Source organism: Corynebacterium parakroppenstedtii (genome assembly GCF_019754935.1).
GTDB classification, from domain to species: domain Bacteria; phylum Actinomycetota; class Actinomycetes; order Mycobacteriales; family Mycobacteriaceae; genus Corynebacterium; species Corynebacterium parakroppenstedtii.
On record NZ_JAGSOA010000001.1, the window covers coordinates 115,343 to 173,013 of the forward strand.

At 56.6% G+C, this 57,671-nt stretch carries 49 protein-coding genes and 1 pseudogene (2 of these 50 running past the window's edge); 13 read left to right on the forward strand and 37 right to left on the reverse strand.

Translation table 11 applies throughout. The features are described from left to right. On the forward strand, positions 1-351 hold the end of the coding sequence (locus KCQ76_RS00480) for a PFL family protein (protein ID WP_046202310.1). It extends 1,008 nt beyond the left edge of the window; 351 of the gene's 1,359 nt are visible here — the last part of the coding sequence; the start codon falls outside the window, past its left edge; it ends in the stop codon at positions 349-351. 68 nt (positions 352-419) lie between these two features. Then, entirely contained in the window at positions 420-1,160 is a 741-nt protein-coding gene (locus KCQ76_RS00485; RefSeq protein ID WP_046202309.1) for a glutamine amidotransferase, read from the forward strand. On the opposite strand, the gene KCQ76_RS00490 is transcribed toward KCQ76_RS00485, so the two are convergent. Beyond that, complete coding sequence (locus KCQ76_RS00490) at positions 1,140-1,811, reverse strand: NAD(P)H-binding protein (RefSeq protein ID WP_046205190.1); 672 nt, start codon at positions 1,809-1,811, stop codon at positions 1,140-1,142. The two genes, KCQ76_RS00485 and KCQ76_RS00490, sit on opposite strands and share 21 nt — an antisense overlap. A gap of 79 nt (positions 1,812-1,890) precedes the next feature. Continuing rightward, on the reverse strand, positions 1,891-3,519 hold the full coding sequence (locus KCQ76_RS00495) for an ABC-F family ATP-binding cassette domain-containing protein (protein WP_046202307.1): 1,629 nt from the start codon (positions 3,517-3,519) through the stop codon (positions 1,891-1,893). A 151-nt stretch (positions 3,520-3,670) separates the two neighbouring features. On the opposite strand from KCQ76_RS00495, the gene KCQ76_RS00500 reads away from it, so the two are divergent. Continuing rightward, the gene (locus KCQ76_RS00500; protein ID WP_046202306.1) at positions 3,671-4,981 is read left to right on the forward strand and encodes a lycopene cyclase family protein; all 1,311 of its coding nucleotides are present in this window, start codon (positions 3,671-3,673) and stop codon (positions 4,979-4,981) included. 49 nt (positions 4,982-5,030) lie between these two features. On the opposite strand, the gene KCQ76_RS00505 is transcribed toward KCQ76_RS00500, so the two are convergent. The 7 genes from KCQ76_RS00505 to KCQ76_RS00535 form a co-directional block, all read right to left on the reverse strand. Next, positions 5,031-5,492, reverse strand: a complete 462-nt coding sequence (locus KCQ76_RS00505; RefSeq protein ID WP_046202305.1) for a metal-sulfur cluster assembly factor — start codon at positions 5,490-5,492, stop codon at positions 5,031-5,033. A gap of 138 nt (positions 5,493-5,630) precedes the next feature. Further along, a complete protein-coding gene (sufU, locus tag KCQ76_RS00510) occupies positions 5,631-6,131 on the reverse strand; it encodes a Fe-S cluster assembly sulfur transfer protein SufU (RefSeq protein WP_046202304.1) in 501 nt (166 codons plus the stop codon). Beyond that, on the reverse strand, positions 6,128-7,399 hold the full coding sequence (locus tag KCQ76_RS00515) for a cysteine desulfurase (protein ID WP_102215111.1): 1,272 nt from the start codon (positions 7,397-7,399) through the stop codon (positions 6,128-6,130). The genes sufU and KCQ76_RS00515 overlap by 4 nt, the downstream gene beginning before the upstream one ends. Positions 7,400-7,504: 105 nt before the next feature. Then, positions 7,505-8,263, reverse strand: a complete 759-nt coding sequence (gene sufC / locus KCQ76_RS00520) for a Fe-S cluster assembly ATPase SufC (protein ID WP_012731590.1) — start codon at positions 8,261-8,263, stop codon at positions 7,505-7,507. A gap of 57 nt (positions 8,264-8,320) precedes the next feature. Then, positions 8,321-9,583 carry a Fe-S cluster assembly protein SufD gene (gene sufD, locus KCQ76_RS00525; protein WP_046202303.1) on the reverse strand — a complete coding sequence of 421 codons (1,263 nt, stop codon included), beginning with the start codon at positions 9,581-9,583 and terminating at the stop codon, positions 8,321-8,323. Beyond that, positions 9,584-11,038 carry a Fe-S cluster assembly protein SufB gene (gene sufB / locus KCQ76_RS00530; RefSeq protein WP_046202302.1) on the reverse strand — a complete coding sequence of 485 codons (1,455 nt, stop codon included), beginning with the start codon at positions 11,036-11,038 and terminating at the stop codon, positions 9,584-9,586. 75 nt (positions 11,039-11,113) lie between these two features. Beyond that, a complete protein-coding gene (locus KCQ76_RS00535) occupies positions 11,114-11,848 on the reverse strand; it encodes a helix-turn-helix transcriptional regulator (RefSeq protein WP_046202301.1) in 735 nt (244 codons plus the stop codon). A 447-nt stretch (positions 11,849-12,295) separates the two neighbouring features. On the opposite strand from KCQ76_RS00535, the gene mptB reads away from it, so the two are divergent. From mptB to KCQ76_RS00555, 4 genes are all read left to right on the forward strand, one after another. Next, complete coding sequence (mptB, locus tag KCQ76_RS00540) at positions 12,296-14,143, forward strand: polyprenol phosphomannose-dependent alpha 1,6 mannosyltransferase MptB (RefSeq protein WP_052722265.1); 1,848 nt, start codon at positions 12,296-12,298, stop codon at positions 14,141-14,143. Positions 14,144-14,196: 53 nt separating this feature from the next. Then, positions 14,197-15,195: an ABC transporter ATP-binding protein gene (locus KCQ76_RS00545; protein WP_046202300.1), complete on the forward strand. Its 999-nt coding sequence runs from the start codon at positions 14,197-14,199 to the stop codon at positions 15,193-15,195. Next, on the forward strand, positions 15,196-16,053 hold the full coding sequence (locus KCQ76_RS00550; protein WP_046205189.1) for an ABC transporter permease: 858 nt from the start codon (positions 15,196-15,198) through the stop codon (positions 16,051-16,053). Positions 16,054-16,178: 125 nt separating this feature from the next. After that, a complete protein-coding gene (locus tag KCQ76_RS00555; protein WP_046202298.1) occupies positions 16,179-17,222 on the forward strand; it encodes a COX15/CtaA family protein in 1,044 nt (347 codons plus the stop codon). A 202-nt stretch (positions 17,223-17,424) separates the two neighbouring features. Here the strand turns inward: KCQ76_RS00555 and KCQ76_RS00560 are convergent. Further along, positions 17,425-18,363, reverse strand: a pseudogene (locus tag KCQ76_RS00560) (heme o synthase); the annotation flags it as partial. Between the two features lie 446 nt (positions 18,364-18,809). Between KCQ76_RS00560 and tkt the strand changes: the two are divergent. The 5 genes from tkt to pgl all read left to right on the forward strand — a co-directional run bounded on the left by tkt (position 18,810) and on the right by pgl (position 26,214). Beyond that, positions 18,810-20,951, forward strand: coding sequence for a transketolase (gene tkt / locus KCQ76_RS00565; protein WP_236882263.1), 2,142 nt, complete (start codon positions 18,810-18,812; stop codon positions 20,949-20,951). A 74-nt stretch (positions 20,952-21,025) separates the two neighbouring features. Further along, positions 21,026-22,234 (forward strand): transaldolase, encoded by a 1,209-nt coding sequence (gene tal / locus KCQ76_RS00570; RefSeq protein WP_046202418.1) that lies wholly within the window; start codon positions 21,026-21,028, stop codon positions 22,232-22,234. Between the two features lie 330 nt (positions 22,235-22,564). Continuing rightward, entirely contained in the window at positions 22,565-24,046 is a 1,482-nt protein-coding gene (gene zwf / locus KCQ76_RS00575) for a glucose-6-phosphate dehydrogenase (protein WP_231725309.1), read from the forward strand. Positions 24,047-24,106: 60 nt separating this feature from the next. After that, entirely contained in the window at positions 24,107-25,303 is a 1,197-nt protein-coding gene (locus tag KCQ76_RS00580; RefSeq protein ID WP_046202297.1) for a glucose-6-phosphate dehydrogenase assembly protein OpcA, read from the forward strand. A 62-nt stretch (positions 25,304-25,365) separates the two neighbouring features. Beyond that, a complete protein-coding gene (gene pgl / locus KCQ76_RS00585) occupies positions 25,366-26,214 on the forward strand; it encodes a 6-phosphogluconolactonase (protein ID WP_046202296.1) in 849 nt (282 codons plus the stop codon). A gap of 216 nt (positions 26,215-26,430) precedes the next feature. On the opposite strand, the gene secG is transcribed toward pgl, so the two are convergent. Then, positions 26,431-26,664, reverse strand: coding sequence for a preprotein translocase subunit SecG (gene secG, locus KCQ76_RS00590; protein ID WP_012731604.1), 234 nt, complete (start codon positions 26,662-26,664; stop codon positions 26,431-26,433). Between the two features lie 205 nt (positions 26,665-26,869). On the opposite strand from secG, the gene KCQ76_RS00595 reads away from it, so the two are divergent. After that, positions 26,870-27,850 carry a PI-PLC domain-containing protein gene (locus KCQ76_RS00595; protein ID WP_152646993.1) on the forward strand — a complete coding sequence of 327 codons (981 nt, stop codon included), beginning with the start codon at positions 26,870-26,872 and terminating at the stop codon, positions 27,848-27,850. Positions 27,851-27,944: 94 nt separating this feature from the next. Here the strand turns inward: KCQ76_RS00595 and tpiA are convergent, their stop codons facing one another. The 26 genes from tpiA to KCQ76_RS00725 form a co-directional block, all read right to left on the reverse strand. Then, on the reverse strand, positions 27,945-28,727 hold the full coding sequence (gene tpiA / locus KCQ76_RS00600) for a triose-phosphate isomerase (RefSeq protein WP_046202293.1): 783 nt from the start codon (positions 28,725-28,727) through the stop codon (positions 27,945-27,947). 83 nt (positions 28,728-28,810) lie between these two features. Continuing rightward, the gene (locus KCQ76_RS00605) at positions 28,811-30,022 is read right to left on the reverse strand and encodes a phosphoglycerate kinase (protein ID WP_046202292.1); all 1,212 of its coding nucleotides are present in this window, start codon (positions 30,020-30,022) and stop codon (positions 28,811-28,813) included. Between the two features lie 99 nt (positions 30,023-30,121). Further along, complete coding sequence (gap, locus tag KCQ76_RS00610) at positions 30,122-31,126, reverse strand: type I glyceraldehyde-3-phosphate dehydrogenase (RefSeq protein WP_046202291.1); 1,005 nt, start codon at positions 31,124-31,126, stop codon at positions 30,122-30,124. Positions 31,127-31,368: 242 nt separating this feature from the next. Beyond that, positions 31,369-32,373: a DNA-binding protein WhiA gene (gene whiA, locus KCQ76_RS00615; RefSeq protein ID WP_046202290.1), complete on the reverse strand. Its 1,005-nt coding sequence runs from the start codon at positions 32,371-32,373 to the stop codon at positions 31,369-31,371. A gap of 1 nt (position 32,374) precedes the next feature. Next, positions 32,375-33,478, reverse strand: coding sequence for a gluconeogenesis factor YvcK family protein (locus tag KCQ76_RS00620; RefSeq protein WP_180962456.1), 1,104 nt, complete (start codon positions 33,476-33,478; stop codon positions 32,375-32,377). Positions 33,479-33,541: 63 nt separating this feature from the next. Then, complete coding sequence (gene rapZ / locus KCQ76_RS00625; RefSeq protein WP_257994316.1) at positions 33,542-34,495, reverse strand: RNase adapter RapZ; 954 nt, start codon at positions 34,493-34,495, stop codon at positions 33,542-33,544. Between the two features lie 10 nt (positions 34,496-34,505). Continuing rightward, positions 34,506-36,623, reverse strand: a complete 2,118-nt coding sequence (uvrC, locus tag KCQ76_RS00630; RefSeq protein ID WP_046202289.1) for an excinuclease ABC subunit UvrC — start codon at positions 36,621-36,623, stop codon at positions 34,506-34,508. Between the two features lie 3 nt (positions 36,624-36,626). Then, positions 36,627-37,112 (reverse strand): PH domain-containing protein, encoded by a 486-nt coding sequence (locus KCQ76_RS00635; protein WP_241864710.1) that lies wholly within the window; start codon positions 37,110-37,112, stop codon positions 36,627-36,629. Positions 37,113-37,255: 143 nt separating this feature from the next. Beyond that, positions 37,256-37,735, reverse strand: coding sequence for a 6,7-dimethyl-8-ribityllumazine synthase (gene ribH / locus KCQ76_RS00640; protein WP_046202287.1), 480 nt, complete (start codon positions 37,733-37,735; stop codon positions 37,256-37,258). A 115-nt stretch (positions 37,736-37,850) separates the two neighbouring features. Beyond that, on the reverse strand, positions 37,851-39,113 hold the full coding sequence (locus tag KCQ76_RS00645; protein ID WP_046202414.1) for a bifunctional 3,4-dihydroxy-2-butanone-4-phosphate synthase/GTP cyclohydrolase II: 1,263 nt from the start codon (positions 39,111-39,113) through the stop codon (positions 37,851-37,853). 133 nt (positions 39,114-39,246) lie between these two features. Further along, positions 39,247-39,963, reverse strand: coding sequence for a riboflavin synthase (locus tag KCQ76_RS00650; protein WP_197416773.1), 717 nt, complete (start codon positions 39,961-39,963; stop codon positions 39,247-39,249). 74 nt (positions 39,964-40,037) lie between these two features. Further along, positions 40,038-41,081 (reverse strand): bifunctional diaminohydroxyphosphoribosylaminopyrimidine deaminase/5-amino-6-(5-phosphoribosylamino)uracil reductase RibD, encoded by a 1,044-nt coding sequence (gene ribD, locus KCQ76_RS00655; RefSeq protein WP_046202412.1) that lies wholly within the window; start codon positions 41,079-41,081, stop codon positions 40,038-40,040. Between the two features lie 29 nt (positions 41,082-41,110). Beyond that, positions 41,111-41,890, reverse strand: a complete 780-nt coding sequence (gene rpe / locus KCQ76_RS00660; RefSeq protein ID WP_046202286.1) for a ribulose-phosphate 3-epimerase — start codon at positions 41,888-41,890, stop codon at positions 41,111-41,113. Between the two features lie 9 nt (positions 41,891-41,899). Continuing rightward, positions 41,900-43,474: an RsmB/NOP family class I SAM-dependent RNA methyltransferase gene (locus tag KCQ76_RS00665; RefSeq protein ID WP_046202285.1), complete on the reverse strand. Its 1,575-nt coding sequence runs from the start codon at positions 43,472-43,474 to the stop codon at positions 41,900-41,902. After that, on the reverse strand, positions 43,471-44,508 hold the full coding sequence (fmt, locus tag KCQ76_RS00670) for a methionyl-tRNA formyltransferase (RefSeq protein WP_046202284.1): 1,038 nt from the start codon (positions 44,506-44,508) through the stop codon (positions 43,471-43,473). Before fmt ends, KCQ76_RS00665 begins: the two co-directional genes overlap by 4 nt. Then, the gene (gene def / locus KCQ76_RS00675) at positions 44,508-45,044 is read right to left on the reverse strand and encodes a peptide deformylase (protein ID WP_046202283.1); all 537 of its coding nucleotides are present in this window, start codon (positions 45,042-45,044) and stop codon (positions 44,508-44,510) included. The genes fmt and def overlap by 1 nt, the downstream gene beginning before the upstream one ends. 135 nt (positions 45,045-45,179) lie before the next feature. Next, positions 45,180-47,291 carry a primosomal protein N' gene (locus KCQ76_RS00680; protein WP_082089841.1) on the reverse strand — a complete coding sequence of 704 codons (2,112 nt, stop codon included), beginning with the start codon at positions 47,289-47,291 and terminating at the stop codon, positions 45,180-45,182. Between the two features lie 80 nt (positions 47,292-47,371). After that, a complete protein-coding gene (gene metK, locus KCQ76_RS00685) occupies positions 47,372-48,574 on the reverse strand; it encodes a methionine adenosyltransferase (RefSeq protein WP_046202282.1) in 1,203 nt (400 codons plus the stop codon). A gap of 112 nt (positions 48,575-48,686) precedes the next feature. Next, positions 48,687-49,973 carry a bifunctional phosphopantothenoylcysteine decarboxylase/phosphopantothenate--cysteine ligase CoaBC gene (gene coaBC / locus KCQ76_RS00690; RefSeq protein ID WP_082089840.1) on the reverse strand — a complete coding sequence of 429 codons (1,287 nt, stop codon included), beginning with the start codon at positions 49,971-49,973 and terminating at the stop codon, positions 48,687-48,689. A 163-nt stretch (positions 49,974-50,136) separates the two neighbouring features. Continuing rightward, entirely contained in the window at positions 50,137-50,424 is a 288-nt protein-coding gene (gene rpoZ, locus KCQ76_RS00695) for a DNA-directed RNA polymerase subunit omega (protein WP_012731626.1), read from the reverse strand. After that, the gene (gmk, locus tag KCQ76_RS00700; protein ID WP_046202280.1) at positions 50,421-50,996 is read right to left on the reverse strand and encodes a guanylate kinase; all 576 of its coding nucleotides are present in this window, start codon (positions 50,994-50,996) and stop codon (positions 50,421-50,423) included. Before gmk ends, rpoZ begins: the two co-directional genes overlap by 4 nt. Positions 50,997-50,999: 3 nt before the next feature. Next, entirely contained in the window at positions 51,000-51,326 is a 327-nt protein-coding gene (mihF, locus tag KCQ76_RS00705) for an integration host factor, actinobacterial type (protein ID WP_012731628.1), read from the reverse strand. Between the two features lie 205 nt (positions 51,327-51,531). Then, positions 51,532-52,545, reverse strand: coding sequence for an orotidine-5'-phosphate decarboxylase (gene pyrF / locus KCQ76_RS00710; RefSeq protein WP_082089839.1), 1,014 nt, complete (start codon positions 52,543-52,545; stop codon positions 51,532-51,534). 54 nt (positions 52,546-52,599) lie between these two features. Further along, the gene (carB, locus tag KCQ76_RS00715) at positions 52,600-56,073 is read right to left on the reverse strand and encodes a carbamoyl-phosphate synthase large subunit (RefSeq protein ID WP_046202279.1); all 3,474 of its coding nucleotides are present in this window, start codon (positions 56,071-56,073) and stop codon (positions 52,600-52,602) included. Beyond that, positions 56,074-57,234, reverse strand: coding sequence for a glutamine-hydrolyzing carbamoyl-phosphate synthase small subunit (gene carA / locus KCQ76_RS00720; RefSeq protein ID WP_102215118.1), 1,161 nt, complete (start codon positions 57,232-57,234; stop codon positions 56,074-56,076). A gap of 86 nt (positions 57,235-57,320) precedes the next feature. Further along, positions 57,321-57,671: the 3' portion of a dihydroorotase gene (locus tag KCQ76_RS00725; protein ID WP_221914772.1), read on the reverse strand. Its footprint extends 1,014 nt past the window's final position; the window shows 351 of its 1,365 coding nt (coding positions 1,015-1,365); its start codon lies off the right edge, out of view — the gene reads right to left on this strand; the stop codon is at positions 57,321-57,323.

Consider the following 57,671-nt stretch of genomic DNA (forward strand, 5'->3'; position numbering starts at 1 on the left):
GAAGATGCTGGCATGATTGATGCGGCTCGCGAAGGGTCAATCACCTTGGATAAATTAGAGGCAATGACCTCGATTTGTTCAGTGGGGTTGGACATGGTTGCAGTTCCGGGCGATACTCCCCCCGAGACGATTTCTGGGATGATTGCCGACGAAGCAGCGATCGGTATGATGAACCATAAAACAACTGCTGTACGAGTTATTCCGGTTCCCGGGAAGACCGTGGGAGACGACGTTGACTTCGGTGGTCTTCTGGGACGAGCCCCGATCATGCCAGTTCATGGAGCATCGTCAGCAACGTTTATTCGTCGCAGCGGTCAGCTCCCTGCGCCTGTTCATGGTTTTAGGAATTAATCTCTGGCATTGTTTGGCCTTGAAAAGCGAATTTACAAGATCGACGGATATAGACTAAGCTGTCTGCTATGAATTTTGTGCTGTTCTCGCCTCGTCACGGAGCTGATGTTGCCGCAAGCGAACTTTATGACTTCATGAGCGCTAGCGGCCTTCAACCTCACGAGCTTGAACAGCGAATGCTTGATAGCGAATCCGCTGAACTGGGAGATCTTCACGGTATCGACGGCATCTTCGTCGGTGGCTCGCCCCATACAGTGACTAATCCTCACAAAGATGAGGAGCAGGAACACGTCGAGCGCCTTCTGAGAGCACTTACGGGGACCAGGATTCCTGTCATAAATATCTGCTTCGGCGCCCATGTCTTAGCAGATACTCATGGCGGAACCATCGCCCGCCTTCATCCCGAAGACTCCGGACCGACGCAGGTTTGCTTGACCGACGCTGCCGCGTCGGACCCGCTGTGCCGGTCGCTTCCCTTAACGTTCCAAGCATTTACCGGCCACACGGAAAATATCGAGATCCTCCCCCAGGACGCCACCCTGTTGGCATATGGTGATGCCTGCCCGATCCAGATTTTCCGGATTGGTGAGACACAGTGGGCCACACAATTCCACGCCGAAATGGATGCGTCGGGGCTGCGTCAGCGGATGGAGTTCTACCGCAACTACGGTTACTTCGGCGTCGATGAGTTCACGTCCATCGTCAACGCTACCGCGAAAGTCGACGTATCCCCCGCGCGGCAGATTCTCGCAAACTTCGTCGATTTCTGCCGCTCATACTCTCGGGAGCTATCCCAGAGCGTCGCCTAGCTGCGAGTCACCGTCGGCGAACGGAATGATCTTATTCGGCGCGGTCGGTGCTTCAACCTCATACGCTGCTACGTGAGCGACGAGCTCTCGGGACGTATCTGCGGGGCGCTCCTGGTTTGCGGTGTCCTCTACGGTGTGGACGTCGATTCCTTTGGCCCGCTCCATGGTGAGCGCCGTCGGTGCCAGGATGGCGAAATCTAATGAGGAATCCAACAGATGTTGGTCCGCAGCACGCTTGGCTAGTGAATAGTGATAGAGCGAGTTGTCCTCGGGTAGGTCGACGGTTGTTGAGCCCCAGAAGCTGACCATGATGTAGCGCGGGGAGCTCTCTGACCGTTGAGCAGCATCGATCGATGCTATCGCTGCGTCGCGGTCGACGGCATAGGTCGCTTCGGTACCACCCTTGCCACCAGCTCCGGCGCTCCACACGATCGCGTCGACGCCAATGAGAAGCTCATCCCACTCTTCAGCGGTCAAGGAGGCGACGTCTTTAACAACCGGGTTTGCGCCGGTTTTGGTGATGTCCTCACTCTGATCTGGATTCCGAATGAGTGAATGAACGCTGAAACCATCTCTCACCAGCAGGGGTGCGAGCTTCAGCGCAACTTTACCGTGTCCACCAATGATTAGTACATTCTTCTTATCAGACATACATCCACTCTAAGGACTTTCTTCTGATTCTGCCAGGGTGGTGCGCCCGACTCGAGGGGCGCATTACATAGTCGCCCGTCTACGTGAGCTCCACGATCTCCATATATTCGTCATTCCACATGTCCTCGTCGCCATCGGGAAGGACAATGACACGCTCCGGATTAAGGGCCTTGACTGCTCCAGGATCGTGCGTGACAAGGACAACCGCACCCGTGTACGTCCGTAAAGCCGCAAGGACTTGCTCACGCGAGACAGGATCAAGATTGTTTGTCGGCTCATCTAAGAGCAAGACGTTCGCGCGAGACGCAACAAGAGCCGCCAACGCAAGACGGGTCTGCTCACCACCAGACAAGGTGCCAGCCGGTTGCTGAAGCTGATCGCCCGAGAACATAAAAGCACCGAGGAGACCGCGGAGGTCTTGTTCACCGGAATCGGGACATGCCTGAACAGTGTTTTCCCACACGGAAGCGTCGGGGTCGATCGTGTCATGCTCCTGCGCGAAATAGCCAACTTTGAGCCCGTGGCCAGTAACAATTCCCCCTTCCCCATCGCTCCGTTCGACGCCGGCGAGGAGCTTAAGGAGGGTCGTCTTTCCAGCACCGTTATAACCCAAAATGACGACGCGGGAACCCTTGTCGATGGCTAAGTCCACCCCAGCGAAAACTTCGAGAGACCCATACATCTTCGTTAAACCGTGGGCGTTGAGCGGAGTTTTACCACAATGAGCAGGTTCAGGAAATGAAATATGCGCAACCCTATCCGATACATGGACCTCATCGAGTTCGCTGACGATGCGGTCTGCGCGCGCTAGCATCTGCTTGGCAGCAGCTGCTTTTGTTGCCTTCGCCCCGAACCGTGCAGCCTGAGCCCGTAGTGCTGCGGCTTTCTTTTCCGCATTTGCCTTTTCACGTCGACGACGAGTCTCGTCGGTGGCGCGTGCCTGTTGGTATTTTTTCCACCCCATGTTGTACACATCGGCTTCGGCCCGCGTGGCATCCAGGAACCACACCTTGTTACACACGGCCTCGAGCAATTCAACGTCGTGAGAGATAACCACTAAACCGCCGTCGTGCTTGCACAAGAAATCGCGCAACCATGTGATGGAGTCTGAATCCAAGTGGTTCGTTGGCTCGTCGAGGAGCAGCGTGGTGTCGGATTTTCCACCTCCGGTGGATGCTGCGAAGAGAATCTGAGCTAATTCGACGCGACGCCGTTGACCACCTGAAAGAGTCTTGAGCGGCTGATCCAACACGCGCGCGGGAAGGCCAAGCGCATCGCAAATCCGCGCGGCTTCAGCATCAGCCTCATACCCGCCCAACGAGTGATAACGCTCTTCAAGGCGCGAAAACTTGCGGATCGCCGCATCGCGACGAGCGTCGGTACCGGTCTCCATGATTTCCTGCTGCCGATCCATGGAAGAACGAAGCCGATCGAGCCCACGGGCGGATAGCACACGATCCCGTGCCGACTGTTCGATATCGCCTTCTTTTGAATCTTGGGGAAGGTACCCAATATCGCCGGACCGAATAACAGTTCCACCGTAAGCCTGTGTTTCTCCCGCCAAAATACGCATGGTCGTCGTTTTGCCTGCACCGTTGCGGCCCACAAGACCGATGCGATCCCCGGGTTGGACGCGCAGATGGTGTCCAGGTGCTGTCAGAAGTGTTCGCGCGCCAACGCGAACGTCAAGATCCTCGGTGGTAATCACAAGCCGGCAGTATATCGCGTGGACGCGGCTTTGTTCACACCATCGACTATGGCCTTACCGTTGGGCGAACTACTCAGTGTTTTACGGGCGGTGCTGCCCCTCGCTAATCCTCGTTCCAGTTCCGATGCTGCTCTGACGATACAGTGAGGTTATGCGTTTTTCGGTGGTCGGGCTAGGTCCTGCAGGAACAGCAGCGTCTGTTGCTGCGCTCCGTTCCGGTTATTCCGTGGAATGCTGGGACCCACATGGTTCGCATTACCCGCCGACGATGGGTGCGTGGGCACACCAAATACCGCAGTGGCTACGTCAGCATCCGCATCCATATTTCTCCCAGTCTCGGCCACGTGTGTGCGGCGACGGTTGGGAAGTTGCCCTTCCGGAGACCTATGTCATTCTCAATCCGGATGCGTTACGTGACCAGTTGCGTGACGCGGGCGGCACGCAATCTCTATCTATTCACGACCAGTGGTATGACTCCACGCGTGACGACGGGCACGTGGTCATTGATACACGCGCGTCGAGCGGTGGTTTCCTCCCAGTTCGGCAACTCGCGGTAGGGCTAGTCCTCCCCGAGCATCTTCTACCGCGCGACCACCGTCGGTCAGTGCTGATGGACATGCGAACTTTACCTGACGGTGCTTCTTGTTCCCGCCCGACATCCGACGACGGTGCATCGACGACGGCCCATCCAGGCGTTGATGCATTTTCTCGTATGACGTTCAACTATCGGATGCCTCTGGGACACGGCCGATGGCTGATCGAGGAAACAATTGTCGCAACATCATGCCGCGGACCTGAGCACTCGCCACATTCCGAAACAGCGCAAGTGGAACATTTGCGATGGGCGCTCGACCGGCGACTCGAACAGCTCGGTATTGGTCCAGAAACCGCGCGTCGGCACGCTGTTCGCGAGGAAGTCGTGAGTTTTCCCGTCGCACCCCTACGACGACGAATCCCGCACGTAACACGTCGAAACAACGGTGTGACAAGCATTTTTCCATGGGGTGCAGCTGCGGGATTGATGCACGCTGCCACTGGTTACAGCATCGGAACTGCGGTAGATCGCGCTGATAAAGAAATCGGCTGGGCTGCCCATTGGACCCGATACCCGAGTCTTCTTCGACGTACCGTCGGAGCAGTACACGGGCCTCCTGGAGGATGGGTGGCAGGATGGCTTCAACGGCGTGGCTTGGGCGCAACGCTCCAACTGAAACCAGAGGAGATGCGCCTGTTTTATCGCGAATTCTTCGCCATGTCCCCGCCACGGATTCGCGACTACCTGACGTCCTCTCACGGGTTGGATATCGCCCGATCCATGGTGTCCGTCGTCGCTCGCCTCGTGAGGGTGATGATTAAACCGGACGGACATTCACGAGAGGAACGTAAAGCCAAACGTTCACTGGCCCGACGCACGTTTATGTCTCTGTTGCGTGGGAGTGCCACCCCGCTCCCACGTCGGTAAGTCGGGTCGGTGGTTCACGTCGGCACGAAATGCCCGAACTCAAGCCGAGCTAGACAGCGAACCCGAGGGCACGGAGTTGCTCTCTGCCCTCTTCAGTAATCATGTGCGGTCCCCACGGCGGAGTCCACACCCACTCAATACGCATATTGTCAGCAATACCGCGGCCAACCACAGCATCTGTTGACTGGTCTTCCAGCATGTCTGTGAGCGGGCAGGCAGGAGAGGTCAATGTCATGTAGACCACAACATTGCCATCCTCGTCGACCCAAATGTCGTAAACCAACCCAAGATCAACAACGTTGATGCCCAGCTCAGGGTCGACGACATCGTACAGGCTGTCCTGGACCGCATTAGCGATTTTCTGCTGGTCATCGTTCATCGGCGGTAGGTCTGGAACACTGGGGATAGACCCGTCCATTCCCGTACCCGGTCCGGTTACCGAACCTGCGTCGTCATAGGATTCATACGAACTGGCAGCTTGATCTTGTGTGGTCGTGTCGTCTTGTGCCATTGGAACTCCTCGTTCTTCCTGAGTGCGCACTATCTACGGGGATCACCCGGCTGTCATTGTTTCCACTTACTGCTTGCTGTCCATGATGCATCGATGATGCGTGGTCTGGCATAACCACTAGCCGCTATTCACCGAAAACTACGAACTTGTCGTTGACGACGATGAGTTCAGCTGTGCTGCAGCTTTGTCGTGGCCCGCATCAGCCATCGCCTCAGTGGCAGCAGCTTGAAGAGCTTTCCACGCTAACAGCGCGCACTTCACGCGAGCGGGGTATTGAGCAACACCGGCAAATGCGATCCCATCTCCAATGAGATCTTCATCGCCCTCAACCTGCCCACGGGACGTCACCATCCGTTCAAACTCAGCCAGTTTCTTCGACGCGTCGTCAACACTTTGGCCGATTAATTCTTCGGCCATCACCGACGTCGACGCTTGGCTGATAGAGCACCCCGACGCCTCGTAAGAGATGTCTTGGATCGTTGACCCATCGTCGGAGAGCTGAACACGCAGAGTTATTTCATCACCACAGGACGTGTTGACGTGGTGTACCTCCGCATCAAAAGGTTCCCTCAAGCCTGCATGTTGCGGATTTTTATAGTGGTCCAGGATCACTTCCTGGTACATGGATTCGAGTCTCATCGCGTCACCCCAAAAAAGTCTCGTGCACGACAAATAGATTCTGCCAGCTTATCCACTTCGTCGAGAGTGTTGTAAATATAGAACGACGCGCGCGCCGAAGCCTGGATCCCCATCCGACGGTGGATAGGCCACGCACAATGGTGGCCAGAGCGGACAGCGATGCCGTCGTCGTCAAGAACCTGGCTGAGGTCATGTGGGTGGACCCCGTCGAGAGAGAAGCTCACCGAACTGCCCCGGTGTTCGGGCGTTGTTGGGCCAATGATGCGCAGCCCGTCAATATCGTTGAGTTTCTCCAAAGCATATTTAGTGAGCATGTGCTCGTGCTTTTCGACAGCGTCCATCCCAACGGCCTGGAGGAATTGTACGGCAGCCCCGAGACCGACAACCTGGCTGGTCATCTGCGTTCCAGCCTCAAACCGCTGTGGTGGTTCTGTGTATCCAGAATGGTCCATCTGGACTGTCGTAATCATGGAACCACCAGTGAGGAAGGGTGGCATCTGGGCAAGGATGTCCGCCTTACCGTACATGACCCCTACCCCATTCGGGCCCAGCATTTTATGTCCCGAAAACGCCGAAAAATCGACGTCAAGTGCGTGGAAGTCCACTGCTTTGTGTGGCACGGACTGGCATGCATCGAGCACCGCCACGGCCCCAACACTATGCGCACGCGACACAAGCTCTTCCACGTCGGGCTGGGCACCAGTCACATTCGATTGATGCGTAAACGCGACAACCTTCGTGCGGTCGCTCAACGTCAGGGAATCGAGGTCAACCCGTCCATCGTCGGTCGCCGAATACCACTTCAGGTGGGCACCCGTACGGCGGCACAATTCCTGCCACGGAATCAAGTTAGCGTGATGCTCGATTTCCGTGACGACGACTTCATCGCCCTCTTTAACCTGGAATTCCCCGGCGCGATCATCGCCCAAGAGGTAAGCGACTTCGTTGAGTGCCTCCGTGGCGTTTTTTGTGAACGCAATTTCTGGCTCATCGGCCCCGACGAAGTGAGCGATGCGTTCGCGCGCGTCCTCGTAGGCTTCCGTCGCTTCTTCTGCGAGTTGATAGGAGCCGCGGTGAACGGGCGCATTGGTGTGGGTGAGGAAGTGAAATTCTTCGCGAAGCACACGTTCCGGTCGTTGTGATGTGGCACCGGAGTCTAGAAAGATGAGGGGTTTATCGTCGCGAACAGTACGGTGCAGGATGGGGAATTCCGCGCGCACTGCGTCGACATCCAACACCCCGTTTCGTGTGAGCTCTGGAATTTCCACCGTCAGTAACCTTCCTCCTGCAAGCTTTCGCTGGTTGCATCTAAAAAGTGTGTGAATAAAAAGTGAATGGCGACGTCGTCATGATCGCCATTCACTATGGGCTGGTTAGCCTACGAAAGCGTCGTAGCCTTCTTCTTCGAGCTTGTCGGCGAGCTCAGGGCCACCCGTCGTAACGACGCGGCCGTTGGCGAAGACGTGCACAAAGTCAGGGCGTACATAGTTCAGAATGCGCTTGTAGTGCGTAATGAGCATGATTCCGCCATTGTTCTGCTCTTTGTAGTCGTTGATCCCCTGAGACACGATCCGGAGGGCGTCGACATCGAGCCCGGAGTCCGTCTCGTCGAGAATGGCGAACTTGGGCTTGAGCAACGATAGCTGCAGAATTTCGTGACGCTTCTTTTCGCCGCCGGAGAACCCTTCATTGACGGCACGCTCGGAAAATGAGGTGTCGATCTTGAGTTCTTTTTGGGCGTCTTTAACTTCCTTGATCCAGTCACGTAGCCGTGGAGCTTCTCCACGAACTGCGGTTGCTGAGGTGCGGAGGAAGTTAGCCATGGACACGCCGGGAACCTCAACCGGGTACTGCATAGCGAGGAACAAACCGGCTCGGGCTCGTTCATCTACAGACATGTCGATGATGTTTTCGCCGTCTAACAGCACTTCCCCGCCGGTAACTTCATAACGGGGGTGGCCGGCAATCGTGTATGACAGGGTCGATTTGCCTGATCCGTTGGGGCCCATGATTGCGTGGGTTTCACCTGAGTTGATGGTTAGGTTGACGCCCTTGAGGATTTGCTTTGGCTCTTCCCCTGGTTCGGTGGGCTTGACGACGGCTTCGAGGTCGCGAATTTCGAGGGTACTCATTGTTCTCCTTGTGTTTGATGATCCGTGAGATACAGCTAGTGACGCACGGTGGATGGATTAGCTCAGTGAATTCAGCTCGTCGAGGCTGACAGTGTCGAGTTCCTCGGAGACGCGTTTTTCGAGTTCATCTTGGACGGCCGGTATCGGGATTCGTGAAATGACTTCGGTGAAGAATCCGTGGACGATAAGGCGTCGGGCAACGGGCTCGGGGATCCCACGGCTCATCAGGTAGTAGAGCTGTTCGTCGTCGAAGCGTCCGACGGTGGCCGCGTGACCAGCGCCAATGATTTCGCCGGTGGCGATTTCGAGGTTCGGAACGGCATCTGCGCGCGCGCCCTCGGACAAAACGAGATTCATGTTTTTCTCGTATGTGTCCGTGTTGTCGGCTTGTGCGCGGATGAGTGCGTCGCCAACCCACGCTGTGCGTGTTTCGGGGAGGTCCGAGTTCGGATCGCCTTGGAGTGCCCCTTTGTACATCACGTTGGAGCGGCAATTCGCCTCAGAGTGGTCAACGAGTAGGCGTTGCTCGAAGTATTGTCCGTCGTCGGCAAAGTACACACCGGAGAGTTCGCAGTCAGCCCCAGGAGCTTTGAACGCTACGTGGGAGATATTGCGCACCACGGAGCCGCCGAAGGCGCTGTATCCGTGGCGCATGACGGCATCGCGATCCAGTCGGAGCTGCTCATTGGCCAGGTGGACAGCGTCGTCCTCCATGTCGTCGATAATGGCGACGTTGACATGCGCACCTGTTCCAATCGAGTACGAGTGGAAATCTGCGTAGTTGCCGTGCCCCTCGAATCGGAGGACGACGTTGGCTTCGGTGTGTTCACCAGCGACGACGGCGAGCGCGCCGAAAGACGTGGTGTCGGGGCCAGTACCCGTGAACGTCAACGTGATGTCGCCGTCGACAACCGTGTTGTCGTCGATGGTGAGGACGGTTCCGCGTTGAAGGCTGGCGAAGACCTGCGCACCGACGCGATCCACGGGGGCTCCGGCTGCCCGTAGGCGGTCATCGTCGGCCGGAACCTCTTCTACGTGTACGCCGGATGTTCCCTCAGGGATATCTGCGGTGACCGGGTTCGGCGCGTGTTCACCGGGGAACGACCCGTCATGAAGCCCGTTGAGCCGTCGCAACGGAGTGAAACGCCAATCCTCGTCGCGGCCGCGGGGGACGGAGAAATCGTCGACATTGAACGACGTGAAGACGTCGCCTTTGGTTTTTGCCCCTGTGGTGTTGGTTGTGTTGGCGTCGAACGCGCCGACTTCTTTTGCCTTGTCGGCGGCAGCTTCGACATCCTCGGCCTTGAGTACGTCAGTCATCTATCCCACGGATCCTTCCATTTGCAATTCAATGAGGCGATTGAGTTCGAGGGCATATTCCATGGGCAACTCTTTCGCAATGGGCTCGACAAAGCCACGAACAATCATCGCCATGGCGTCGTCTTCAGCGAGGCCTCGGCTCATGAGATAGAAGAGCTGATCCTCAGACACTTTGGAAACCGTAGCCTCGTGACCAAGGGAAACATGGTCATTGCGGATGTCATTGTATGGATAGGTGTCCGACCGCGAAATCTTATCGACGAGCAGGGCGTCACACTCGACATTGGCCGTGCAGTGATGCGCGTTCGGGTTAACTTTGACGAGGCCACGGTAGGCGGCACGTCCGCCACCGCGAGCGACCGACTTCGACACAATGTTGGAACTCGTGTGAGGAGCCATGTGCACCATCTTGGCGCCAGTGTCCTGGTACTGGCCTTCACCGGCCATCGCGACGGAGAGAACCTCGCCGCGGGAGTAAGGCCCAGTCATCCACACAGCCGGGTATTTCATCGACACCTTGGATCCGATGTTGCCGTCGATCCACTCCATGGTGGCACCCTCTTCGCACTTCGTGCGCTTGGTGACCAGGTTGTAGACGTTGTTGGACCAGTTCTGGATGGTCGTGTACCGGCAGCGACCGCCCTTTTTAACAATGATCTCGACGACGGCTGAGTGCAGCGAGTCCGTCTTGTAGATAGGTGCCGTACATCCCTCGACGTAGTGGACGTAAGCATCTTCGTCGACGATGATCAGCGTGCGCTCGAACTGGCCCATGTTCTCCGTGTTAATGCGGAAATAGGCCTGAAGAGGGATTTCGACGTGAACGCCCTTCGGCACGTAAATGAATGAGCCGCCGGACCACACCGCGGTGTTCAGCGCAGCGAATTTGTTGTCACCGGCTGGAATAACGGTCCCGAAGTACTCTTTAAATAACTCGGGGTAATCGCGCAAAGCCGTATCGGTATCAACGAAAATGACGCCTTGTTTTTCCAGATCCTGACGGATTTGGTGGTAGACAACCTCAGATTCATACTGTGCAGCAACGCCAGCGACGAGGCGCTCTTTTTCCGCCTCCGGGATACCAATGCGATCGTAGGTGTTCTTGATGTCCTCCGGGAGGTCATCCCACGTCGCGGCTTGTTTTTCTGTGGAGCGGACGAAGTATTTGATCTGGTCGAAATCGATTCCGGACAGGTCCGCACCCCAGTTGGGCACCGGCTTCTTTTGGAAGATGGAGAGAGCCTTGAGACGGTTCTTCAACATCCATTCCGGCTCACTCTTCTTTGCTGAGATGTCCTTAACAACATCTTCATCAATGCCGCGCCGCGCGGAGGCTCCGGCTACGTCGCTGTCATGCCATCCGTAGTTATATCCACCTCCGATGGATTCAATGATCTCTTCATCACTTTGAGGTGATGATTGTGGCCCGGCAGGAGCTGTCGGTGTTTGGGTCATGAGCTGTGACTCCTCTTATGTTGCGTGTGATGATGGTCAATTTTCCGGAAGTGAAAATTACGGCAGATTATGGACTCATGATGATGTCGACGAAGCTGGCTGGCGTTCACCGCCACTCCCCTTATCGCGCTTCTGGTTAATGACGGGTTCCAAGGGGATATGCGTCGTGCACACCCCGTTCCCATCGACGATGGTGGCTAAAGGTTGAGTGTGGTGGCCCAAGACCTCGCGAACCGCCTGATGTTCAGCGGCACACATCTCAGGAAAGTGCTCGGCGACTCCTTGAATGGGACAATGATGACGGCAGATTTGGATTCCACCACCAGCTTTGTCCACAGTTGCTGCATACCCGTGTTTACTCAGGGCATCGGCAACCTTGGTGACCATGGCCTCGACATCGTCGGGGTCAGTAAGGTCGGAAACCTCGTCATCCAGCCCCGCTTCGCGAAGAATATCGCTCATCCGCTGCTGGGCGAAGTGAATAACAGCGTTAGGACCACCGGCATCTCGTAGTGCTTCGAGAGCTAGTACCGCGACGCGGTCATAGTCGTAGCCGAAGTTGCCTCTTCCTTTATCCGTTAACCGGAAAACGCGGGCTGGGCGGCCACGTCCGCGAGGCGCTCCACCTGTTGCTGGGGCCTCTTCCGCTAAGCCGTCTGACACCAGATTATCGACGTGGCGTCGAACTCCTGCAGCGCTTAACTTCAGCTCTTTGCTTAGCTCGGATGCGCTCATTGTTCCGTGGTGAAGGAGGAGGGACATGATGCGTTGACGAGTCTGACCCTCTGGTCCGGGGGCATGGTCGTTCATAGCGCCTTCCTCTCTCACGAAAACGAAGCATCCGACAGGGCGGAGTTTCGTCGCTGCTTGTCATCCGGTGTGTAAGCCCAGGATCGCTTTGTGTTTCACGCCGTCACACGTGAAGTGTCGTGAGTATGAGGCCACACATGGAGGTCTCTGCCCACGACGGTGCATAGCGTGGGGCTGTCCCCACCTGCGCTATCACACTTTACACAACATTAGTGTGTCGGAATTCTATTCCTACACAGAGGGGGTGAATTACGGTTTGTTTTGCTAGTCCGGACGGGGGATACAAAAACAGTTCAGCCGGCGACGTTGACTACACTCGACGTGATGGCAATGCCTTGGAATAGGCCGTGCTTGAATGTGAGGGGCTCAATGCGCGTGAACGTGCAGTGCATGGGCCTTATGCACTGATGAGAAGAACTAGTGGGGAAACGATGGGAGGACCTACATATGGGCACTCATGGACCATCGTTCTTCCATCGACTCCTGGACATTAGCCGGCGCGAAATTTCCTCCGTCGTCCCGGAGTTTGGGGTAGCTGGTTCACGATCCGCCGAAGTTTTTCACGGTGAAGGCCCGGCGCGGCCCCGCTCAAAGCGTTTTGGGGTTTCCGATCTTCGTCGATTCGCGCTCTTGCGGTGGCTTGGAGCCTTCGGATCCGTCCTAATAATGATTGGGGGTTGGGGTGCAGGGGCGATGCCTGTTGTTGACAACACCCTCTGGGACTTCCCCATTGCCAACCTCATGGGACGAATGCTGTTGACTTCCACTGTGCTTGTGTTCGTTGGCATCGGTTTTCTGGTTACCGCGTGGGCACTCATGGGGTATTTCGCTTTAGCCGGGCCACGGGAGCAAGGGCATGGTTGGGCTACCGCACCGGTGATGGTTCGAACCTTTGTTGCGTGGGTCATCCCTCTGGGCTTTACCGCTCCGCTCTTCACCCAGGACATTTATTCGTATATAGCTCAGGGTGCGATTGCAGCTCGAGGCCTCAACCCGTATCAAGGTGGTCCGGTTGATTTATTAGGCGTAGCAGATCCTCTTGCTCGATCGGTGCCTTTAGTGTGGTCCCACTCGCCGTCCCCCTATGGACCTGTCGCCATCATGGGTGGCCAAGTGATCTCGTGGTTAACCAACGAGAACATTATTGCGGCTGTTTTCCTCTACCGGCTGGTGTCAATTATCGGCCTAACATTGTGCGCATGGGCTGTCATCAAACTCGCCCGCCGCTGTGGTGTGGAGGCATCGGCTGCGTTGTGGCTTGGCGTGTTAAACCCATTATCGCTCCTTCACCTTGTCGGCGGTATCCATAACGAGTCAATCATGCTCGGCCTATTGATGGTCGGGATGGAATGGTGCTTCAGAGCTTTCGAACGTCCGTTGGAGGACTCCTCGTCCGGGTCTGAGTTTTCCTCCGTGGCTTCTATAGAACCGACGACGCCGGCGTCGACGCTGTTCACTCGGCGAAGCATACTGTATTTCGTTGCCGGCGTCGGAGCGATCTGTTGTGCGATCATGGTCAAAGTGACCAGCATTGTTGCGCTGGGCTTTGTGTGGGTCATGCTCATTCGCTCCATCCACCGCAAACATGCGTGGCTGCTCGCCACTGTGATCGTCGGATCCCTGTTGATGTTTTTCGTCGTCGGCTTATCGTTCGCTTCTGGCCTCGGCCTTCAATGGCTTACCGTGCAGGGCGGAGCAGCCGATATCGTCAGCTGGATGTCGATTACCACTCTGCTCGGTATTTTTGCTGGCTTCCTAGGAAGCCTGCTCGGTCTGGGCGACCATACCGAGGCTATGACGTCGTTTATCCACGGGGTGGGGTTGGCTGTTGCTGCGCTGTGGATGGTCCGCATGCTCGTGGCGACCTATCGTGGTCGCCTCCATCCCGTCGGTGGATATGGGGTCGGAATGCTTGTTCTCGTTCTTCTTTTCCCCGTTGTTCACCCTTGGTACGCGTTGTGGGCCATCACTCCGCTCGCTGCGTGGGCGAACCGTCCTCTATTCAGAAATACGGCCGTCATCTATTCCATCATTCTCAGTTTCTTCGTTCTTCCTCGCGGACTGAAGTTGCCTGCGTGGAGCGTGACTCAAACATATATCGTCGCCGCATTAAGCTTCCTAGTCTTGGCGGTACTGGGGTATTTCATTCTCAAGGTCATCGAGGTTCGATCCCCAGGGATTGTGCTTGGACATGTGGATCGCAACCACACATCGAGGGCCAGAATCTCGCGTAGCGCCCATCACAAGACGAGGAAGAACATGGGCAATCGTGACCGGTCGCGTTCACTGCGGTAGCTAACGCTGAGTCTCTCTGTCGGTATCAGTTCGTCGCGCTACACTCGTACCCTGTGACTCACTCGAAAAATTCGCGTGGTGATGCGTTAATCCTCGATTCCGTCGTCCGGACTTTCAAATCCCGGCGGGCCGTCGATGGCATCAGCTTTTCAGTTCGTCGTGGCGAAGTTTTCGCTCTGCTGGGCCCAAATGGTGCCGGTAAAACCACAACGATCGAAATATGTGAGGGATTCCAGACTCCCGATTCCGGATCGATTGAGCTTCTCGGGATGGACCCGTCAACACAAACTGACGAGATTCGTGCCCGTATCGGCATCATGCTCCAGAACGGGGGTTCGTACCCAGGAATCCGAGTCAAAGAGATGCTGTCTCTGTTGGCGAGTTACAGTCAGAATCCTCTAGATCCCTCCTGGCTTCTGGAGATCGTCGGGCTGACTGACCATGCCCAAACGCCGTACCGTCGGCTCAGTGGTGGCCAGAAGCAGCGGCTCTCATTGGCCTGTGCGTTAGTCGGCCGGCCGGAAGTCATCTTCTTAGATGAACCCACTGCTGGTTTGGACGCTCAGTCACGATTAGCTGTATGGGATTTAATCAGCTCCCTCCGTCGGGATGGGGTGACCGTATTGCTCACCACCCACATGATGGATGAAGCGGAATCATTAGCGGATACCGTGTTGATCATTGATCATGGCCGTGTCGTCGCCCACGGGACCACACAGGAATTAACGAACGCGGCCGATGCGCGAATTTCCTTAACGACGTCGGGCGCGCTCGATTTATCGGCTGCGAACAGTTTTCTGGCAGAGAATACCCGCAAAGGTGCTGCCCAAGCGGGGTCCGATGACGCGCCGAAAGTGAGCCAGCCACCCCTTCGTGTCTCTGCTGTGCGCCCACAGCATTACCGCGTAGACGGACAGGCCAACCCAGGAGCAGTGAGTGCTATAGCGGCCGCTGCTAGTGCTCAAGGAATCCTAATTACCGATCTAACGGTGGACCATCGGAGTCTTGAGGACGTCTTCTTGGATATCACCGGACGAGAGATGAGGTCCTAAATGATGGCAGACAATCGCGGCACACAGTCTCCTACTGACCCCCAATCCCCCACTGAGGCCTCTGCTCAGGACACTGAGACCGCCGAGGATTCGCGTTTCGCGCCGGGGACGTTTACACCACAGCCCCAACGAGCCTCCACGACGAAGCTTGTTTCTGCTCAAGCGAGAATGGAGACTCTCCTGTTCTTGCGTCACGGTGAGCAGCAGCTTCTCTCGATGGTCATCCCCATTGCCATGCTCATCGGCTTCACATTGATGCCCTTCCTCGACCTTGACGATCCGATCGCGCGGCTGTTCCCCATGGTCTTAGCCGTGGCAGTAATGTCCGCGGGATTCACGGGGCAGGCGATTGCTGTCGTCTTCGACCGTCGATATGGAGCCTTGAAGCGGATGGGAGCCTCAGCCCTCCCGAAGTGGGCCATTATTGCAGGTAAAGCGTGTGCCGTTGTGGTCGTCGTGTTACTTCAAACCCTGGTTCTTGGTGCGATTGCCATGGTCATGGGGTGGTCGACGACTCCCCTCGGCGTCGTGATGGGGATTGTTTTCCTCATCGTGGGAGCTGTCGCATTCACCGCGTTAGGGCTGTTATTGGGCGGCACACTCCATTCCGAGGTTGTTCTGGCGCTAGGGAATCTCCTGTGGTTCGGGCTCATGGGTGTCGCGGCAATCGTCGCGATGGAGCCGGGAATTCGCGAGGGCATTCATGCGCTTCTCATGCTCTTCCCCTCGGTCGCCCTGACTCAAGGACTTATCGACGCGTTCCACGGGAGTTTCAACGTTTTCGCTCTCGTGATCATGCTTATGTGGTCGGCTCTCGGCGGTTTCGCTGCTAGTAAGCTGTTCCGTTTCACGGCGTAGAACGCCTCCGTCGTCGGCTAGTCCTGGATTATCGGAAGCCTCCGACTTCGCGTGAGGATTTTCGTGAATAACCCCACGTGTGTGCGATCGTGGTGTGCGCGGTGCGGGCTGTAGGCTGGAGAATCGTGAGTGCAATTCAGACTAATGATGCTCGGCGTGACGAACCGACACAATTAGGTCCCGGCTCCCGTGAAGATGCGACTACTCCTCCATCGACGGCAGGAGGATTCGTCCGCGGCTGCTATTCCTTTGCTCGTCGTACCCGCTTCCCCGTGTGTACTGTGGCCCGCCAACGGCTGTTTGCGCTGGCGTTGTTAATTGCCCAGATCGGCATCACATTCACGGGCTCGATTGTTCGTGTGACAGCTTCAGGGTTGGGCTGCCCGACGTGGCCCGAGTGCCAACCGGGATCGCTGGTTCCAGAATCTGGATCAATCCCATGGGTTCACCAGCTCATTGAATTCGGAAACCGCACGCTCACCTTCGTTCTGACCATTTTCGTCATTTTGGCGTTTCTCGCGGTGTCGCGTGCCAAACGGCGTTCAGAAATCATCGTCTTGGCGTTCATCCAAGGAATCGGCGTGATAGCCCAGGCAGTCATCGGCGGTATCTCCGTTCACCTTGATCTGGCGTGGTGGATGGTTGCCCTGCACTTTTTACCCTCGATGGTGCTCGTATGGCTTGCTGCCTTGCTGTGGGTTCGCATCGACGAACCCGACGACGGTAAAGCCCAGGTGATGTACCCGCAGCCTTTGCGCTGGCTGGCTCTCATGTCGTCCATCGCCATGGGGATCACCCTGATCACAGGAACCATGGTGACGGGTGCTGGCCCTCACGCAGGCGACTCGGAGGTCCCCGCCGATTCACGGCTCCAAATACCGCTTGATCTGATGGCGCACCTGCATGCGCACGCGATGTACCTGTACCTCGGCCTCGTGGCAGGTTTATTGTTCGGGCTTCTCACTGTTCGAGCTGACCGAGCGATCATGAAGACGACACAATGGTTGGTCGTCTTGATTGTTCTCCAAGCTGGGGTTGGCATCGTCCAATACTGGCTGGGCGTTCCCCGGTGGACTGTTCCGCTTCACGTTATTGGTTCTGGTGTGATCTGTGCTGTGACAGCAGTGTTGTGGGCACAGGGCAAACGACGCGCAGCCCCAAGAATTTAGGTTAAAGATTTTAGGAAGCCTGCTGCGCTTTCTAGCGGCTTCCGTCGATCATGTTCTTGTCCGCCGAGGAATCCCCACCTCCCCACGGAGGTGTCACTGGTTTATGTGTATCGGGGGTCCCGGCGGACTTTGCTTTGTCTACACGAACGGCTCTACGAGAATTCTATTTGTCGTATAGATCATTGTGTTTCGTGATCAGATCTTAAAAACCAAGAACTTCGTGAAGTGGTTGTAAATTGATCACCGCATCAATGGAGAGACCAACGAACAACAACGACAAGTAGTTATTCGATAAAATAAATAACCTAATAGGTTTCACTGGTTTACCAGTAGAGATTCGCTTGTAAAGGCGAGTGGCGCTGATAATGAACCATGCCCCTGCCCCGATTGCGGTGAGAGTGTAAAACCACCCGGAGGCGAAAATAAGGGTGAGGGATGTGAGGACAGTAAGCCAGGTATAGAGAAGAATTTGTTTCGCAACCTGAGCTCGTGTTTTCACTACTGGCATCATGGGCACCCCGGCGCCGCGATAATCCTCTTCATATCGCATACCTAGAGCCCACGTGTGCGGCGGTGTCCAGAAGAAGATGATCATGAATAGCGCGACGGCTTGTAGCCATCCAGCCACCGAATGATTGGACGTGTTATCAGCAATAACGGCCCAGCCCACAATGACGGGCATGCATCCTGCTGCCCCGCCCCAAATCACGTTCTGCCACGTCCGGCGCTTGAGCCATTTCGTGTAGACGAAGATATAAAAGAGGATGGTCAGCATCACGAAAACTGCTGCTAAGAGCGAATGACACAAGAATGTGAGGAACAAAAAGCTCAGCACAGTCATCGATGAGGCAAAAACCTTGGCTTCCGTGAGAGTCAGCCGGCCGTCCACCAAGGGACGGTTCTGGGTCCTCTTCATAACCTTGTCGATGTCACTGTCGACGATCATGTTGAAAGAGTTGGCAGCGGCAGCTCCCATCCATCCTCCGACAAGCGTTAACAAGATGAGCCAGAGGTGGATAGTACCGCGATCCGCCTGAAGCATGGCAGGAATCGTTGCGACCAGGAGAAGCTCAATTACCCGTGGCTTCGTGAGCGCCACATACGCCTTTATCTTCTCCACTTGCCTCTTTTTCCTCCATGTCCGCTGACAGTCCTCATCGCTAACTGATCGTTCATGCTTGTCTCGGCACTGGTGATGGGCATCTGTGCGTCGTAGCTATGACCATATTTAGGACAGTCACCGCCCTAGTCTAACAATCAGGATGTTATTCGTTGACTTGCCACGGGATTTTTACTCGAGGAGGAAATTCCATCGTGAACACTCGACCCCGACGGGGCTCGTAGGCGCCGCGTTTCGTCAGTCCATGCTGCCCCTCTGAAGAGGGTGCCTGAGGCGGGCATGAGAGCCTGTGCAGATACCCTTTGAATAGCTTCGTAGACCGCGATGAAACTTCAGCCTAAACTGGTGTTCGTTTACTCGGAGGAGTTTCAGTCCGCGGGAATGTTGCTTCAGCGGGAACCAACTTAGCGGTCGCTACATAGACGGTAAGCATGTCTACGGCACGCGCACAGAAAGGTGATCAGAAGGTGATTGATAAGACTTCGGCAGTCATCAAGCGATATGCAGAAGCTCGGGAGCTCGTTCCCGACCATATCCGCAGAGCCGTGGAACCAGCTTTCCCCAGAGACTGGGATGAGATCGACTCGCGATCCGTCGACACAGTCCGCGTCTTAGCTGCAGATGCTGTTCAGAAGGCAAAATCCGGTCACCCCGGCACTGCGATGAGCTTGGCTCCCCTGGCCTACACCTTGTTCCAGCGAACAATGCGCCATGATCCCTCGGATCCCGACTGGGTAGGCCGCGACCGATTCGTCTTATCCTGCGGGCATAGTTCGATGACTATTTACGCCCAGCTCTTCTTGGGTGGATTTGGCCTAGAGCTCGACGACCTCAAGCAGCTCCGTACCTGGGGCTCATTGACTCCCGGCCATCCGGAGTACGGGCATACGGCAGGGGTTGAAATTACGACCGGTCCTCTGGGGCAGGGCTTGGCCTCATCCGTCGGTATGGCCATGGCCGCCCGTCGTGAGCGGGGGCTTTTTGACCCTGATGCTCCGGCAGGACAGTCACCCTTCGACCACTTCATTTATGTGATTGCTTCCGACGGTGACCTGGAAGAAGGCGTGACCAGCGAGGCGTCATCACTTGCAGGGACGCAGAAACTCGGCAACCTCATCGCTTTTTGGGATGACAACCGTATATCGATCGAAAACGATACGACGATTGCGTTTAATGAAGACGTCTGCGCCCGGTATGAAGCCTATGGATGGCAGGTTCTCAATGTCGAGTCCGGTGAAGATATTCAGGCGCTAGAAGCCGCGATCACTTTAGCTCAGCGCGAGACCGATCGTCCGACGCTTATCCGCGTTCGAACCGTTATCGGTTACCCGTCCCCCACCAAGATGAATTCCGGAGCTGTTCACGGAGCAGCACTCGGTGATGATGAAGTTGCCGCCGTTAAGCGCATCTTAGGTTTCGATCCTGATCAGACTTTCGAAGTCTCTGATGACGTTCTTTCTCATACGCGGTCACTCCGTGAGCGAGGTGCCCGCGCTCATGAGGCCTGGTCGGCAGACTTTGACCGGTGGGCCACGGAGAATCCTGATCGAAAAGCCCTATTTGATCGGCTCACTTCCCGGAAACTCCCCGATGGCTGGGATGCTGATCTGCCCAAGTGGGAGGCTGATAGTTCCGGAATCGCGACGAGGAAAGCCTCGGAGGTCACTCTTCAGTCGCTGGGTGCGACCCTACCGGAGCTGTGGGGAGGTTCTGCCGACCTAGCCGGATCGAATAACACAACTATCAAGGATGCGGATTCGTTCGGCCCGTCCACCATCTCTACTGATTCATGGAATGCACAACCCTATGGCCGGGTGCTTCACTTCGGTATTCGTGAGCATGCGATGGGTTCTATTCTCAACGGAATTGCTCTCCACGGGCCGACGCGCCCCTATGGCGGCACTTTCATGGTCTTCTCCGACTACATGCGCCCTGCAGTACGTTTGGCTGCGTTGATGAAGACCGACGTGTACTACGTGTGGACACACGACTCGATCGGGCTGGGTGAAGATGGCCCCACCCATCAACCTGTGGAACATCTTGCTGCCCTGCGCGCTATCCCCGGCCTTGCGGTCGTGCGTCCTGCTGACGCGAATGAGACTGCCTCCGCCTGGAGAGCAGCGATTGATTCGCCCGCGGGCCCCAAAGCGCTGGCATTGTCCCGCCAGAACTTACCTGTGTTGAAGGGAACCAAGGAACTCGCTCGGGACGGTGTCCGTCGTGGTGCTTATGTCCTGGTTCGTGAGTCTGCGGAACGCCCGCAGGTCATCGTGATGGCCTCGGGTTCGGAAGTCCAGCTCGCTGTCGAGGCTGCCAAAGTTTTGGAATCTCGCGGTGTAGCAACGCGTGTTGTGTCCGTTCCATGTATGGATTGGTTCTTGGAGCAAGACAAGTCATATCAGGAGGAAGTCCTTCCTCACGACGTCACCGCCCGCGTGTCAGTAGAGGCGGGCATCACAATGCCGTGGTATCAGCTTCTCGGCTCGCAAGGTAAAGCCGTCAGCCTTGAACATTTCGGAGCATCAGCTGCTGCCAGTGAGCTCTTTGAAAAGTTCGGCTTTACTGTCGACGCCGTCGTCGATGCTGCCACCTCTGTTGTAGAGAACTAAGACCATCTACGTCACATTTGCGCGTTACGTGATGAAAGGATTTGATCGTGACCTCTGATAACGCATCCCACGTGCTGGGAGGCGATTCGAGTTTTCCCTCCGAGTATCTCCCCTCCTCAGCCAACGAGAATGTCCGTCAACTAGCCGACGCAGGCACGTCGGTGTGGCTCGATGATCTTTCTCGTGATCGTCTGAAATCTGCGAACCTGAACGAGCTCATTGCCGACGCGGGAATCGTCGGCGTGACGACGAACCCGGCGATCTTTTCAAAAGCCATGACCGTTGGGACTGCATACGACGACCAGTTAGCGACGCTGAATTCGCAGGGTCGTTCGGCGTCGGAAGCAGTTTTTGACATGGCTATTGACGACGTCCGCGACGCGTGCGAAGCCTTCAAAGATGTTTATGAGGCATCGCAGGGCCAAGACGGACGGGTATCCATCGAGGTGGACCCCCGTTATGCGCACGATCCTGAGAAAACGGTGGAACAAGCTAAAGAGTTGTGGGATCGCGTGGGCAAACCCAACGTGATGATCAAGATTCCTGCGACAAAACAAGCTTTACCAGCGATTACGGATACTATCGCCGCAGGAATTAGCGTGAATGTCACCCTTATCTTCTCAGTGGAGAGATACAAAGACGTGATCAAGGCTTTCATCGATGGTCTTGAACGCGCCCACTCGTCGGGCAAGGACCTATCCTCTATTCATTCCGTAGCTAGTTTCTTCGTCTCTCGGGTTGATGGTGCCGTCGACCATAAACTTGCTGATATCGTCCCATCCGCATCCCGAGATGTAGAGACCCTCAAGGGAATGGCGGGTATCCATAACGCGCAGCTCGCTTATGAAGCGTTCTGCCGGGTTTTTGGGGACGAGGACGCTGAGAGCAGCGCTGCTGCCAATAACGGTGATCTTTCCTCAGAAGCTGAGCGTTGGCACAAACTTGCAAGTGCCGGAGCTAACGTGCAGCGACCGCTATGGGCGTCGACCAGCGTCAAGAACCCTGATTACACGCCCACGTTGTATGTCACCGAACTTGCTGGTGCTTGCACCGTCAACACCATGCCGGAGGTGACTCTGGACGCTCTTCAGTCCAACGGTGGCGTTCATGGAGATGCGCTCACGGGCACAGGAGATGACGCCCGAGCATACTTTGACGCTCTCGAATCATTGGGCATTGATTTCGCTGACGTGGTGAATGTGCTTGAGGATGACGGCGTCGCTAAATTTGTGGATAGTTGGAATGAATTGATCGCCAATATTGATTCCCGCTTATCCAGCTAACCACTCAGCGAGTTGTTTACCGGAAGTAGCTGTTGCTCCCCCAGCATGGTGACACTGCCGAGTCGGGGTCAACCAAGGACCTGATGAGAAAGGCATGGACAATCGACCGTGAATAATCCCAACGCGGCCGCCGCGTCGCACCGGCAGACCTACACCCCAGAAGGAGAAACCGAGAACGACGTGAACCAAGGTCATGCTGCGGCTCATCAGGAGCCATCCGCCGAAGAACAGCTCAACCGGGTAACAGTGGAGTCTAATGAGAATCTGCTGGACAATAGCGCTTTTCCCGACGACTGGGCTAATCCGCTCCGCGATCCCAGGGATAAGAGGATGCCCAGGATCGCGGGACCATGTGGGCTCGTTATTTTCGGTGTCACGGGCGATCTAGCACGAAAGAAACTTCTCCCCGCGGTATATGACCTTGCCAACCGCGGCCTGCTCCCTGCGGGATTCACCCTTGTGGGATATGGCCGTCGTGGCTGGACCAAAGAAGATTTCATTAAAAAGGTGTACGACGACGTTCGCGCGGGATCTCGTACTCCCTTCAGGCGATCGGTATGGGAGCGACTGGCCGAGGGGCTGATCTTTGTCAAAGGCACATTTGACCAAGATGAGTGCTTCGATGCGTTGGCCGAGACTCTGGCGGAGATCGACCATACGCGTGGCACCGCCGGGAACTGGGCCTTTTATCTCTCTGTTCCTCCTGCCTATTTCCCGAACGTGTGTCACCAACTTCAACGCTCAGGCCTGGCTAAAGATAGCGCTGGTGGTTGGCGTCGTGTGGTTATTGAGAAACCGTTTGGTCATGATGAGGAATCAGCCCGAGAGCTGAACCGCATTGTCAACAGCGTTTTCCCTGAACGCTCAGTTTTCCGTATCGACCATTACCTGGGCAAGGAAACAGTTCAGAACATTATGGCGTTGCGCTTCGCGAACCAGTTGTTTGAGCCCCTGTGGAGCGCATCCTTCATCGACCACGTCCAGATCACCATGGCCGAAGACATTGGCCTAGGAGGACGAGCTGGTTATTACGATGGCATCGGCGCTGCACGAGACGTCATTCAGAACCACCTCATCCAGCTTCTCGCGCTAATCGCAATGGAAGAGCCTCTGGCCTTCACCCCCCGCGATCTGCAGACTGAAAAGATTAAAGTCCTGAGAGCCACCAGTGCCGTTCCCCCGTTCTCTAAAACGACAGCCCGGGGCCAGTACACCGCAGGATGGCAGGGCTCTGAATTCGTCGGTGGCCTTCGCGATGAAGAAGGTTTTGCCGAAGACTCGAAAACTGAAACCTACGCGGCCTGCACATTGGAGATTAATTCTCGACGCTGGGCGGGCGTGCCATTTTATCTACGGACTGGCAAGCGATTGGGCCGACGAGTGACGGAAATCGCTTTGGTGTTCAAAGACGCGCCCTATCTTCCTTTCGACGCTGATGAGACGACTGCTCTTGGCCCCAACGCGGTTGTTATTCGTGTGCAACCCGACGAGGGAGTTCTGATGCGCTTCGGCTCGAAGGTTCCCGGTTCCGCGATGGAAGTTCGTGACGTCAACATGGACTTCGCCTACTCGGAAGCGTTTACTGAGGCATCCCCCGAAGCCTATGAGCGTTTGATCCTGGATGCTCTCTTGGATGAAGCTAGCCTCTTCCCCACCAATGAAGAGGTGGAGCTCTCGTGGAAGATCCTTGATCCCATCGTCAAATATTGGGCTGAACGAGGACGTCCTGACGATTATCCGGCTGGAACGTGGGGCCCTGAAAGTGCTGATCGTATGCTTTCGCGGTCAGGACGCACCTGGCGGCGCCCGTAAAACTATCACCGCTCGTCCTCACATCACACGCACATTTTCAGGGAATGAGAAAACCGACGCATGATCATTAACCTCCCCAATACAACAACCCGCGACATCTCTAAACGCCTCGTCACCGTCCGTGAGTCGGGTGGCGAAGTCACGACCGGCCGTGTGCTCACTTTGATCATCGTCGCGTCAATTAACGACGATTACGAAACGTTTATTACAGCGGCTAATGAAGCCTCACAGGAGCATCCGTCTCGTATTCTCGTGTTGCTCACGGATGATTCCTCCTCAACCGCGAGCCAATCTGATAGTGATGACAACGGCAATTCGCAGACTGAGCTTGCAGACTATGAGAATCTCGAAGAGTTTGAGCGTGCTCTCGACGCGATGCCCACCACGACGCAACCCGGAACGTCCGACGAGGACACCGCGCAGTCAAGTGCCACAGATGACGTAACGTCCAGCGGGCGCGTTGATGCCGAAATACGCATGGGAGGCGACGCTGGTGCCGCTGAAGTCGTCGTCATGAAGTTATATGGCGCTGTTAGTCAGCATCTCGCAAGCGTTGTGATGCCGATTTTGTTGCCAGATACTCCGATTGTGGCGTGGTGGCCGGCCAGCCGCCCCCCGTTCCCCGCGACCGATCCGATCGGGCGTCTTGCCGGCCGACGAATTACTGACTCCCTATCATCAAGTATTGAGGACGGAATCTTTAGGTGCCGATCGTCGTATGCGCCCGGCGACTCTGATCTTGCCTGGTCACGTATAACGCAGTGGCGTGGAATTTTAGCGTCGGCACTCGATCAGCCTCCGTTTTCTCCTATCCGTGGAGTGACGATTGCTGGCCCATCGGAAGACCCGAGCGTTGATATAGCCGGCGGATGGCTTGCGGACCGTTTAGGAATGAATGTCACCCGTGAATCCACGGACTCGCCCAAGGTACCTCTTGATTCCGAAGGGCGCCCCACTATCGGCGTGCAAAGCGTGACAATCCATCGAGATAGTGGCGATTTGATCCTCCGCACCTTTAGCGCACATACGCTGACGATCACACGCGAAGGATCAGGCCGTGAAAGTCGCGTTGCCCTCACACGACGCGGAACAGCTGACTGCCTCGCGGAAGAGTTGCGTCACCTTGACCCCGATGTCATCTACGCACAAGCTCTCCGAGGGCTATCCAGAGTTCACCGCGTCGATGCTTTCGATTCAGACGAGTCGCACGCACCTGACGACGCGAACGACAGTGATGTCGAAGCAGACCGTGAATAGGTCGTCGGCAGTGCAATAAACCCCATCGTTGTGTGATAGACCGCAAGAAGAAAGGCGTATGGATGAGCGAAAAGTCTAGTTCCGATTCAGATGTCCGCATCGTCGCGTGTGCAGATCAAGCAGAAGTGGCTATGCGAGCAGCACGCGATGTTGAAAACGTCATAGTCAGTATTCAGGAGGGACGTGAGGGCGCTAGTAACACCACCGGGGTTACCCCGGATGGTTACGCCCGGCTGGTGGTCACGGGTGGAAGCACGGGTATCGCGGTGCTCCACCAGCTGTATATCGATAGTGGAGCCGGCAACGCGGGTATTGACTGGAACCGTGTCCACGTGTTCTTCGGTGATGAGCGCTGGGTGCCAGCAGACCATCCGGAGCGGAATGACAAACAGGCAGCAGAGGCTCTGTTCAGCAACATCGATATCCCGCAGGAGAATCTCCATCGCTTCCCTGCCCCATCGTCCGACGGTGCGTATGGAGAGACCGAAGGATCCCGCAGCGGAAACGTCGACGGCGCGGAGCTCAAGGACGCTGCTGCATCGTACGCAGATACCATCACTACGTACGCTCCTGATGGATTCGACATCCACCTCTTAGGAATGGGGACGGAGGGTCACATTAACTCCCTGTTCCCGCATACGCCTGAGTTGACAAGTGATGACACCGTTGTATCGGTAACTGATTGTCCGAAGCCACCGCCCACGCGTTTATCGCTCACCCGTCGCGCGCTGAATTCATCGACACGTGTGTGGTTCGTCGTTGCTGGTGAAGGAAAAGCTGAGGCTCTTGGGCACGCAGTCTCCGGGGACGATGCAGACATGTGGCCAGCTGCGGGCGCACGTGGGCAAGAAGATACTGCCGTCTACGCCGACGCGCCAGCCCTATCTCAGCTGCAGAGCCCATCGTCATAAGCCACCAAAAATTGCCGACTGAGATAGCGCATCTCTACTCGGTCTGAATAAGGATTGCGGTGCCCGTCGGCAAAAATAAGTAGGCCCTTCGCGTGATCCGCTATAGGGCCTCTTTTACGCGGCGTTGTGGCCGTCGCTAGATTTCATCCACCACCGGATCACGTCCGTCTAATGCTCGGAAGGCCGGAATGAACGTGGAGGGCTAACCGTCCATGATTATCCGTATGCCTGAAGTAGGTTCAAACCGATCACTGCAGCTAACCAGATAATCGCGCAGACGATGGTAATGCGGTCGAGGTTCTTCTCTGCAACCGTCGATCCTGAAAGATTTGATTGCATTCCGCCACCAAAAAGGCTGGACAATCCGCCGCCCTTGCCTTTGTGCAAAAGGACGAACAGCCCCATGAGCAGGCTAAACACAACCAAAACGATTTGCAACGCGAGATGCATTGGTGTGGGTGCTCCAATCAGGAAGTAATGTCACCGACCGTTAATAACCACACCAGTGTAACGTACTGGCGCCGTGGAGTGAATGTGCCCCACTCCATGTGTCACATGAAGCCGCGACATTACGTTGCGTAAGGCCCACGAGATTCGTTCGCGGACAGGGGAAGGCATAATAGGGGTTGTGAGAACTCGAGCTCGCCTACTTTCTTTGACGGACCACTTTCATGCTGCAGCTCAGGGGGTTGGAGTAACCGTACACGCCATTGCCGACGCGCTCATTCGTCGGTTGCATCTTCAGCGGGTGGTAGGTGCACTTCCTTTTATTCCGCCTGGGCTGCGGGCTGCTCTCGGCTACCTGGTTCCGCTTAAGCCGGCGGATCTTCCAGAGCGTCTCCCCCATGTGCATGCGCATAACGACAGTTCCCACCGGTTCCCTCTCCGCGAGGCGCTCCTCCGCGGCTTTGCCTCAGTGGAGGCTGATGCCACCCTGTACCACGGGCGATTTCTCCTGGGGCACAGTGTTTTAGAAAAAAGCCGGGGTTTGGATTTAGAAAGAGACTATCTCGAACCACTCGCCACTATGGCGCGACTGGGACCTCTCTTCCCCACTGGAAACAATGACGCCAGCAACGCCCCCGCAACTCCACAATCAGGTAATGAGGAACCCGTTTATGTCCACGTTGATATCAAATCGGCCGGGCTTCCTGCGTTGAAACAACTCGAAGCTATCGCGTCCCGCTACTCGGATGTGCTGAGTGAATGGACCGGGGAAAAATATATTCCCCGACGTCTGACTCTGATTGCGACCGGAAATAGCCTGAGGGCAGCCGATGAATGGTGGACGCAGCCACCGACGAAAGATCACCATCGTCGGGTATTCCTCGATGGCCGTCCGGAAGATTTAGATGCCTGCCTTCCAACATGGCTTATGCCCATAGTGAGTACTGATTTCACGCACTTCTCAGCGTGGCGGGGTTTCCGAGCTATCGCGGCTTCGGAAGAAGCTGCAGTGAGGGAATTCGTGTCTTCCGTGCACGAGCAAGGACGGCAGGCCCGGTTATGGGGCATCCCAACATGGCCCTACGCCAACCACGCACGAGTAAGCCGGTGGCTCCTCAATGCCGGACTCGATTGGGTGAGTGTCGACAATTTACGAGGAGCACACCGGCTCATTCATTCGGCGCTCTAGTGCACGTAGCAGCACGAGTACTAACTAGCACCCGCGCTAGCGCCGTGACCCGCCTACCCCGGAGCTACATCACTCCGAGTAGGCAGAAGAGGTCTTAAACGCTACCGTCGGCAGCGAGGGCAGAGAGCTTAGCGAAGTCTTCACCATCGAGTGAAGCACCACCAACAAGTCCACCGTCAATATCCTGCTCAGCAATCAGTTCAGAAACATTGCCCGTCTTCATGGAGCCGCCGTACAGGACACGGATTGAGGACGCCGTCTCCTCGTCTGTCAGCTCGGCGAGGGCACCACGAATAGCGTGGCACACTTCCTGTGCATCCGAGGCAGATGCGGTCTTACCCGTTCCGATCGCCCAGATGGGTTCATAAGCGATAACAGACTTTGCGATTTCGTCCTTGCTCAACCCGGCAAGTGACTCCTTGACCTGGTCGACGACGAACGAGACGTGCTTGCCTGCCTCGCGAACGTCCAGAGACTCTCCTACACAAACGATCGGGGTCATACCGGCGTCGAGAGCCTTCTTAGCCTTCGCAGCAACGATCTCGTTGGTCTCGGAGTGGTAGTCGCGGCGCTCTGAGTGGCCCACGATGACCCACGAGCATCCCAACTTGGACAGCATCGACGGAGCGATTTCGCCGGTGTACGCACCGGAATCGTGTGTCGAGATGTCTTGAGCACCATAGGTGACGCGCAGCTTGTCCCCATCCACCAAAGTCTGCACCGAACGAATGTCGGTAAACGGAGGAATGACCGCGACATCAACCTTGTCGTAGTAGTCCTTGGGGAGTGCAAAAGCGAGTTTCTGTACCACGGAGATGGCCTCAAGGTGGTTGAGGTTCATCTTCCAGTTACCAGCAATAAGTGGTTTACGAGCCATGAACAGTCCTTTCGTACAAAGGTGAGCCCCGGGTCAACAGTGATGTCGACCGGAGAATAGAAATTCGCCTAGCAGCCGAGTGCTTAGCGGTCGAGTACAGCAACACCCGGAAGGGTCTTGCCCTCGATGAGCTCCAGTGAAGCTCCGCCACCTGTGGAGATGTGGGAGAACGCTTCATCAGCGAAGCCGAGGTTGCGGACGGCTGAAGCGGAATCGCCACCACCAATCACGGAGAATGCTCCGTTCTTGGTTGCCTCTGCAATGGCCTCCGCGAGCCCCTTGGTGCCATTAGCGAATGCTTCGAACTCGAACACACCCACTGGGCCGTTCCAGAAAATGGTCTTGGCCCCGTTCAGACGCTCGCCGAAGGTCTTAATCGACTCTGCGCCAGTATCCAGGCCCATCCAGCCGTCTTCGATACCGTCGGCAGATACCGTCTTGTGCTCGGTGTTCGCATCAAATTCCTTGCCGACGACGATGTCTGACGGCAGGACGATCTTGTCCGAGTATTCGGAGAGCAGGTTCTTGCACTCGTCGATCATGGACTCTTCGAGCAGGGAGTCTCCGACGCCGTAGCCCTTAGCCTTGAGGAATGTGTAGCACATCCCACCACCGATAATGAGGGTGTCAACTTTCGGTGCGAGGGCTTTAATAACTCCGAGCTTGTCGGAAACCTTCGATCCGCCGAGGCAGACCGCGTAAGGATGCTGAGGATCATCCGTACACTTCGAGAGCTGCTCAAGTTCCTTCTCAACGAGGTAACCGACGTAGGCCGGCAGCTTCTTCGCAACGTCGTAGACGGAAGCTTGCTTCCGGTGGACAACTCCGAAGCCGTCAGACACGAATGCACCATTATCGCCCGTCAGAGCTGCGAGTTCAGATGCCAATTCCTCACGCTCAGCGTCGTCCTTGCTCTTCTCACGAGGATCGAAGCGAACGTTTTCAAGGAGCAGGACATCGCCATCATTGAGGCCGTTGGCACGTTCGTGGGCGTCTTCGCCGGAAACATCCGATGCCAGTGCGACGTACTGATCTAAGCGCTGGGACAGGGCCTCAGCAACAGGTGCCAGTGAGAATTGAGTGTCCTGCGGTGACTTCGGCCGTCCTAAGTGAGCCGCAACGATCACACGCGCTCCTGCTTCAGTGAGAGCTTTGATCGTTGGGAGCGATGCGTCGATGCGACCGGGGTCGGTAATGACCTTATCCTTAAGTGGGACATTGAGGTCTGCGCGTACGAGGACGTGACGGCCCTCGACACCTTCCTTGAGCAAATCAGCGAGTTTCTTTACTGCCATAACAACTCCTCGTTAGTTTTATTGATATATAAAAAGACGGGCCGACGGCGTGCCGTGGCACAGCCCCCGGCCCGCTAGATCACTCGGGCGAGTGGAGGATTAGAGACGCTGTCCGATGTAGTCGGTCATGCGAACGAGCTGGTTGGAGTAGCCCCACTCGTTGTCGTACCAGGAAACAACCTTGACCTGGTTGCCGAGAACACGGGTCATCTCAGAGTCGAAGATCGAGCCGTGCGGGTTGTGCTGGATGTCAGTGGAAACCAGCGGCTCGTCGGAGTACTCGAAGGCAACGCTGAGCTTCTCGTCCTCGGAAGCCTTCTTCATCGCGGCGTTAACTTCCTCAACAGTGACGTCCTTCTTCGGGACGAAGGTGAGGTCAACGAGCGATCCGGTCGGTACCGGCACGCGAACAGCGAAGCCATCAAGCTTGCCGTTGAGGTCTGGAAGAACCAGGCCGACGGCCTTAGCAGCACCGGTGGTGGTCGGAACGATGTTCAGAGCAGCTGCACGGGCACGACGCAGATCCTTGTGAGGAGCGTCATGCAGGCGCTGGTCACCGGTGTAGGCGTGAACGGTGGTCATCAGGCCGGACTCAATGCCGAAGGCATCGTCAAGGGCCTTGGCCAGCGGAGCCAGGCAGTTGGTGGTGCAGGATGCGTTCGAGACGACGGTCATGTCGTCGGTGTAGGTCTCGTGGTTGACACCGTAAACGAAGGTGCCGTCGACTTCCTTACCAGGAGCCGAAATAATGACCTTCTTAGCACCTGCCTCGATGTGAGCCTTGGCAGCCTCGCCCTTGGTGAAGAAGCCGGTTGACTCGATAACGATATCGGCGCCTAGCTTGCCCCAGTCGAGGTTCTTCGGGTCCCGCTCCGCGGAAACCGCGATGCGGTGGCCATCAACGGTGATGGACTCGTCATCGTACTCGACCTTCGCGTCCAGTGGCCCCATGATGGAGTCGTGCTTCAGAAGCAGGGACAGGGTGTGGTTATCGGTCAGGTCGTTGACACCAACAACCTCGATGTCTGCACCCTGCTCACGGATAGCGCGGTAGAAGTTACGGCCAATACGACCAAACCCATTAATACCGACACGAACGGTCACGGTAATTCTCCTTAGCTATGTAGCTGTCTAGGTTAAGGACGTAATCAGGCGATCTTCGTATAGCCTTTCCGTCCTTGCACTGACTACTTTACAGCTGAACTGAGATATATGCAGCAGTCAGAGCAGAATGAGACAAACAACACTTTTGCATAAACGGACATTGGTTCCCACGAAACGGGCATGAACGCACATTTGGTACTCAGTGACGGAGCTCTAGCCGCACAAAAGGGCCAGTGACGCGGCTAATCCTCATCAAAAAGGTCACTGGTGACGGCAGAAAAAGTATCGGGAACTCCTAATTCAGCTGCTCGTCTATCCGCCAGTGACAGTAGACGTCGAATCCGTCCCGCAATGGCGTCCTTACTGATCGGAGGATCGGCCAGCTCACCGAGTTCTTCAAGCGACGAGTGACGATGCTCTGTGCGCAACCGCCCGGCAGCTGCAAGGTGCTCCGGAATATCATCGCCCAGAAGCTCAGTGGCACGCTCAACACGGGCCGCGGCAGCGGCAGCAGCACGAGCCGAGCGTCGTAAATTGGCGTCGTCGAAATTCGCCAACCGATTCGTCGAGGTATGGGCCTCACGACGTTTGCGCTGCTCGTCCCATTCGATCCGTGTGCGATGAGCCCCCATCCGACTCAACAGCGCTCCAATAGCGTCGCCCTCGCGAACCTGAACACGCTCTGCCCCACGGACTTCACGGTTCTTCGCGGCAATACCTAGTCGACGTGCACAACCAATCAAACCGATGGCCGCCGCGGTTTGTGGAGCGATCACCTCGAGGGCCGACGACCGGCCCGGCTCTGTCACCGATCCTCGAACCAAGAACGCCCCACGCCACGCTGCTTCGCAATCGACAGCTGTGCCGTGAACAATTCGCGGCGGAAGCCCCCGGACAGGACGGCCAGCCCGATCCAAAAGACCAAGGCGCCGCGCAACTTCTAGCCCCTCGCCCCGACGATTCCACTCAACCTCAAACACCGGCTTCTTGGATGATTGCGTGCGGTCCGACACAACAGCGTGAATGTCATACAGATCGACAACGTGTTGACGCGCCCGCTCTGCGACGTCGGACGAATCGACGTCCAACGAAACCACCAATGACTCCGGCGACCGACCAGGGTTATTGTCGCCCAGTCGAAGCTTGCCAGCGAAGCGGATCATCGCGCCGACTTCGGAGCGTCGAGCATTAGACGCAGTGGCCGTGGTACCGGCGATTTCGGCTTTAATATCGGCTGTTAAACCCACGCTATTTGGTTCTCCTTACCGATTTTTGTTCCTGAGCTGCCGAATACACCTCAGACAGCACGCGGGCCAACTTCCTCGGAGAATGGGTGCTCAGCCACCGCCCTTGTTCATCATCATGGCGGACGTCGCCAATGGTCAGCTCAGCGCCGAAATTCGCGGCAGCGCGGCTCAGATGCATGCGCTCTCGTGTCCCCGTCACCGAATGCTCGTCGACAATCACGGTATCGAGCGAAAGATCCTGACAATGCTGCTGAAGCATGTGGAGGTGTCGTTCAACGGTGAAGCCCGGGGTCTCCCCTGGCTCTGCAACGAGATTAACGACGACAACCTTATGGGCTTGAGTCTCCTGGAGGGCTTTCACAACGTCGGGAACCAAAATGTGAGGAACCACAGACGAAAACCAGGATCCCGGGCCTAAGGTCACCACGTCGGCGTTCATGATCGCGTCGATGACAGCGGCACTGCTCGGCGGATTCTCGGGAATTAACTTCACGCGTCGGACCTGGCCCGGTGTTGTCGCCACGGCGACCTGGCCGCGCACCGGAGAAACCACCCGAGGATCATCCTCCAGCCCAGCGACTTCAGCCTCAATATCCAGGGGCTCTGGACTCATGGGAAGCACACGACCACGGATGCGCATGAGCTTCGCTACCTCAGCTAATGCCTCAACCTCATCCCCCATCACGTCAATGAGACCTTGAATAATGAGGTTTCCGACCGCATGGCCGGCCAAAGCGCCGCGTCCACCAAACCGGTGCTGAAGGACGCTTTCCCACAAGCGGCCCTCGGGATCATCGGCTGCTAACGCGGCTAACGCCATTCGCAAATCGCCCGGCGGGATTGAGTTGAACTCCTTACGCAGACGTCCTGACGACCCACCATCATCTGCCACAGTGACGATTGCCGAGACATCATCAGACAAGGTACGCGCTGCTCGGAGCGTCGCGAAGAGTCCGTGTCCGCCACCTAAACACGCCATCCGATCGATATGAGATAGCTGCGTCGGAGGGATTCCCGCAGAGGAGTCGTCGTGAGAGGACTTGTCGTTATTAGCGTGAGTCAAGGGGTCTTCGCTCATCGATGTTTGAGGAGAAGCAGTATTCATACAAACTCAATTCCAATAATGATTACTCGGTTTTATGACATCAACGGCTAGTGCCAGAGCGGCCTAGTCACGGTCAAAGTCGCGGTGGGTCACGGTGACATCGTCACCTTGAGCACGTAAGCGTCGAGCAATCTCCTCGGCTACGGCAACACTACGGTGGTGGCCGCCGGTGCATCCGATAGCCACCGTCGTAAAGCTTTTCCCCTCTTGTTTGTAGCCTTCCTGCATAACGTTAAACATGTCCACAAAGGAATTAATGAAACGGTCAACATTTTCATGGCTGAGGACATAATCAGCGACTTCATGATCGGTTCCCCGGAATTCCCGCAGATGAGGAACCCAATACGGGTTGGGGAGGAAACGAACGTCCAGAACGATATCGGCATCTCGAGGAATCCCGTGCTTAAAACCGAACGACTGAATAGTGACATGCTGGACATTGGAGTCGAGCGCATCGAAACAACGTTCAATTTCTCGACGCAGGTCGTGAACGGAAAAATTGGTCGTATCAATGACTATGTCGGCTTGATCACGAATGTCCTCCAACACTTCACGCTCACGCGCAATCCCCATGTGAAGCGTATCGGTGCCCTGGAGCGGATGCTTGCGGCGGACTGTATCGAACCGCTTAATGAGCGTCTCATCGTCCGCGTCTAAGAACATGATGATCGGCCGTCGGCCATCTTCTTCTAACGACGACAGCACGTCCCCGAGTGACCCTGCAAAGTCGCGCGACCGCACATCTGTGACGATCGCCAACCGCTCGATCGGCGAGTCAGGAGAGAACGAGAGCTCAACCATGCGCATGATGAGCTCCGGCGGCAGATTATCGGCAACATACCATCCCATTTCCTCTAGGACGTTCGCTGCGGATTGCCGGCCTCCCCCAGACATGCCAGTGATGAGGACCAGCGAATTTTCGGCCACATGGTGTGGACTTTGGTCCTCAGGAGAGATCCCTTGTGCTGGGTTGATATCCGTGGCAGCTGTACTCGAAGAACGCGCAGAGTCAGGCATACTCATTACTTTACTTGTTTTGGTTCCTATTTTTCGGGGCAGGATCTTCTGAGACACTAGTCGGCCCGTCAGAATCCTGATCCGACTTTCCGTGGAGGCCCTCATACACCAAGGCAGCAAGTGCGGGACCGATGCCATTAGCAGTTGTCAGATCATCAATACTCGCTTTTTTAATCTGGGCCACACTGCCGAATGTTTTTAATAAATCAGCCTTCCGTTTTTCACCCAGTCCGGCGATGTTATCCAGTTCTGATTGGCGCAGACGTCCCGTCCGTCGCGACCGCTGATACGTAATTGCCACGCGGTGTGCCTCATCACGGATATTTTGGAAGAGGTACAAGCCCTCGGAACGACGCGGCAAAATCACCGGAAATTCCTCGTGTGGTAGCCACACTTCCTCGAGGCGTTTCGCAATACCGCACAACGTGACATCGGTAATTCCCAACTCATCTAACACCTCTTGAGCAGCATTAACCTGAGGTGCGCCACCGTCGACCACGAAGAGCTGAGGAGAATACGCAAAACGCTTCGCCGCCGACGGATCGGCCAGGTCAGCATTGGTGTTCACCTCAGCCATCTCAGACGGAGCCAGCTTGCTTTCCTCAGCCGCGATGCTATCCGCCACGGCACCGTCGTCGGGAACTTCTGTGGAACCCTTCTTGTACCGCAAAAATCGTCTGCGAACTACTTCTTTAATACTTGCAACATCGTCGGAATGCCCCTCCCCTGCTGCTTCCTTAATCTTGTAGCGGCGGTAATCCGATTTCTTCGGGGCCCCATCCTCAAAAACGACCAGGGAAGCCACGACGTCGGTGCCCTGGAGGTGGGAAATATCGGTGCACTCGATGCGAAGCGGCGGCTCTGCCATGCCCAAGTTTTCTTGGATTGCTTCGATGGCGGCGCTGCGGGCTGTGAGGTCCCCGGTTCGACGCAGTTTGTGCTGGTGGAGGGACTCTGCTGCATTACGAACGACGGTGTCCATGAGGGCCCGTTTATCGCCACGTTGAGGAACCCGAATGTCAACGTGCGCACCCCTCAGTCCCGACAAATACTCACCGATCTGCGTGATGTCCTCGGGCTCCTCCATAACCAGGACCTCACGCGGTACCGGTTGTCGAACGTCATCGAGAACCCTGGAGCCCTCAACGGCTGTCGTCTCTTCTGCGGTCTCCTGAGCGCGCTCGACTTCATCGCTGTAGTACTGCAGCAAAAACTCACGAATGAGCGCACCGATGGAATCCTCCGAATCCCCGCTGCGCTCCACGACCCAGGCACGCTGCCCGTGGATTCGCCCCCGTCGAACAGTGAAAATCTGGACAGCGGCTTCTAGTTCATCTGCGGACACTCCGATTAGATCGGTATCTGTGTCCTCGGGGAGCACAATGGCTTGCTTTTCCGACACAGCTTTTATCGCTTCAATGTCGTCGCGAAGATGGGCGGCTCTCTCGAAATTAAGTTCCGTAGCTGCCGCTTCCATATCGGCCGTCAGGCTCTTAATGATGTCACGGGAATTCCCTGCAAAAACAGAGCATAAGCCCGTAATTAGCTTCCGGTGGTCTCCCTCAGAGATGCGCCCAATGCACGGTGCAGAACATTTGTCGATGTAGCCCAGAAGACAGGGCCGCCCCAGGAGCTCGTGGCGGTGGTACACGCCTTTTGAGCAGGTCCGCACAGGGAAAACTTGAGTGAGTGATTCGAGGGATTCCCGGACAGCCCATACTTTGGGGAAAGGACCGAAATACCGCACGCCTTTCCGGCGAGGTCCCCGGTAGACCCAGGCACGGGGGATTCGCTCCCATTGAGACACCGCGAGCATCGGGTAGCTCTTGTCGTCCCGGAAGACCACGTTGTATCGCGGGTTAAACCGCTTGATCCAGGTGTATTCGAGGTTGAGAGCTTCATCTTCCGACGCCACCACTGTCCACCGAACTTGGGACGCGGCAAACACCATTTGGCGCGTTCGTGGGTGGAGATGTTCGGGTGTCTGGAAGTAGTTAGATAACCGAGCCCGAAGATTCTTTGCTTTTCCGACGTATAACACGCGGTCTTCTGGATCCCGGAATGTATATACTCCCGGCTCGGTGGGAATGGTCCCTGCCGCCGGGCGATATGTGGCGGGATTGGCCACCGGCTAGTCCTCCGGAAGGTAGGCGTCTTCTAGTAAGCGGAAATTGTTCACGGCATCGACAACTCGATTACCGTCGGCAGCTTGGAAAGCCCACATGGACACGAACTCGAAATCAGGGAGTTCTAGCCGTGCAGTGCGTGAGTTTTTCGGAAAGCTTAAACCGTGCACGATCTCCCACGGATAAAACTGGGGGTTGAGGAAATTACGTACCTCGACGCCGTCTTTATTCACGCGGACCCGCGGGCGTAGCCCCAGCATCCATATGCTCGAAAAGATAATGCCGATCCCGATAAAAGACCATTGATCCACAGTGGTCACCGCCGCACCTGTGTAACCGAGACGGACGACCAGGGCCATGAAGATGTGAATGGCCATGATGACAACGACGCCGGCCCAGGTCCACTGCTTTAGTTTTGTGGACGTCACTACGAGTTCCCATGGTGCGGTGCTCGTGGTGGGCGTGTCATATGCGAGGTAGTCCTCAGACATGTTCGTTTCGCTCACACCATTACTCACGGCTCCGACCCTACCTTTTTTCTTCACTGTTACCGAATTAGTGCTCGGCGTGGATGCTGTTCGTGGATGCTGCCTCTGTAGTCAGAACACTGCAGGGTTACTCTTTTAATCCATTTTCAATCCGTGGCCATGCTTTGTAGTGTTTGAGCAGTATGAATGGCAGCGATCATGGCCTCAGCGCCCTTATTTTCATGGGCCGACGGTCCACCAGCTCTGTCGACGGCTTGTTCGTGGGTGTTGCAGGTAAGAACGCCATTTCCGACGGGTGTTTCTGTCTCCACGGCAATTTTCGTCAATCCATATGTCACCGCATTACACACGTGATCAAAGTGAGGCGTTCCGCCTTGGATGACACAGCCCAAGGCGACGACAGCGTCGTGCGTTTTGGTGGCTTTCTTGACGACGACGGGGATCTCGAGCGCACCGACGACCGGAATGACGGTGACCTCTGCCCCGGCTGTCTCCCCTGCTTGTCGTGCCTGAGATGCTAATTCATTGGTAATGTCTCGATTCCATTCCGAGACAACGATGGCGACACGGAGTCCGTGTGCAGATCCGGGTTTGATGGTGATGGTGGGGCTTCCCTCGCCACTCATGAGTTATTCCTTTCGGTGGTATGTGCGGGAGTGACATGCGGTGACGCGAGCTTTGTTCGCGTTCACGGCACGGAGATGGATGTAAAAACCGATGCGCCTTTATTCCGGCGGGTTGTTAGACGGTTCCGGCGTGACCCGGCGTATGAGCGGCCTCCCAGGCATTCAAACTAGGCAAATCGTGGCCCATCTTGTCGCGCTTAGTGCGAAGATAATTGAGGTTTTCCGGGTACACATTGACCTCAATACTTCGACGTCCGCTGATTCGTAAGCCATGCCCCTTCAGCCCTGCTCGTTTCGTCGGATTATTGGACAAAAGAATCATGGACTTAACGCCGAGATCAGAGAGTATGGCGGAGCCTGTCCCGTATTCACGCGCATCAGCCGGCTTACCCAGTTCAATATTGGCGTCAACGGTGTCGTAACCGTCATCTTGCAGCTTATAGGCCTGCAGCTTGTTCAGAAGACCAATGCCCCGGCCCTCGTGACCACGCATATACAGGACGACGCCGCGTCCCTCCTTATACACCTCTTCCATTGCTTGATGGAGCTGATCGCCGCAATCACACCGGCGCGAACCAAAAACATCACCGGTGAGGCATTCGGAGTGAACTCTCACGAGGACATCTTCCCCACCGTTATCAGAGGGATCACCGACGACGAGGGCTACGTGCTCGAGTCCATCGATGACGCTCCTATATCCGATGGCGGTAAAACGACCATACGACGTCGGAAGCGTGGTTTCTACGACACGCTCAACAAGCTGCTCCGTGTTCCGTCGGTAAGCGATGAGCTGGTCGATGGAGATCATCGTGAGCGAATGTTCGTCGGCAAACCGACGTAACTCGGGTCCCCGTGCCATGGAAGTGGGATCCTCTTCGCTCACTATTTCACAGAGCGCACCGGCAGGATTGAGGTGAGCGAGGCGGGCGAGGTCGACGGCAGCCTCGGTATGCCCGGCGCGAACAAGGACTCCTCCCGGCCGAGCTCGAAGAGGGACCACATGGCCGGGTCGTGTGAAATTCGCGGGGCCGGAATCGGGAGACGCCAGTAGCCGAATGGTATGCGCGCGATCAGTGGCTGAAATACCAGTGGTTCCGCCTTCTGCCGCGTCGACAGTAACTGTATAAGCTGTGCTTTTCTTGTCTTGGTTTCGCGTCACCATGGGCGGGAGATAGCACCGGTCAGCGTCTTCATCAGTCATGCCGACGCACACATACCCCGACGAATATCGCACCATGAATGCGAGCGACGTCGCGGTAATACGATCGGCGGCGATGATCATATCGCCTTCGTTTTCGCGATCCTCGTCATCGACGACGATCACCGGCTTGCCTGCTGCAATGTCGCGGATAGCCTCGTCAATGGTGTTGAGCTGGATATTTCCGCGATACGTATGCGAATCCTGAGGGTCAGAGCGTTGATCGTGGGAGTGGCTCTGGGGTTCTGCGAGATCGGTGTGGTGTGTAGTCACGGCGTGCTGTTCCATCGTCTTCTCTTGTTTCCGTCTTCTATTATTTCGACTGCTGAGCTGCTGGGTCGGTCACCGCGTGGAGATAACCACTGACATTGGCATTGCGTTCGATGTATTTGGCGACAATATCGACCTCGATATTGACCGGGGCATCCACTGCGAGCGAGCCGAGGATCGTGTCCCGCATGGTGGTAGGAATTAATGAGACCTCAAACCACGGGTCGGCAGTATCGGGAGGTGCCACCGCGGAGACAGTGAGCGATGTTCCGCTGACCGCGATCGATCCCTTTTCAACAACATATCGAGCTAAATTCGACGGGAGACTAAAGCGGAAGATCTCCCATTTATCGTGAGGATCTCGTGAGAGTAACCGGGCTGTTCCATCGACGTGGCCTTGAACTATATGTCCCCCGAGACGCTGTGATGGTTGGACTGCCCGTTCAAGGTTGACCTGGTCACCGGGGCAAATATCGCCCAACGTTGTGCGATCAAGCGTTTCGCCCATAACGTCCATGATCACCGCTGTTCCCTCATGACCGGCGTCGGTCAAGCACACGCCATTGACTGCGAGCGAATCGCCCTTAGAGAGGGTATCGGTGACTCCTGGTGCGTCAACAGTAATCCTGATGAAATCGGGGGTATCTCGTTCTTTGTTCGACGACGACGCCTCAGCCTGATCTGAGGGCGATTCCGCTCCCCGATCAATAGCGACGACTGTTCCAAGAGCTTCAACGATGCCAGTAAACACGATTGCCATTCTATCTTTCTGTGTCTGTCGTTCGGTGCTTAAGCATTCCGATAATGCTCAGGGCGATTCCGCCTGCCGGTCATTCACTCTGACGACGGCTCAGCCTGTCGGTGAGCGTCGACGAGGAGATCAGGACCGAGCTGCGTGATGTGTTCAATGGTGAAGTCACGTCTGTCGGTGAGCGTTGATACGTGAGGAATCTGAATCGCGGGCAGTCCGGAACCAAGAATGCTCGGCGCGACATACCAGTGAATGTGGTCTACAACCCCCTGCTCGAGCGCAGCGGAGGCCAACGTCGGCCCGCCTTCAATGAGGAGATCGACGTACCCCTGCTGGGTTAGCTCCTGAATGACTTGGGATAGATCGTGGGTATCAAAGTGCCGCGACCGTGCGTACGCGAATATCTTCGCTTCCTTTGGAACCGGTCGAGAACCAATGATCACGTGATCCGGCTGATGTGCATAGAGAGTCCCGTCCGGTTTCCGAGCCGTCAGACGCGGGTTATCGGCTATCACGGTCCCCGTTCCGACGATCAGCGCATCGCGGGTAGCGCGGTCGCGATGAACATAGTTTCGAGCGTCAGCAGAGGTGATCCATTGTGATGTTCCATCAGGCGCGGCGACTCGGCCATCCAAGGTGGCAGCAACTTTTAGAGTGACCATTGCCCGGTCAGTATCAACCCGATGCAGCCAGGAACGTAGCGCGCCGCGACGCACCTCATCAGCACGAATGCCACCAATGACAGTGAGACCCGCCTCGGCTAATACCTCATGCCCGCCATGAGCGATCGGGGTCGGGTCTGACACCGCATACACGACGGTAGATATCCCCGCGGCAAGGAGCACGTCAGTACAGGGGCCAGTCCGGCCGGTGTGAGCACACGGTTCCAGGGTGACGACGGCTGTAGCACCGGCTGCCGCATCGCCGGCATCGCGGACCGCCATGACCTCCGCATGCGGACCACCCGCCGGTTGTGTGTGTCCTTGGCCAACAATTCGCCCGTCGGCATCAATAATGACTGCTCCTACCGGCGGATTTGGGCTGGTCGTTCCCTTGGCTTCCCACCCGAGCTCGACAGCCCGATCCATGGCGTGCTCGATAACGCTCACCGGATGTCGGCCGATCATCTCACCGCGGGATAGCGTCGACTCGTGCATTAGTCTTGAAGCCCGCCGGAATTTTGAGTTCCATGGCCCGCCGACGAATACCCCGCCCGCGCATTCTCACGAAGTTCATCAATGGCAGCGTTGGGGGAATCGGCTTTATACACCGCCGATCCAGCCACGAAAACATCAACACCGGCTTCGGCGGCGCTAGCAATAGTGTCGGCGGAAATTCCACCGTCTATTTCGATGAGACAGCGACCGTCCGGACTATCGTCGCTCGTTTCCTTCCCCCATATCTGATCTGCGCGTTCACGCAGGGCGCGTACTTTGTCGAGAACCTCGGGCATAAATTTTTGGCCGCCGAACCCGGGCTCCACCGACATGACGAGAATCATGTCGAACTCCTCGAGGTGCGCGAGAACCTCGTCAACTGGTGTTTTCGGCTTAATACTGATCCCGGCGCGAGTACCTGCCGCCCGCAATGTTCGTGCCAGCGCGATAGCGGCGTCGATATTATCGACCGCTTCGACGTGGAAAGTGACGGAATAGAAATCGGCGTAGTCGGGAGCCCATCGTTCGGGATCGTCAATCATCAGATGGCAATCCAGAGGGAGTTGAGTTTCCCGCGCAACGGCCTGTGCAATGGGCAATCCGAAACTGAGATTCGGCACGAAATGACCATCCATCACATCGACATGGATCCAGTCAGCGTGGGAAACCGCGTCAAGGTCCCGTGCGAGGTGGGCGAAGTCTGCTGAAAGGATCGATGGGGCGATAAGTGGGGTGGCCTGTGTGGATACCCCAGCGGATGGTTCCAGTCGTGATGTCATGGCAACATGTTACCGCTCTGGCGTCGCACTCCGGCGGAAAATTTGAACGAACATCGCGTCCGTTCCGTGGCGGTGAGGCCACATTTGGACAGCATTCTCGCCAGCGCGGCAGTGTTGCATTCCGCACATATAGTCGACGGTATCCAAAGGTTGAAGTGGGCAATTCTTTTCTGCCCAGTCCACAATCTTGACGGTCTCTTCGAGGTGAGGCGAGCACGTTGAGTACACCACTATTCCACCGGGTCGAGTAAGTTCAGCCCCCGCAGCTAGCAGCTCTCGTTGCAACGAAACGAGCCCGGGGACGTCGTCCGGGGACTTTCGCCAACGCGCTTCGGGCCGACGTCGGAGCGCCCCGAGTCCTGTACATGGAGCATCAACCAGCGTGCGATCATAATGCGCGTCGAGGCCAGACTGTCGCCCATCAACTGTATGGACTGTCACGGGAAGACCAGAGGTTGTTTTTTCGACCAACCGCGCCCGGTGAGGAACAGGTTCGACCGCATCAACGTGGGCACCATCAATGCGCGCAAGGCAAGCCATCAATGCAGTTTTTCCGCCCGGACCTGCGCAAAGATCAAGCCACTGACCTGTCTCCTCTCCTTCAAGAGGTGCCTCGGCGGCAGCACGGGCGATCAGCTGGGACCCCTCATCCTGCACCGCAGCCATGCCCTCACGAACAGCGGGGATGGCGCCGGGATCGCCCTCCTCGAGAACCACGCCGTAGGGCGAATATGACGTCTGCTCACCACCTGTGACGAGGGCCAACTCTTCAGCAGTGATCTCGCCGGGACGGGCGACGAGGTGGACACGCGGCCGTGCATCGTCGGCAATTAACGCGTCTGATAATTCGGAAATGGCGTAGTCACCCAGCGAATCGCGGAATACTTTGACGATCCACTCGGGGTGAGCTGTTGCCAGCGCCATGCGTTCAAACGGATCCGCATTTTTAGTGAGGTGATCTATCCATTCCGGTTCTGTTCGCTGCGCGACGGAGTGGAGAACAGCATTAACGAATCCCTTAGCTTTCGGTTTATCGACTTCCTGGCATAAATCCACCGACGTATTGACTGCAGCGTGGTTGCCGACGCGCATACGCAAAAGCTGGTACGTGCCCAGGCGGAGCACCGCAATGACGGCGGGATCGATGGCCTCAAGGGGGCGGCTCGAACACTCACCGATCACTGCATCCACGAGCCCTTGAGCTCGCAGTGACCCGTAACCCAACTCGGTAGTGAATGCAGCATCCCGGCCCGACAGGCCGTATTCCTTCATCAGCGACGGAAGAATAATGTTGCCGAAAGCGTTTTCGGTGTCGACACGGAAGAGTGCTTGCCACGCCACATAGCGTGGTACATCTCGATGATGCTCACGCGCAGGTTTTCTGTTTGGCTTATTCCCACCTGACGAAGCACGTTGATTCTGGTGGCGCTTGTTATTGTCGTTGCGCTGGCGGTTTCGCCGTTGCTGTTGCCCTTGCCTATCCGAGTGCGACGCTCCCCTATCCGACGGTGTCTGCTTCGCCCCCTTGGCATCAGACTCGAGGTGACGCGCTGATTCACTGCGCGAACGAAATCCTCCACTCATTGAAAACGCGTCCCTTCATGCGGTGTGTCATCGTACGATTCAGCTCGTTCTGCTGGATTGCTCTGAGCTGAATTATTCTGAGCCGACTTATCTTTGTCGAGGCCATTGGCAAGGTGCGCGCCTCTCACCCACGCTCCGGCCTCCATCATCTTTTTACCTGGCGCCTGGACAGAGCCGAGTTGCACAGGATAATCCGCGGTTCCCACCCACACGCGGTTCTTTTTCCACGCAATCTCTCCGGGCGCTAAAGACAGCGACTTTTCGATAGGGTCCCGTGGATCGGTAGTAGGTCGTACGGCTCCGACGCGGATTCGGTCGTCCCCAAGCAGTGTCCATGCTCCGGGATCAGGTGTGACCGCACGGATTACCTGGTCGACCGTCAATGCTGGCTTATTCCAGTCGATGCGCGTGTCCTCAGTGGAAATCTTCTTGGCATAGGTCGCACCGTCGTCACTTTGCGGTGTCGGTGTTGCCGATCCATTCTCGATAGCGTCCAGAGTGTCGACGAGAACCTGGGCACCCTGATTGGTCAGCCGTTCCATGAGTGAACCGGCAGTGTCATCGTCACGGATGTCGGCGGGTGCCGACGCAAATATGTCGCCCGTGTCCAGCCCTTCCTCAATGCGGAAGACGGTCACGCCTGTTTCCTTGTCCCCCGCTTCAATGGCGCGCTGCACAGGAGCTGCACCTCGCCAACGAGGTAACAGCGAAAAGTGCAGGTTGACCCATCCCCACCGAGGTAGCGTGAGTACGTTTGGAGGCACTAAAGCACCATAAGCGACGACGGGTATGCAGTCCGGCTTGTATTCCGCGAGGGAATCAATAACCGACGCGTCTTTTAACGTGGAAGTCTTAATGACAGGGATGTCGTGCGCTTCGGCGAGCTCAGCAACAGGGCTGGGATAGAGCCGACGGCCACGACCCCGAGGAGCATCGGGACGCGTTAAGACGGCAACGACGTCGTGATGTGAATCAAGCAGTGCTTGTAAAGCAGTCGTTGCCGGCGTCGGGGTTCCTGCAAAAACAACGCGCATTAGTTCTTCACTCCATCTTTGTCGCGGTATGCTAGCTCAGGGTGTGCGAACCATTCGGCGGTACGGATTTGCGCCATCGTCTCTTTACGAATCTCTGGCTCCAGCCTGCGCATGTACATCACCCCGTCGAGGTGATCGGTTTCATGCTGGATGCAGCGTGCCAGAATACCGTCGGCCGAAAATGACACGGGGTCCCCGTCGACAGTCTGCCCGGTGACGGAAACGTTCATCCATCGTCGAGTATCGGCGTGGATCGATGGAACAGAAAGACAGCCCTCCGGCCCATATTGGGTTTCATCGCCCTCGTGTTCCCACACCGGATTAACGATGTGACCGCGCCTGCCCCCACAGTTATAGACGAAGACCCGCCGCAAAACCCCTACCTGATTCGCGGCAAGACCGGCACCACGGTAGTGATCCATGGTTTCCATCATGTCGTCGACGAGGATCCGCAATGGCTCGTCAAAGTCGGTGACCGGTTCTGCCGGTGTTGTCAATACGGGGTCTCCAAAAATTCGGATACGACGAAGACTCATAACGACGCAACACTCCCAACGGCGGCGATTAACGATAATTAACGACGCGATGAACGACTATGCGGTGAAGATGGCTCACAACAGTAAGCATGTGTGAATGATGCCACTCACCAGCGACACAAACGCGGTCATAGTTTAGCCGATGTGAATGGGGTCCACGATCACCCGAATGGCTAAGTCCACCTTATTCACGGCGGCTTTAATTCGTGCAGCACGCAACGCTGAACCCAAGGCTAGCGGTCCATGGCTCATATTCGCTCGAATGAGAAGCCGAAGACAGTCTTGGGCTGGTGTGTTAGCGGGAGGATCTATTCCCGGTGGCAACGGAACCGGCCCGAGAAACTGGGAATCTCGGGGGACATCAATAAGACGCCTGAATTGCGAAATATCGTGCTCTGTTCCATCGATGGCCGCCATATGCACGGCAGGCGAAAACCCAGCTTCCCGTCGGTGCTCCAGCTCGACAGCGGCAGCACCGACGGGGTCCCACCGGATCAATGACTGAACCACCGTCGTCTGCGCATCAGCAACCACAACGACTTCTCCCCCGTCGTTATGCGACTCGACCAAGGACGCGACATCGAGCCAGGATGTGAGCGCTTCTTCATGAGCACGAACATCTTCACGCTTCAACTCCGACCACGTATCCAAAATGACGGCGGCCCCGAATTTCTTGTCCTCGGCGATAGGAGCAGAGCCTGGCGTAGCAATCACGAGGCTCGGTTCGTCCGGGATAGATGGGATGATTTTGTCGCCCGTACTGACGACGACGGGGATACCGGGGAATGAGCGCCCCAATTCTTCAGCGGTACGATCTGCCCCGACGACCACTGCGCGGATCCTCGTCGAACCGCAATTGTCACAGCGAAAAGACGGATCAGGCCGCCCGCACCAGCGACACGTTGGATAGCCCGCATCCGATGCTTGTTCACCAGCAGGAGACACAGCAGTTCCTTGTGCTGTCTGGCCTGGCAGACCTAGTGGCCCGTTACAGTACCGGCACCGCGCTGGCTCGCCGCAGCGTTGGCATGCCAGAGTCGGAACATAGCCTTTTCGAGGCACATGGATGAGCGCGGAACGGCCGCGGCGATGGCTGGACCGTATCGCCTCAAAGGCAACATGCGGAATTCGGGCACGTTTCGCCGCCGGGTCTTTTGCCAGCTCAAAGTCGGTGTCGCCGATGGCTCGAATACGGGGCATGGCGGCACGGATAGCCTCCCGTGACGACACTAAATTGTGCGCCCACCCGGATTCGACGAGGAGTTGGGCTTCCGCTGTTCGCCCGACGCTCCCCACTATCATCGCTGCTTTCTCAATACTCGCCCGTAGCGTCAAAACTTCACGGGCGTGGACGTAGGGGGCTCGCGGGTCGACGAGGTTGTCGTCGCCGTCGTCGAGAATAACGATGAGGGACAGATCTTTGACGGGAGCGAACGCGGCTCCTCGTGTGCCGACCACCACCCGATTGACCCCGTGAAGGATGTCGATAAATCGACGGTAACGGGCGTGGCGGCCCAGGCTCGCGGTTAATTGTGTCCACTGGCGGGAACTGAGCACCTCTTTGAGAACATGAGAGAGGCGGTTAATGGTTCGCTGATCAGGAACGATGATGAGAACTCCGCCCCCACCGCGAGCGGTTTGTGCTGCCAGTTGAGCAATGCGCATGGGCCACTCGTCCCCCGGCGCGATCTGCCATACTGCTCGGGGAGCTTCGCCGCGCAGCACGGCCTTCACGAAGGATGGCCCGAATCGATAGCGTGACCAGGTCTCATCGAGGGCCGCATTGTCTGCGGCGTTGCCGGCGTCGGTGTTGCCGTTATCGGAGTCAGCGGCAGACCCCCATGGATCATCCCCGTGCTCTATAGCTTCGAGAGCTGCTTTTTCTGCAGTGGCATGACGGGGAGGAATGGCAGACCGAATAATGTCCGACCGCAATCCGCCGTACCGCTGCGCCAACGTATAAACCAGAGTCCAGAATGTTTCAGGCGCAACGACTTCCCGGCTAATAACCCGATCGATCCACGAGAGACGACCGGCGTGGTCGGACTCATCCTCGCGAGATAACACCAGCGCATCCGTGAGCCGACCTGAAAAGTGGACTCGCACCATGACCCCAGGTTTGACGTCCTCATCCACGGCTGCATCAACAAGGTAGTCGAATTCGCGGTCGAGGTGCGCCACCTTGAGAAGCGGAAGCACCCGAGCCACGGGGCGCTCGGGTGCAGGAGTATGGGGCGAAATAGACACGGCTACATCCTAATGGAGTCGGCCACTACCCCACTTCGCACTAAATGGGATTAGCCCAGCCCATCTATTTAGCGTGCTACTTAGCGTGAAATAGCAGCTTTGAGGTCGTCCACCCTATCCAACCGCTCCCACGGCAGGTCGACGTCCGTTCGGCCAAAGTGGCCATATGCGGCAGTTTGCGCATAAATCGGCCGCTTGAGGTCCAATTCGCGGATAATCGCCGCTGGCCGGAGGTCAAACACTTTTTGTACGGCTTCCTGGATTGCTGATATCGGCTCTTTTTCTGTGCCAAAGGTCTCAACATACAAGCCCACCGGATTTGCGCGCCCAATCGCGTAGGCGACCTGCACCTCACACCGATCCGCTAACCCAGCGGCAACAATATTCTTCGCGACCCACCGCATCGCGTACGCAGCCGAGCGGTCAACCTTGCTCGGGTCTTTGCCGGAGAACGCTCCGCCACCATGACGGGCCATACCACCGTAGGTATCGACGATAATCTTGCGGCCAGTGAGGCCGGCGTCGCCCATGGGTCCACCGACGACGAAGGAACCGGATGGATTAATCAACACGGTGAGTTCATCGTCGACAAGGTTCTCCACCCCGGCGTCCTTGATGACTGGAGTGATGACATTTGTGCGCAACTGTTCTTCCAGCCATTGCCGAGAAACGCCCGGATCGTGCTGCGTGGAAATAACGATGGTGTCAATGCGAATCGGGTTATTGTCATCGTCGTACGCGAGCGTGACCTGCGTTTTTCCGTCCGGACGAAGATGCGGAACGATATCGCCTTTGCGCACCGCCGTGAGACGCCGCGCGAGGCGATGCGCAAGGGCGATCGGCAGCGGCATATACTCGGGGGTTTCGTTGGTGGCGTATCCGAACATGAGGCCCTGGTCGCCAGCGCCCGCACGGTCATCGTCCTCAACCTCTGCCCCGTCGCGCGCTTCAAGTGCGGTATCGACACCTGCGCCGATCTCTAGCGACTGTTCACCAATGGAGACGGATACACCACACGTTGCCCCGTCGAAACCCATATCGGAGGATAAAAAGCCGATGTTCCGGAGTGTTTGCCGGACCAGGCTTGGAATTTCTACGTATCCGCGGCACCGAACTTCACCGACGACATGTACTTGTCCTGTCGTCACGACGGTTTCTACAGCGACATGGCTATCGGGATCCACTGCGAGCATGGCGTCCAAAATCGAATCGGAGATTGCGTCGCAAATCTTATCTGGATGTCCCTCGGTGACAGACTCGCTGGTGAATAGTCGTTGAGTCACGGTTCCTTCTTCCTTGATGAGGTGGCGATACAACGTATTTTATTAGATGTTTTGTTGGATACTGTGTTGGCTACCGATATAATAGACCAAGCTGTCTAGATCCGTATGTAGCTTAGCGCACGCGGCCCCCATAGTTCGCAACCGCATCCCACACTGAATCCGCTAAGCCAAACTTCGATGTCGACGGGATATCGGTGACCTCTCCGTCTCGTGACAAGACCCAGCCTCTGTTCGTATTACGCCCGAACACTTTCCCCTGGCCGACGTCATTACAGACCAATAATTCGCAGCCTTTATCCTTCAGCTTTAACTGAGCGTGCTCTAACGGGGTGTGGTTCGGGTCTCCCGTCTCTGCAGCAAAACCAACAATGATGGTCGGTGTAGCACTGGTCGAAGTCGAGCTTCCGCCCTGCCCCGCATGGTCGTCTCCGGTGGTCCTCTCTTGCCGACGAGATACAACGCTCTTGAGGATGTCCGGGTTCTCCATCATCGACAATGTTGTGAGGGAAGTCGCCTCCGCGCTCGCGGATTTCTTCATCTTCCAACCCTTTTCTTCGGCTGGGCGGTAATCCGCAACAGCTGCAGCGCACACGACAATATCCGCGTCCTTATCGCGCTTCTCAACCTCCCGGTACATATCCCGGGCCGATTCCACGCGAACGACCTCAGACCCAAGCGGAGTAGGAAGCTCGTGGGTAGCACCCGCAATCACAGTCACCTCGGCACCACGAGCTGCGGCAACCTCGGCAAGAGCAAACCCCTGTTTTCCAGACGACCGATTGCCGACGAAGCGCACAGGGTCTAAATTCTCGTGCGTTCCTCCTGCGGTGATGAGTACCCGACGTCCTTCTAAATCGCGAGGAAACTGACTCTGCCGTCGGGCTACGGACAACGCCAAGTTGACCACCTGCTCAGGCTCAGCAAAGCGACCCGGACCAGAATCGGGCCCCGTTAAACGCCCATGGGCAGGACCGACAACGGTGACGCCCCTCTGGCGAAGGGTAGCGACATTGGCCTGTGTCGCCGGGTGAGTCCACATCTCGGTATGCATTGCGGGGAAAACAATGACGGGGCACCTCGCCATTAATGCGGAGGCCGTGAGGAGATCGTCGGCCCGGCCATGAGCTAAGCGAGCGATTACATCGGCCGTTGCCGGAGCAACAACGAATAACTCGGCGGTATGCCCAATACTGACGTGCCGGACCTCGGGGACTCCGTCGAAAACAGAGGTCGAGACAGAATTCCCAGAGAGCGCCTCCCACGTTGCACGCCCGATAAACTCCAGCGAGGTTGCCGTCGGAATAACCTGAACGTCGTGGCCTTGCTCTTTCAGTAGTCGGACGACGTGACAGGATTTAAAGGCGGCAATTCCACCCGAAACACCGAGAACGATCTTCACTGCTTCCTCAATTCAGCTGTCGCTATGCAAAAACCGCTGATCACACCGTGGGTGGCGTGATACAGCGGAATGCTAGGTCGATGATGAGATGAGTACGAGCGGAAACACGTGCGAGTACTGACTACCCGCCATTTGTATCCCGCTGGCCCTCACCGTAGAACTCTTAACCCTCGGTGTGGTCGAGGAGGCCGTCGTTAATCTCACGCAAAGCGATCGAAAGCGGCTTCTCACCAGGCTCGGGGGTGACAAGTGGGCCAACGAACTCAAAGACCGAGTCATCGACGCTCTTGAAGTAATCATTGATCTGGCGAGCTCGCTTAGCAGCAAAGATGACAAGGGCGTACTTTGACGACACCTTGCCTAGCAGCTCGTCAATCGGCGGGTTGGTAATACCTACCGGTGGGTCAAATACGTTGTCGTCATTGACAGAAGCCAAATTAGGTGTAGTCACGATGTCCTTTCGGCCGTGAGTAGTGCGGCAATAGCGCGAACAGCGTTGTCCACGGAGTCATTAACCACGATATGGTCGAACTCATCCTTGGCAGCCAGCTCTCTATGGGCAGTCTCGAGGCGACGTTCAATAACATCCGGCGGTTCAGTGCCCCGACCTGTCAAACGCTCGACGAGAGCCTCCCATGAAGGTGGCATGAGGAAAACGGTGTGAGCCTCCGGAAGAGTTTTCTTCACATTCCGAGCACCCTCTAGGTCTACCTCGATGAGGACTGGGCGGTTACTGTCGAGAGCGTCACGAACGGGGCCAGCCGGTGTGCCAGAACGCTGAAGACCACCATGGATTTCAGCCCACTCCAACATATCCCCGGCTTCAACATGGCGAGTGAATTCGTCGTTGGAGACGTACAAATAATCCACGCCATTTTCCTCGCCGGGGCGGGGGACCCGTGTCGTCATAGACACGCTGAAATACAAATCGGGCACCGTTTCACGCAGACGATGAACCACTGTGGACTTTCCTACTGCGCTGGGTCCCGCAAGAACCACAAGATTGCCACGATTTGTTGTCAAGGTTTATTTCTCCGGGTCGAAGCCAAAGCGCTCAAGCAGAGCACGACGCTGGCGCTCACCTAGGCCACGCAAACGACGTGTCGGGGCGATTTCCAGCTCTTTCATGATTTCCTGAGCCTTAACCTTACCCACCTTCGGCAACGCCTCGAGCAAAGCCGAAACCTTCATCTTGCCCAGGATTTCGTCCTCGTCGGCCTTCTTCAACACTGCCTGAAGGTCGGTCTCACCTTTCTTGAGCTTTTCCTTGAGCTCGGCACGTGCCTTGCGAGCTTGAGCAGCTTTCTCGAGTGCAGCAGCACGCTGTTCGGGCGTTAACTGGGGAAGGGCCACGGTTCCTCCGTAATGTCAATCGATGAATACTTCACTTACTGATGTTCGGGTTTCGGTGCGGGTCACAAGGTGACCGCGTAATTGTCTCCAGGTTCGTTGAAGCACCCGACCGACTTCGCAAATAGTGAGCCTGGCAAACAGCACCAAAGACTATAGACGCTGACCAGGTCAAAGTTAAGTCTGCCCCTGGTTGAGACAACGCGAGTCATTCTAACACCATACCGGGGCAGTCCTGGGCATTCGCCTCTACAGCCTTCTGCAAACTACCTATATCTGGGCCATGTTTCAATATTGCCCTCGATATATTGGGGAAAGCTAGGGGTTCGACGTGTGTCGTGAGGCGACGGACATCATCCGCACTCGCCCCTTGGGCCCCTACCCCAGGAAGGAGTACAGGGCCGTTGAGAGCAGACAGATCCGGGGCGTTGCGCACTGCCTCCGATCCCTCTGTAAGCAGCCCTAAGGTAGCCCCCACCACGACACCGACGTTTCCGAATCGGCTACCGGTTTTTCGACGGTAGACCTGGTTACGCGCAGCACATTCATCGACGATGTGTTGAGCGACGCTGTCACCGTCACCGGCATCGTGCGAATCGTCCTGACGCTGTCGGCTACGGGAGCGCCTAATCTGCGCCGATTGCAGGATCTCAGCCTCCGGATTCGAGGTCGCAGCCAAGACGTACACACCCTGTCCTTGACGCTCTGCAACGTCCAGCACAGGCTCAAGCGCGCCAAAACCGGTATAGGGGCTGGCGGTCACGGCGTCACATCTCAGCGGCGAGGTCTCCCCTAGCCAGGCATCGGCGTAGGCCGCCATCGTCGAACCAATATCGCCGCGTTTGGCGTCGGCAAGAACAAGTGTCCCCGCCTCGTGGAGGGCAGCGATAGCCTTCTCCAATACCGCGTAGCCTCGCGAACCGTACGATTCGAAGAAGGCCACTTGCGGCTTAACCAAAGCGACTGTCGTGCCGAAGGCTTCGACACATCGCATAGTGAAGCTTTCGAGCCCATCAACTGAGGCGGGAAGCCCCCACTGGGAAAGTAGACCCGGATGGGGATCGATGCCGACACATAACCGTGAACGATTCAGAGCGGCAGCAGCAAGGCGATCACCGAATGACACAGGCCCACCTAAGTCATGCTTAGGCACAGATTGCTCCCGACTTGTCGGTGTTGAATCGCCCGCCGAGGACGATGTCGACGGCTTCGGATCACACATATTTACCCTCTCTCACGAGCCTTCCTAACGAGCTTCGCTGACGGGTTGGACAACTCATGCATGAAGATCCTGGATTGCTGCGACCATCAGCGACGCATTCGGCCTACGATCATCCTCTTCAGCGCCGTCCTGCCCAGGCTGCGGATGGCCTTGACCAGCGCTCTCCTCGCCCTTCGAGGCGGTCTCAGAGATGCCGTGGATGGACTCGATAGCTTGGACTGCTGCGACTGCCGCCTGGACCGTTGTGATGCACGGAATCTCAGCGTTCAACGCTGCCGCGCGGATCTCGTAACCATCGTGGCGGGCGCCGGAACTCCCAGCTGGCGTGTTAATGATGAGATCAACCTGTTCGTCCAAAATAAGGTCGACGATGGACCGGCGGCCGTCCTTATCCCGATGAACGGTCCCCACCTCAACATGATCGACGCTGGGGTTGTCTTCGTGAACTTGCGATTGCTTCGCGACAACTTCACACGGGATTCCATTGCGGCGAAGCATCCCCGCAGTGCCTTCCGTCGCCAGAAGCGAAAATCCGAGCGTAGCTAAACGTTGGATGGGGAAAACCATGGTCCTTTTGTCGTGGTTAGCGACCGAGACAAACACCGTGCCTGACACGGGGAGGCGTCCGTAAGCCCCAGACTGGGATTTGGCGTAGGCCGCACCGAACGCGCGGTCAAGCCCCATGACTTCACCGGTCGACTTCATTTCCGGAGACAGGAGCGAATCCAACAGTGAACCATCCTGCCGACGGAACCTCCGGAACGGTAAGACCGCTTCCTTAACGGCGATCGGCGCGTCGAGAGGGAGTGAACCTCCGTCGTGGTCGGTGGGGATCATCCCTTCCATGCGCAGCTCCTGGAGCGTGGCACCCACCGATATGCGGGCGGCAGCTTTCGCCAACGGAACGCCGGTCGCCTTGGACACGAAGGGCACTGTTCGTGAGGCACGCGGATTCGCCTCGATGACATATAGGGTGTCATCTTTCAGGGCAAACTGGACGTTCATGAGTCCTCGCACGCCGATTTCACGAGCCAGCGATGCCGTGGACCGTCGAACAGTGTCGATATCCTCTGTGCCCAGGGTCATGGGCGGGATAGCGCAGGCTGAGTCACCCGAGTGAATACCGGCTTCCTCAATGTGCTCCATGACGCCAGCGAGATAAACCTCGTCACCATCGCATAAGGCGTCAACGTCGATCTCAATGGCATTGTCCAAGAACCGGTCAACGAGGACAGGATGATCGTGGGTAATCTCGGTCGCCCGGGAAATGTAGTCGGCGAGAGAGTCGTCATCATAGACAATTTCCATGCCCCGGCCACCCAACACATAGGACGGCCGGACCAGTACCGGATAGCCAATTGACGACGCTACCGCTTGCGCTTCCTCGAGGTTCTTTGCCGTTCCATAAGCCGGTGCCGGAAGTTCAGAGCGTTCGAGAACCCCTCCGAACTCGCCACGGTCTTCGGCCAGGTTGATGGCCTCTGGAGTTGTTCCGATAACCGGAACGCCGGCCTCTTTAAGCCGCTCAGCCAGGCCTAGCGGTGTCTGTCCGCCCAACTGGCAGATAACGCCTGCCACATTTCCGGACTCAGATTCGGCGTGGTAGACCTCCATGACATCTTCAAAGGTCAACGGCTCAAAGTAGAGGCGGTCAGCAGTGTCGTAGTCGGTCGAGACCGTTTCGGGGTTGCAATTAACCATGACCGTCTCATAGCCGATGCGTGAGAGTTCCAATGCTGCGTGAACACACGAATAGTCAAACTCAATCCCCTGGCCAATACGGTTGGGGCCAGACCCGAGAATGAGGATCTTTTCTTTCTCTCGCTGCGGAGTGACTTCACTTTCCGCAGCCGGATCAAGCTCATACGCGCTGTAGTGATAGGGAGTTTTTGCCTCAAACTCCGCCGCGCACGTATCCACTGTTTTGAATACCGGGCGGATACCGAGGGACCACCGCAGTGTGCGCACCCCATTTTCTCCGGCGAGTTCAGGCCTCACACTGGCGATTTGTACGTCAGAGAGTCCAAGGTACTTCGCCCTACGCAACAGCTCTTCGGTGAGGACCGGCGCAGCTTCTAACTCCTTACGGAACGCCACAAGTTGTTCGATTTCAGCAATAAACCAGGGGTCAATGCCGGAGGCTTCGTGAATCTCGTCGACGCTGGCACCCAGCCGAAGAGCAAGTTCAACGAGGTACAAGCGTCCTTCTTTAGGCACACGGAGCATATCGACGACGGCCGCTTTGTCCTTAGCCGATTCGCCGGCAAAGTGTTCGTCGGGGTATGTCCAGAAGCCGCTTTCTTTGTTCTCCAGGGAACGGAGAACCTTGTTCAGGCCGGCAATGTAATTGCGCCCCAATGCCATCGCTTCGCCCACCGACTTCATGGACGTGGTTAGGGTGTCGTCGGAACCTGGGAATTTTTCGAACGCAAAGCGAGGAGCCTTGACGACGACGTAGTCCAGCGTCGGCTCGAATGCCGCCGGGGTCACACCGGTGATGTCATTGCGGATTTCATCTAAGGTGTATCCAATTGCCAGCTTGGCCGCGATTTTCGCGATGGGGAAACCGGTTGCCTTCGATGCCAATGCCGATGAACGCGACACGCGTGGATTCATCTCGATGGTGACGATGCGGCCATTATTAGGGTTCACCGCGAATTGGATATTACATCCGCCAGTATCGACGCCGACCTCGCGCAGAATTGCGATGGCCTGGTCACGCATGACCTGAAATTCACGGTCGGTCAGGGTAAGTGCAGGCGCAACAGTTACAGAGTCCCCCGTATGAACGCCTACCGCATCCACGTTTTCGATTGAACATACGATGACGACGTTATCGTTGCCATCCCGCATGAGCTCGAGCTCATACTCTTTCCATCCCAGAATGGATTCTTCGATGAGCACATTGGCCTCGGGCGAGGCTGCTAACCCGCCGCCGGCAATGCGGTCGATGTCGTCGTACGTGTAGGCAAGGCCAGATCCCAGACCCCCCATAGTGAACGAGGGACGAACAACAACAGGAAGGCCGAGCTCAGCGACGGTTTCGTGAACCTCCTCCATGTTGTGGCACACCCGTGACCGAGCTGATTCGCCACCGATTTTTTCGACGATATCTTTAAACTTTTGCCGGTCCTCTCCCCTCTCAATAGCCTCAATATCAGCACCAATGAGTTCCACGTGGTGTTTGGCGAGGATCCCCCGACGGTCAAGCTGAATGGCGGCGTTGAGAGCCGTCTGCCCACCCAGTGTGGCGAGCACGGCATCAATGGGGTGTCCTTCGGCAGCTTCTTTCTCGAAGATCTTCTCGATGTATTCGGAATCGATCGGTTCAATATAGGTATGGTCCGCGAACTCAGGGTCGGTCATGATGGTCGCGGGATTGGAGTTAATTAAGGTGACGCGGAGTCCTTCTTGTTCGAGGACTCGACATGCCTGAGTTCCGGAGTAGTCAAATTCACATGCTTGGCCGATGACAATAGGGCCAGACCCGATGACCAGCACGTGGTTAAGGTTTGTACGGCGTGGCATTTACTTGGCCTTTCCTTCTTGCATAACGGTCACGAACTGGTCGAAAAGCGGATTCGCGTCATGGGGACCCGCAGCAGCCTCTGGGTGGTACTGCACAGAGAAAGCCCGACCATCATTGAGAGCGACCCCTTCCACCACGTTGTCGTTCGGGCAAATGTGGGTGACGTGGGCCGGTCCGAAGGGAGTATCAAAGCTGGCTGTCAACTCTTCGGTACTGAGTTTTTCCGACGCGTCATCAACATGCGGAGGAAGCAAGGCGAATCCGTGGTTTTGGGCGGTGATGGAGACGCGGCCCGTGGCGACGTCGACAACGGGGACGTTAATTCCGCGGTGACCAAATTTGAGTTTGTAGGTACCTAAACCTAATGCTCGACCAAAAATCTGGTTCCCGAAACAAATTCCGAAGAAGGGAATTTTCGCTGAAAGGACCTGGCGGACGATGTCGACCATGGTGTCGGCCGTCGACGGATCCCCCGGACCGTTCGAGATAAACACCCCGTCAGGGTTGTACTTCTGGATGTCGTCGAATGACGTATTCGCCGGGACAACGACTGTCTTAATGCCACGTCGCGAGAAGTTTCGCGGCGTATTGGTCTTAATTCCCATGTCATAGGCGACGACGGTCAGGGTATCTGACTGCGACGACGTCCCCTCAGGCTCAACGATATAAGGCTCGTGGGTACTCACTTCTTCGGCAAGGTCCTGGCCGGCCATGGACGGAATTTCGTTAACAATGGATAGGAGCTCGTCGACGGGTTTCGCGGCCTCATCGCCAGTAAAGATCCCAGCGTTGACCGACCCCTTGTCGCGCAGATGGCGAACCAATGCACGGGTGTCGACATTCTTAATGCCGATTATTCCCTGTGCCGCCATTTCGTCCTGGAGGGAACGCTTGCTCCGCCAGTTAGACGGGCGCGCGGAAAGGTCACGGATAATCAAACCGGATACCCAGATAGTGGATCCACGCGACTCATCGTCTTCGTCATTCCACCCGGTGTTTCCAATTTGTGGCGCGGTCGCGCACACTAACTGACGACGATACGACGGATCCGTCATCGTCTCCTGGTAGCCGGTCATCCCCGTGGTGAAGACGGCCTCGCCAAAGGCACGGCCTGTGGCCCCAAAGGATGTGCCGCGGAAAACGCGTCCATCAGCGAGAATGAGAACGGCGGGAAGACTCCCCGACTGAGCGTCGGCATGAGAGGAAGGAGAGCCGGTCGTGTGTAGCGATGTGGGCGATGTACTCACTAGTGAACCTTTCTATCCAAGGGCTGGGAGGCTTCACCGTCTAGACAGGTGATGTGCCCACGGAGAATCGTGGTGGTGACTTTGGCGCGGAATTCCATGCCCTCGTACGGAGTGTTATCGGCTTTGGAAGCGAGGTCCTTCCCGGTGGCTACCCACCGGTGATCGGGATCAATCGCGGTCAGGTTGGCTGGCTCGCCAACCGCGATAGGACGGCCCTGCCCCGGAAGCCGGACGATCTCCGCTGGGCGTTCGGACATCACCGTGGCGACAAAACGCCAATCTTCCAGTCCCGTTTCGACAAAGAGCTGGGAGATGATGCTCAGTGATGTTTCCAGCCCCAGCATTCCCGG

Coding starts and splice junctions, on each gene's coding strand:
- KCQ76_RS00620 (WP_180962456.1), bottom strand. CDS start 33,478: ATGAATACTGCTTCTCCTCAAACATCGATGAGCGAAGACCCCTTGACT.
- fmt (WP_046202284.1), bottom strand. CDS start 44,508: ATGCGCGTTGTTTTTGCAGGAACCCCGACGCCGGCAACGACTGCTTTA.
- KCQ76_RS00535 (WP_046202301.1), bottom strand. CDS start 11,848: ATGAACGACCATGCCCCCGGACCAGAGGGTCAGACTCGTCAACGCATC.
- KCQ76_RS00605 (WP_046202292.1), bottom strand. CDS start 30,022: ATGGCAGTAAAGAAACTCGCTGATTTGCTCAAGGAAGGTGTCGAGGGC.
- rpe (WP_046202286.1), bottom strand. CDS start 41,890: ATGACATCACGACTGGAACCATCCGCTGGGGTATCCACACAGGCCACC.
- KCQ76_RS00580 (WP_046202297.1), top strand. CDS start 24,107: ATGATCATTAACCTCCCCAATACAACAACCCGCGACATCTCTAAACGC.
- pgl (WP_046202296.1), top strand. CDS start 25,366: ATGAGCGAAAAGTCTAGTTCCGATTCAGATGTCCGCATCGTCGCGTGT.
- KCQ76_RS00635 (WP_241864710.1), bottom strand. CDS start 37,112: ATGTCTGAGGACTACCTCGCATATGACACGCCCACCACGAGCACCGCA.
- ribH (WP_046202287.1), bottom strand. CDS start 37,735: ATGAGTGGCGAGGGAAGCCCCACCATCACCATCAAACCCGGATCTGCA.
- sufC (WP_012731590.1), bottom strand. CDS start 8,263: ATGAGTACCCTCGAAATTCGCGACCTCGAAGCCGTCGTCAAGCCCACC.
- def (WP_046202283.1), bottom strand. CDS start 45,044: ATGAGTCTTCGTCGTATCCGAATTTTTGGAGACCCCGTATTGACAACA.
- secG (WP_012731604.1), bottom strand. CDS start 26,664: ATGCATCTCGCGTTGCAAATCGTTTTGGTTGTGTTTAGCCTGCTCATG.
- mptB (WP_052722265.1), top strand. CDS start 12,296: ATGGGCACTCATGGACCATCGTTCTTCCATCGACTCCTGGACATTAGC.
- ribD (WP_046202412.1), bottom strand. CDS start 41,081: ATGATCGGCCGACATCCGGTGAGCGTTATCGAGCACGCCATGGATCGG.
- sufB (WP_046202302.1), bottom strand. CDS start 11,038: ATGACCCAAACACCGACAGCTCCTGCCGGGCCACAATCATCACCTCAA.
- sufD (WP_046202303.1), bottom strand. CDS start 9,583: ATGACTGACGTACTCAAGGCCGAGGATGTCGAAGCTGCCGCCGACAAG.
- carB (WP_046202279.1), bottom strand. CDS start 56,073: ATGCCACGCCGTACAAACCTTAACCACGTGCTGGTCATCGGGTCTGGC.
- KCQ76_RS00505 (WP_046202305.1), bottom strand. CDS start 5,492: ATGGCACAAGACGACACGACCACACAAGATCAAGCTGCCAGTTCGTAT.
- KCQ76_RS00650 (WP_197416773.1), bottom strand. CDS start 39,963: ATGGCAATCGTGTTTACTGGCATCGTTGAAGCTCTTGGAACAGTCGTC.
- KCQ76_RS00550 (WP_046205189.1), top strand. CDS start 15,196: ATGATGGCAGACAATCGCGGCACACAGTCTCCTACTGACCCCCAATCC.
- KCQ76_RS00490 (WP_046205190.1), bottom strand. CDS start 1,811: ATGTCTGATAAGAAGAATGTACTAATCATTGGTGGACACGGTAAAGTT.
- rapZ (WP_257994316.1), bottom strand. CDS start 34,495: ATGCCTGACTCTGCGCGTTCTTCGAGTACAGCTGCCACGGATATCAAC.
- KCQ76_RS00500 (WP_046202306.1), top strand. CDS start 3,671: ATGCGTTTTTCGGTGGTCGGGCTAGGTCCTGCAGGAACAGCAGCGTCT.
- tpiA (WP_046202293.1), bottom strand. CDS start 28,727: ATGGCTCGTAAACCACTTATTGCTGGTAACTGGAAGATGAACCTCAAC.
- KCQ76_RS00485 (WP_046202309.1), top strand. CDS start 420: ATGAATTTTGTGCTGTTCTCGCCTCGTCACGGAGCTGATGTTGCCGCA.
- zwf (WP_231725309.1), top strand. CDS start 22,565: ATGCCCAGGATCGCGGGACCATGTGGGCTCGTTATTTTCGGTGTCACG.
- sufU (WP_046202304.1), bottom strand. CDS start 6,131: ATGAGACTCGAATCCATGTACCAGGAAGTGATCCTGGACCACTATAAA.
- KCQ76_RS00665 (WP_046202285.1), bottom strand. CDS start 43,474: ATGAGTGGAGGATTTCGTTCGCGCAGTGAATCAGCGCGTCACCTCGAG.
- pyrF (WP_082089839.1), bottom strand. CDS start 52,545: ATGTGTGATCCGAAGCCGTCGACATCGTCCTCGGCGGGCGATTCAACA.